This is a genomic window from Anaerovorax sp. IOR16, assembly GCF_017168145.1.
In the GTDB taxonomy this organism is placed as follows: domain Bacteria; phylum Bacillota; class Clostridia; order Peptostreptococcales; family Anaerovoracaceae; genus IOR16.
This window is the reverse complement of record NZ_JADQTL010000011.1, coordinates 56,745-114,415: the sequence shown is the minus strand read 5'-3', so window position 1 is coordinate 114,415 and position 57,671 is coordinate 56,745. Positions and strand designations below refer to the sequence as shown.

The following is a 57,671-nucleotide window of genomic DNA, read 5'->3' as shown; positions in this document are numbered from 1 at the left end:
AATTATACTTTTTTATTCAGACACTCCTATCTGAAAATATAAGGAAAGGATTCTCTATAAGGTTTGAGAATCTCTTCCAGCATTAAAGGCTCCCCTTCCTTGTTAAAAGAAAAATTGTCTATACCCCCATGCTTAAAAATAAGATAGTCCGGATCAATGACTCCGAGAGATTTCATGCCATCTTTTAAGCTGTATTTTTCTATGAGCTTTTTCTGTTTTTCTTTGTTCTTTGCCTTTTCTCTCTCAATATCCCGTCCGTTTTCAGCCATAATCTGATCAATAGCTTCTTTCGTCATACCTTCAATTTTAAGCGCCTCTAAAAATTTTCTCTTCATAGCCCCTCCATCTTCAATTACGCATTTTACGAGGTTGCTTCTCGCACTTATCTGTGATTTATACGTCCACAGTAAAACATTTAAAAAGACTTTTTAACAGCCTCTTTTTAAATAGATTAGTGAACGATGTAATTTACAAATAAAAAAGAACCATCTTGATATAATGGTTCTCTAATATGAATAATCTTTTGCATCTTTCACCAATATCACTATAACACTGAAAAAGTGTTATTTCATCTCAACTTTGTCTCATTATGCAAATAATAGTTTTTTAAATCTTCCTAAAGCTGCATCTTTTTTTCGATATGCGGTGGCACGTTCGCAATGCAATTGTTCACAAATCACATCAATTGCATCTTGTTTTTTTAAATCTTGGCTGCAAAAAACTTCAAGTACTTGCCGCTCCTCCATCGTAAGATGTTTCCAAGCTTTCTCAAATAATTTACACTCTGTATTTAACTCATCCAATTTCTTTTTGATTGCTTCTTTTTGGATGGCATTATTAACCATAGCATCATTTTTTAAGCTTACTTGAACACGTTCTTTTTCATAACTAATTGCCCCTACGCCATCTTTCGCTATCAATTCAGCATACTGCTCTGTTAGTGATTCCAAAGCCGTAAGATTATCTTCGCGATTGCGGATCATATCCTCTGTAATTCGATTATAATTTATATATTTATCAAACATTCCTCTTCTCCTTATTCATTCGTATTTCTATTAATCCCTATTAAATAGTTTATACTTTATGTAATATCCCCCAAGAACCTCCTTTCTTTTTAAAATACTTGCATAAACTTACTTAATATGATAGTCTATTTTTATAGATTAAAATAACAATATCACCATATTATTAGACTTATATTTTGTTCAATTCTTCGGAATAATCTAATTATATATAATATTATTAGATTGTGTCAAGGTTATTTAATCTAAAAAACTATATTTAATTAGACTATTTATGGAGGTACCCACTTATGACATTCTCTGGAATATTAAAGCAACTAATGAAAAACGGGAATCTAACACCTTACAGACTGTCTAAAGATTTAAAAGTTCACCAAACTACAATTAAAAATTGGTTGGATGGTCAAACACCGGGACCAGAAAACATACAAAAAGTTGCAGATCGCTTTAATGTATCCATTGACTTTATGCTTGGTTTTGAAAAATTAATTACATGCAAAGACTGTGGATTGGTATATGATCCGATTGATGTGGATGATTCAGCAGAGCACAAAGAATACCATTATAAAAAACTACATGCAATTAGTAAATTTGGTGACTTATTAGATTATAATGAAAGAGAATTTTTAAAAAGAAAATCTAAGAGAATTATGGATAATCCATCAATCCCAATAAATTCTAAAGTTGATGCTTGTATTGAATACTTCAGAACTTTTTTTTCAATAAGTTTAGAGAAAAATGAGTTTTCACTAGATCATGTTGACTTTGAAACGTATGTGTCCATGCTTTTAAATCAGATTTACTGGAAAGATATTCTTGGAGATCAACTTTATAATTTAATGGTTTTAAAATACGGAAGAAAGCCAGGTATTATAGAAGGAAAAATATTTTATAATATTGAAAATGAAGAAGATGAACGAATAACACTTCAGTCTATTTCCATCTTAGAACATTGCGATATTACAATTGAACAAGATAATCAAATAGCAGATTATATTAATTATATTTTATCAAAATAACAGTAAATTTTTTTTTCATAAGAGGGATGTTTTTAAAACATCCCTTTTGCATTCTTCATTCTTCTAATTTCTTTAATCTTCAACATAAATTTGATTTACTAATCTCTTAATTACTTCTCACGTTTTTTTTCTTCATTCCTTTATCCTAATATTTAAAAATGAAAAATATAATTTATACTTTTCATTTCAAGAATTTAACCCAATTACGTCAACCCGAATACAATGAAATAGTAAAAAAAATGGAGGTTTATTTTTATCATGGAAATTACTCAATTAAACATTGGCATGCAAGCATCGGATTTTGCGGCAATGTCAACAATGGGTCCAATTAAAATGTCCGATTTTAAAGGCAAATGGGTTGTCTTTTTCTCTCATCCGGGAGACTTTACCCCTGTTTGTACTACGGAATTCGTAGCCTTTGCACAAGCCAATCAGGATTTTGTAGATCGAAATGCACAATTGTTAGGAATTAGCATTGACAGCAATCCATCACATCTTGCGTGGATCTATGACATTTACTTAACAACCGGAATTACAATTCCATTTCCGGTTATCTCAGATCGAACCGGCGACATAGCTCGTTCATACGGTATGTTTGCTCCGGATGTTACAACGCAATCAACAATCCGTGATGTATTTATCATTGATCCAATGCAGGTAATACGGGCTATTTTAATTTATCCTGCAACAAATGGAAGAAACATTCAAGAAATACTAAGGCTGTTGATCGCAATCCAAACAACCGATGAATACAAGGTTTTAACACCGGCAAACTGGGAACCGGGCCAGCCTGTTCTCGTTCCGCCTCCAATGACATACGATGGATTACTCAGACGCCAAACTGATCCACAAGAAATCGGTCTTGAATGTGAGGATTGGTTCTGGTGTTATAAAATGGCAACATTGCCGGAATCAAAATAAAAACAGGCATATTACAAAAGGTCTTGATGTTTTTATAAAATTACGTCATAATAAAATAGACCATTGATAAAAACAACCCTTGAAATTTCAAAAATAAATTGATTTTTCAAGGGTTTTTAAAAATTCTTTTTGAAATTATACGAAAGATATTTAAATGAAACAGAAAGGGCATTTTATGCACGATAATAAAGATATACAAAATAAACAAGAAGCATTGGCTTCAATTTTGAGAAAAAGCAATAACCTTGCAATTGCTTTTTCTGGAGGAGTTGACAGTACCTTTCTTTTACTGTTTGCAAAAGATATCTTAAAAGAAAATGTTGTTGCAATCACGGTGGATTCCCCTATGTATTCAAAAGAAGAGTTAATGGATGCCAATCTCTTCTGCAAAGAACATAATATAAAACATTATCACGTTACATTGAGCGAGCAATCTTTTCATACTTTCTCACATAATCCTCCTAACCGATGTTATTTATGTAAGAAAATTATTTTTTCTGAGATTTTAAAGAAAGCAAAAGAACATGAATTTTTTTTCGTTGCAGACGGAACCAATTATGATGACATCAATGACTATCGACCCGGTCTTTTAGCTCTAGAAGAACTAAATATAATAAGTCCTTTAAAAGACGCAGGTTTTACAAAAGAAGAAATACGTCAATTATTAAAATCAAGAAATAATACTTCCTGGGACAAGCCACCATTTGCTTGTCTTGCTTCTCGTATTCCATATGGAGAAGAAATTACAATTGAAAAATTGAAAGCGATTAATTTGCTAGAAAAAGAGCTTCATCAATTCGGATTTAAACAATGTCGTGTACGTCATCATGGCAGCATTGCACGTATCGAGGTTTCTCCGGAAGAACGCAGCAAATTTTTCAATCTTTCACTTATGGACCAAATAGACACTGCTGCAAAAAAAATAGGATTTCTCTATGCCGCATTGGATCTTGGCGGCTATCAAATGGGAAGTCTAAATCAAACTTTAGAAAGGTAAAACACCATGGATCATTCTTACTTAATGAAAGTGCTGAATCAAGTTGCAAGTGGAGAAAAAAAACCAGAAGACGCAATTGAACAATTAAAGACACTCCCTTTTGAGGAGTTGGAATTTTCAACGATTGACCAGCATCGTAATCTTCGGACAGGTTACCCAGAGGCCATTTTTTGTGAAGGAAAAACACCGGAACAAGCTGCAGAAATCGTACGTCATATGATGATTCATAATACAAATATCCTTGCGACTCGTGCCTCTCAAAACCATTATGATGCAATTAAACAGGTTGCAGCGGATGCAGTTTATCATGAACTGGCGCGTATTATTGTTATAAAACAACGAGAAATACATTGTTCTGAAAAAACAATTGCAGTAATCACTGCTGGAACTGCAGACATTCCGGTTGCAGAAGAAGCAGCAATTACTGCTGAAATTCTTGGCAACAAAGTGGATCGTATTTATGATGTTGGCGTTGCCGGGATTCATCGTTTATTATCAAAAACAAAACAAATCCGTACTGCAAATGTCATTATTGTTGTAGCAGGTATGGAAGGTGCCTTAGCAAGTGTTGTAGGTGGTCTTGTGGACAAGCCGGTGATTGCTGTTCCTACAAGTGTAGGATATGGAGCCAGTTTTGGAGGTATATCTGCTCTCCTGACAATGTTAAACAGCTGTGCAGCCGGCGTAGGCGTAGTAAATATTGACAACGGTTTTGGTGCTGCATATCTAGCATCTAATATTAACAAACTGTAATTTATACTTTATGGGAATATACTTTTAAAAATAAGAAAGGAATTATTATGGAACGTATTTTATACTTTGATTGTTTTTCCGGTATCAGTGGCGATATGACGCTGGGAGCATTAATCGATTTAGGAGTTGATCCTTCTTATTTAAAATTAGAATTAGAAAAGCTCTACATTTCCGGTTATACTTTAGAAATAAAATCGACTGAACAAAATGCGATACAAGGTACGGATGTTATTGTCCATCTTACTCAAGACACACAAGAAACTCATGATCATGAGCATCCGCATAATCATCATTGCCATGAGCATCACGAGCACCATCATGAACATCATGAAAATAATCACCACGAGTACTATCATGAACATCTTGATAATGACCATCACAATACTGATTTAAAGCACCATCATGAACATGAAAATGCCCGTAATTTATATGATATCATTGAAATTATTAATCAGAGCTCCATAAAAGTAAGAGCGAAAGAACAAGCAATTTCGATTTTTACTGAGATTGCAAAGGCTGAAGCAAAGGTTCATGGTAAAACATTGCATGAAGTTCATTTTCATGAAGTCGGTGCTACCGACTCTATTGTAGACATTGTCGGAACCGCAATCTGTTTGGACTATTTAAATATCGACCGTATATGTTGTTCTGTCATTCAAGACGGTCACGGATTCATTGAATGCCAACACGGTCGGCTTCCCGTTCCGGTCCCTGCCGTTTCCCAAATGCTTGCAGAAAGCAAACTAACACTGGTTTCCAGTGATGTTCAAGGTGAATTGGTTACTCCCACCGGCTTTGGTATTTTAAAAGCAACCGTCTCAGATTGTGGTACCATGCCAAAAATGAAAGTAGAAAAAATTGGTTATGGCTTCGGAAAGAAAAAAACGGGTAAATTTAATGCATTAAGAGTTTATCTAGGGACTGCCTCTTTAAATTTAAACATTCCAACTGATTCAAACGAATTAAATATGTATACAAACACGGTTTGTGTTATCGAAACTTCTTTGGATGATGAGACCGGCGAAGTGCTATCCTATACAATGGATTGCTTGTTCAATGCAGGTGCCTTAGATGTATACTATACGCCAATTTACATGAAAAAAAATCGTCCGGGTATTTTGCTCACTGTACTTTGCAATGAAGAAGACTTACAAAGAATGGCTGACATTTTATTCCGTGAAACTTCCACAATCGGACTTCGCTATCGAAAAACAGAAAGATTAACCTTATCACGTAATATAGAAAAGATAGAAACTCCATTAGGGGCTATTCAAATTAAAAAAACGGCATATGAAGAATTAAATAAATGCAAACCAGAATTTGATGACTGTGTCACCCTTGCAAAAAAACATCATCTATCTCTCAAAGAAATTCAGCGTCAACTGGAATCATTTCTATCAAAACAAATATAAAAAACATGGTTTTTATTCAAAGAAAATGGTAAGATAAAGCTAAGAAAGAATGGGAGGAAAGTGCAATGAGAGGTATCGCAAGAACTGGTCTTATCTTAGGAATTGTAGCATCTGCAGTATCTGCAACTGCTATAATATTCAGCGCTATTAGTTTACTTAGAACAAGATAAACATGATAAAACAAATCTTACAAAAAACGACTCAAGAGTTCTAAAAAGAACGATTATGAGTCGTTTTTTCTTATATTTGATAATCTTTTAATAATACAATCATATTGGGACAGATTATTAGTATGGAGGTAAAAAAATATGAATATGATAAAATTCATACTACTGCTAAATCTTTATTAAACAAAAATAATTATGATGAAAAAGGGATAAGTGCACTTGATAAAATAAAAACCTATCTAATGATTAACATCCAAACATTAACAGACAAAACACCGTCTCATATTGCGGAGATGTTAATGATCGGCAGTAATATGGGTGTAATTGATGTTATGCGTGTTTTTAGAGCATATTTAAAAGGGGCTGGATTGAAAATCCAGCCCCTTTCATATTCAGTTTAGCTGACCCCAATGTCATTCCCTAATCTCAAACCTCAATCTAGCTTATTTCATTTCTATCCCTGCTGTTGTTGTTTATGACATTGCGAAACCAAAGACTACATATGCGATGAATGATATTGCTGTAACAATTCCTATATATGGCAGCTGTGCAATTGCATAATCTACGTTATTAATTCTGCAAGCTGAAGCTGACAGAAGAGTTACGTCTGAATAGAAGCAGGCCTGTGCACCGAAGCATGCAGCTGAGATAATTGCTCCCAGTGTGAGTGGAATACTTGCACCACTTGAAGCAGCCAGTGGAAGAATAATTGGAGTACATACTGCAGGGATACTCCAGATATTTCCTGTTGCGAAGCATACAATACCTACGAGTATAAATGAGATCGCTGGAAGCCATGCTGCACTCATATATGGACCTGCAACGTCGATCAGGTAGTCAGGTAAACCAATAAGGGTGATTGATTCTCTATAGAATAATGATGTAACGAGTACAACTGCTATAAACAGCATATCTTCAAGACCCTTGTAACAAGCGTCACAGAATTTACCAAGACTCATTATCTTGGTTGGAACGAACAGAATGAAACAAGCGAAGATACCACAGCTTACACCGTAAAGAATATCGTTCAGCCATAAAGTTACTATAATAACTACTACCATTGGTACGATGAATGCCCAAAGATGTGGTGTTATTTCTTTTTCTTCCTTAGCATTATCATCAGTGATAGCGCCCATTACGTCACCGAGTTCATCACCCTGGTTCTGCATGTTACTTGATGCTGGCCAAAGCTGTCTGGTTTCTGCAACTCTCTGATATGCCTTCTTAATACCACCCATCTTAGGAACGATTCCCAGAATTACTAGGAGTACGAAGATTACACAGAGAAATGGATAGAAGAAGTATGGCATGATATGGTAGTAAATGCTCATTGCACTGTCACCAACTACTGCAGCTTCTTCCTGCTGTTCAAAGATTCCTGAGAAGAATACTACCCATGCAGAAATCGGTATAATCAGACAAACTGGAGCTGATGTTGTATTGATGATGTAGCAGATCATTTCTCTTGGTGTCTTATGTTCATCTGAAAGGGTAAGTACACAGTTTGCAGTAACCAGGATGCTGAGGTAGTCGTCGATGAAGATTACAATTCCGCACAACCAGGTCATGAATAATACTTGTTTTTCTGACTTGATATACTTTCTAGCTAAATCACCTACTGCTACAGCTCCCTTTGACTGTCTGAGCAGCTGTACGAAGCATCCGAACAACAGACAAATAATTACGATATAGTTGTTGTCTGCATCGCATGATGCTGAAAGTAATGCATCCATCATTGGCATGAAGAACGCTGCCTTATAGTAAAATATATATCCGAGTATACCAGATAACAGGATACTCAGGATACACTTCTTAGTTACAAGCGCGAATACTAAGAAACCCAGCGCTGGAATTAAGGTGATGATTCCTAAATTAGTACCGTCCATAGTGATTCCTTCCTCTTAAATTATCTATAAGTAATTTTTTATACTCTTCCCAAAATTTCCACCTTTAAATTTATTTCATTTTTAAAATAAAATTCTATTTCTGTCAGGCGCTCCTCTGTCGGCTGTTCGAATTCCTCCTGCGTACCGCCCACGTTTCTTTTCTTGCTGATTCCAAGACTGTGGTATGGGAGCAGATTCACTCGTTTCACTCCGATTTCCCTGTAAAGTTCGCCCGTACGCTTAATTATGTCGTCGCTGTCATTCACTCCCTTGATGAGAGGCATTCTCATAATCAACTTATCCACAGTTCTTGCATTTGCTGCGAGCCTTCTTAGGTTGCCAATGATCAACTGATTGCTGACTCCCGTGTATTCTCTGTGAACTTCGTCGTCAATTGATTTCATATCGTAAAGAATGTCCGTGACGTTTTCCATGAGAGCCATTTTCATGAGAGCCTGTGAATCTCCAAAGCCAGATGTATCCATGCACACGTTGATGCCTCGTTTGCCCGCTTCATCGATAAGCTTGCTTACAAATTCTGCATGCATGAGGATTTCTCCTCCGCTGACTGTAATACCGCCCTCTGTGTTATCATAGAAACCTTTATCCTGCTCCGCTATGCAGAGTATTTCATCTATGGTCATTGGCTTGGCTACAGGTCTTAGGGCCTGTGCATAGCACTCGTCTTCACACTTGAGACACACGTCGCATTTGCTTCTGTCAATTACAACTCCCTCTTCCAAGTTCATTGTCACTGCACCTTGAGGACATATCTTGACGCAGTATCCACATCCGATGCAGTTGTTTGGTGACTTGATAAGTTGCTGCTGCGGGTCGATTAGCTCAGGATTGTGGCACCACTTACAGCTGAGAGGGCAACCTTTCATGAATACTGTTGTTCTGATGCCAGGTCCGTCTTCTACGGAAAATTTCTGAAGGCTTCCTACAAGAACACTTTCAGGTGTATTACTCATTGAAACATCCTCCCCGTTATATTAATTCTGTGATAAGTGTGCAGTTCTGTATATAATAATATCTTGTGCTTTCTTATCAAGTTCTGTGAAGTATGCCATGTAGCCTGCTACACGAACCATGAGTCCCTTGTAGTTCTCGGGATTTTCCTGTGCCTTCCTGAGGGTTTCATTATCTACTACATTTATCTGTATATGTTCACCGCCATCTTCGAAAAATGTCTTGATAACGCCTTCGATAATATTCAGACCGCCTTCTCCCTGAACTCCCTTAGGGTCGAAACGCAGATTGAACAGTGCACCTTCGTGTAATACTTCCTGTCCCATGGCGGCAACTGACTTAACTGTAGCTGTCGGACCGTTAATATCTCTGCCCATCATTGGTGAAGCACTGTCGCAAAATGGTTCGCCTGCAAGTCTTCCATCTGGAAGTGCTCCTGTAACGAGACCGTGTGAAAGGTTTAAAGTCTGTGTATCAATGCCGAACGCGTAACCTCCACCTCTAGCATCTTTCCAGCCCTGAACAGTATTAGCAACATGATGTATCATTTCCTTGTAGATGCTGTCCACGTGCTCCAGATTGTTACCGTATTTTTCAGGCTTGTTTAGCAGAAGCTGACGAAGTCTTTCCTGCCCTTCAAAGTTCGTGTCGCATGCCTTGATCAGTTCATCCATTGTTATGTTCTTATCTTCGAATACGCACTTTTCCACTGCTGCGATAGAATCTGCCATGTTAGCTGCTCCTGAAATGTACATGCCGGCTGTTGAGTACTGCGCTCCACCGTGCTGTACGGATTTACCGCTTTCAACACATCCCTTAGTTACCATTGATGCGAAGATTACAGGGTATCGATTCATGTGAATGCTCTGCATCATGTTGTAGCCGATTCTGATTATATCGTAATGATGGATAATCTGCTTCTTAAGAGCATCCTTAAATTCTTCGATATTCTTGAATTTTCTTGGGTCTCCAGTTTCAAGTCCCATAAGCTTGCCTGTAGCAGGGTCAACGCCGTTGTGCAGAACGAATTCAACCATCTTACCCATGTTAACGTATCCGGCATCAGGTGAGCCATCTGTTCCGCCGCCGCCAGGACCTGGCTGAATACAACCTACGATAGTCCAATCTCTTGCTTCTTCTATCGTGCATCTAGCCTTGCCAAGACACATCTTGATTGCTGCGTTGTCATTAAAGAATCCTGGGTTTGCCTGTCCTTCCTGAATCATCCTGCATCCGAACTTAATCAGTTCTTCAGGAGTTTCTTCCCAGACTCTTACTGCCATTGTAGGCTGTGTTACCCGAAGTTCATCTGCTGCTTCCAGACAAAGAAATGACAAGTCGTTTGTTGCATCTTGGCCGTCTCGAGTCTGTCCGCCTACAACCAGGATCTGCCACATTGGATAACCTGCGAATGATGTAGCGTACCAATTGTCTCTTACTTCATATACTTCACATGCCTTAAGATAGAAGCATTCCAGCATTTCCAGAGCTTCTTCTCTTGTGATGTTCTTTTCATCGATTACGTCCCTCTTGTAGAATGACCACATGTACTGGTCAAATCTGCCGAATCCACATGCGGTAGTACAGACTTCAATGTGAAAATAAACGTGTGCGAACCATATTGACTGAAGTGCCTGTTGAAAGCTCTGCGGCGGGTTCTCAGGAACGATTCTGCAGTTTTCTGCAATCCTAAGAAGTTCCTGCTTTCTCTTCTCATCAGTGGATTCTGAAGCCATTCTTTCGGCTTCATCTGCCATTCTGTGTGCGTAAGTGATAAGTCCTTCGCACTGAATGATACATGCCTTCCAGAAATCCACCTTAGCCTGTTCCTCCATGGTCTGTGGAAGTAAATTGTCGATGTTTTTCTGGCACTCTTCCATATATCCTCTGATTCCTACAGTCAGAATCTTTTCATGGTCACATAAAGTTTCACCCGAAACACCATTCTCAAGGCCTACGCAAATAATGTCATCTTTCTCAAGTTCGCGAGTGTGTGCTGGAAGTACTGTCTGTGACAGGTCTTCCATCGACTTGCCTTCCCAGTATTTAAGCGTTTCAAGAATCGTTGCCTTATCTTCTGGTGAAATATAATATGGATCATTGCTTCTTGTTGAGATTTCGTCAATATCACTGATATACCATGAACTTGACTGAAATTCTGGATGCAGGTTGGCACCTCTATATGCATTTGTTGCTGTTCCTACGATAAGTTCATCATTCAGGATGAGTGTTGTCATATTCTCCATAATGTAGTTGACAACCTTGGCTCTAAAAATAGGAACTGCATCACCAGCAAACTTCTGGTATGCTTCAGTTGCCAGTACCAGCCTCTCTGCTGTGATTGTCGGAATCGTATTGAAAAGCTTTTCCCTCATCCTCTTAACTCTTGGTGTTAACATATTGTCCTCCTTCCGTTTTTTTAACTTCCACCATGATATATTAGGTTAGAGGTTTAAAACAACAACTAACTTGCTCATTTTCCTAATTGTGTTGTGCTTAAAAATAGCCACAGAATGACTCCACTAACTCTTGAAAAAATGGTTTCTTTCTATTATTTTCTATATCACTATGGCTTATGGCTCTAATTAGTTTGCTATAAACCTTAATTAACTTGCTAAAAAAATCAATAAAAAGCTTTTTCCCGTTTTCTAATCTGGTATATAATGTATACATAGAATTGTATATTAAGACTTCGTTTTAGATAGGCAGTTTCGTTTTCTAGAGAGGTGTTCAGCGTGTTATTTGAAAAAACAGCATATCTTGATGACTTTCCAATAAACATAAGAATTGTAAAAGTTACGGAATATCCTTTTCATTATCATCAGGATGTTGATTTTGTCTATGTTCTCAAGGGGGAAATCCGTCTGAAAAACGTATGTCATCATTACTTTCTGAAAGAAGGGGATATTTTTACCAACAGCGGTCATGAAGTTCACAGTTTGACCGCGACAGATAAGGAAAATGTTGTGGCAATTATACAGGTCAGTAATCGCTTTTTCACGCAATATTTTCCGACTTTGCCCAAAGCATGTTTCATGACATACATGTTTCATGACATATGTAAATAATGATAAATATCTTAAGTTTGATACACTCCATAAAATGCTTCTTCATATTCTGCTGGATTATTCAAGAAGAAGTTTTAATTATAAAAGCACCTGTATAGATCAGATGATTGAAGTAATAAAATACCTGAACCAGCACTACAACTTGTTTGCTTTCGAAGATAAGGTTGTAGTGAATTTTAGAAATGATAATCCTGTAGTAGTCGAGCGGATTAGCCGGATAATAAACTATATATACGCGAATCACGCAAGCAGAATCACCCTGGAAGACCTGGCAGAAAGAGAACACTTAAGTACCTTTTACCTCTCCCATCTTATCCGTGATTACATGGGCATAAACTTTCAGGAGCTGCTCTGTTTCGCCAGAGCCGAAATGTCAGAAATACTCCTGCTGGAAACTGACCGCAAAATCAGTGCGATCGCAAAGGATGTTGGCTTTTCAACCACATCATATTACAATAAATTCTTCAGCAAATGGTTTGGTCATACGCAACTGGAGCACCGTCAGCTTTATATGTCGCACATTCTGAGCGACGCGAGACCTGCACGGTTTGAACTGCTTTCTGACAATCAGGCTGTCAGTCTGATCAGACGATGTCTTTCAGCTGTAAGTGATCAGGAAAAAAGCTCTTCGGTCATAAATCGCCTTTATCTCACCGTTGATGTGAATCCTCAGATGGTCCCTGTTATGAATATACATCACTCTCTTGAAGTCGTTATAACTCAGGAGGATTATCACATAATGGGTGAACGGATTTTCAATCTGCTCTATGATCTTAACGCTTCTAGAGTTATTCTTGCTTCCCGCCAGGGAGACAGCGAAACAACAACAGCACTGATTGCAAATCGGCTCAGTTTCATCGGATACGAAGTGTCTACGGTATGTGACAACGGTTTGTGCTGTGGTTCTTCGGCAGGGTATGACTCAATAGCCGCAGCGATACACATATTCCGGACATATTTTATTTCAAAGGAAAACATAATGCACTGCAGATTGCGAGATCAGGGTGAACCGTCCATGATACTAAAAGGAGCCCCTTCCTGTATCACTTCCTGTCTTGTCCCCAAGCCTTCTTTTTACGCGTACCAGCTGCTTAAGAATATAAAAGGAAAACTTCTTTACTGGGGAAAATATTACTATGTAATAAAAAATGACTTGTCCGAAAAAGATTCGTATACGCTTGCTATTATAAATTATAATGACGACATACAGCACCTTTATATGCGTAATGCTGGTGTCTACGAAGCAAATGACATAATCAATTCCTTTAAGGATGAGCTCCACGTTGACTTCAGTATTCCTGTTGAATCTGGTCAATATGTTATCGCAAAATATGCATTGTCAAATTCCAATTCAATTTTCGCGCATATGTCGCATCTGGGGTTCCCGGAAGCTTTCCCTCTGCCGGAAGCCTGGGTTCACATGCTGAATACAGAACCTCAGGCACAAGTGAGCGTAGAAAATGTTGATGATAAGCTTAATATAAGTTCTGCTATAAAAGGCGCTGGAATTCATATTATTGTAGTTGAGAAAGTCGGCCCCGCCGACTAGATTATGATCGGCAGGCTTTCACAGTATTCAAAAATAAACAGAGCTGGAATTCTGAACTGCATTCCGTTAACACTATCAATCAAATCACAAAAACCTCTTGGCAATTAAATTCATTACCAAGAGGTTTCTAATATCTTTAACATTATCTTTTAAAAATAGGATGTTTATTTTTGTAATAGAATCAACTTTTCTGTACGTCTCAACTTTTTAATCTGCGCTTCTCTTTTTAAAGCATCGGAACGGCTTTTAAAAGTCTCATAATAAACCAATTCCACCGGCCGATGACTACGAGTATACTTCGCGCCGACACCTTGATTATGTGCCTTTATACGAGCTTGCAAATCTGTTGTCCATCCTGTATATAAGCTGCCATTGCTGCATTTTAAAATGTATACATAGTGTTTCTTTTCTTCCACTACAACTCCCTGCGTCCTTCCATGGCTTTTGATAAAGTGACTTCATCGGCATACTCCAAATCGCCACCAACCGGAATGCCATGTGCAATTCGGCTCACTTTAATGCCGGAGGGTTTAATAAGTCTTGAAATATACATAGCTGTAGCCTCTCCCTCTATATTGGGATTTGTGGCTAAAATGACTTCTTCCACATCATTGTTTTGTAAGCGTACAATTAAAGATTTTAAATTAATATCCTCCGGTCCAATTCCGTCCAAAGGCGAAATCGCCCCATGTAGTACATGATAAAGACCATGAAATTCACGTATACGTTCCATTGCCATTACATCTTTTGGACTTTCCACTACACAAATAATCTTTGGATCTCGTGCAGTGTCAGCACAATAGCTGCAAGGGTCAACATCGGTTAAGTTTCCGCAAATTGAACAATATCTCATATTTTTCTTAGCGTCAATAATAGCTTCTGCAAATGTATTGGCTTCTTTGTCTTCCATTGAAAGAATATGGAATGCCAAGCGTTGTGCGCTTTTTCCTCCAATACCAGGCAGCTTTGAAAGCTCACTGATTAATTTTGCCAGAGGTTTTGCATAATGCTTCATGAAATCACCTAGCTTCCTTTTTATGCTTCTTTTTCTAAATTAGAACAATCCAGGAATGGATAGACCTCCTGTTAATTTGCCCATTTCGTTTTGTGAAAGTTCTTCAATTTGACGAAGCGCTTCGTTTACCGCTACCATAATCAAATCCTGTAACATTTCAACATCATCAGGGTCTACAACTTCCGGCTTAATCTGAATGGATGTAATTTGTTTTTTTCCATTTACCTTCACACTTACTGCACCACCGCCAGCGGTTGCTTCCATTTCTTTTTCATCTAATTCCTGCTGCATTTCTTCCATTTGTCGTTGCATCTGCTGCACTTGCTGTAGTTGCTTTTGCATATTTGCTTTACCGCCTCCAGCACTTGGTTTTTTCCCAGCTCTCATACCTTTTCCCATTTTCTTTTTTCTCCTTTATTATCAAACTATTTAATATCTATACTTAAACCAAAACGTTTTCCAATGGCATTTGCTAATTTATCGACTTGATCTTCTGCCTTTGATTCAATTTGCGTGGATAAAACACATTCCATACGTAAGCGTTTTCCTATATGTCGTTCCATTAGTGCTTCCAATTGCTCTGCATTTTCCATTGCACATTTCTTTAATAATTCATTGCTGACTTCTACAACAAACCCATTTTCTGATACTTCACGTAAAGAAGTTCCTCTCTTCAGTAAGTGGAAACTTCCCTTTACTACATTTGGATCTGTAAACATGGATTGCCAAAGCTTACTTAAATCACAATTTATATTTGAATGTATCACTGGTTTATCTTGTGATGGTCTTTCTTGTTCTTGCAATGGTTTTTCTTGTGTTAATTTTTCCGGTATCGTCCTTTCTTGTACCGATTTAGTCGGTATAGAATTTTGTGCTGGTTCAACCGCCTTTGCTTTTGTTTCGTTAAACACGTTATGTCCATTTTCATTTTGATGAAAAAACTCACCACTCGCTAGTTTAACAATAGACAATTCCAATAATATCCTAGGTTGAGTTGACCACCTCGCATCATTCAATGCCTTTGATAATGTTATGATCGATTGGTCAATTGTGAATAAATCCAAAGCTTGACTTTGACTTCGAATTCGCTCTACATTTTCCATCGACATATTTAACATGTCCTCAGGGTTTTTGATGTATTTCGTTAATAAAAGGCACCGATAGTGACTAATCCAATCCTTCATAAATTGCCGTACTTCTTTACCGTCTTCCAAAATTCGGTTTAATAGCAACAACGCTTCCGAAACATTATGATGAATGACACAGTCGGTTATCTCTAAAAACGTCTCTTCACCGCTACTTCCCAAAACAGTTAATACATCCTGCCGCTTCACTGATTCCTCTCCCCCAGCAATACACTGTTCTAAGAGACTCAATCCATCACGAACTGATCCGTCTGCATTAGAAGCAATCAATCCCAAAGCTCCATCCGTTATCTCAATTCCCAAAGAATTGCAAATTTCACGCATACCCTCTGACAATTGCTTTTCCGGAACTCGGTGAAAATCCAATCGTAAACAACGCGATAAAATGGTAGCAGGAAGCTTTTGAACTTCTGTCGTAGCTAAAATAAACATTACATTTTCGGGTGGTTCCTCTAAGGTTTTCAATAATGCATTAAAAGCCCCAGTGGACAGCATATGCACTTCATCTATAATATAGACTTTGCAGCGTCCGCTCACCGGAGGATATTTTACACTTTCACGCAATTCTCGAATATTTTCTACCCCGTTATTGGAAGCCGCATCAATTTCAATTACATCCATAAAGGTGCCGTTTGTAATGTTCCTACAATTTTCACAACTGCCACATGGTCTTTCCCCTTGTGTTGCTAAACAGTTTACACCCTTTGCCAAAATTCGAGCTGTAGAAGTTTTACCGGTACCTCTTGTCCCACAAAAAAGATAGGCATGACTGGTTGAATTCCCATTGATTTGATTTGTGAGAATACGAACAATATGTTCTTGTCCAAGAATATCGTGAAATGTTTCCGGACGAAAACTACGATACAATGCCTGATACATGAGCAACCTCCTTTGTTTACAAGATAACGACGTAAAAAATTGCCCTTTAGGAGCTCCGCCGACGCGTGGAAAAGGCTAATCTGCGGCACATAAGAGTTTCCGCTTATCGCTGCTTCCTTCCGGACCTGACGAGGTTCACAGATTCTTATTGCGCAGGACCCAAACCACGGCCAACGAAGCTTCTAAAAGGCAATTCATGCACATGAACATTATATATATTTTTCTGCATATTGTCAACAAAAACCGGCTGCTCTAACGGGGATCCAAGGAAAGGGCGGCAGAGAGTTCACCCCAAAGTCCCCAGAGCTCCGTTAGAACAGCCGGTTATCCGGCTGTTACTTTATGCTGCTTCAACCTCTTCAAATTCTGTAATCGTTAATTTGTTTTTAATTGGCTTACTTGGATCAAGAGGTGCCAATGTTAAACCTGTAAATCCATAAATTGCAGAGATAATTGGGTTAATCATCGCTAAAAAGCAGAAAGGTGCATATTGAAATGCGCTTACACCAAGCGTTGCAAAATATATTGCACCGCAAGTAGACCATGGTACAATACCAGAAGTTAATGTACCTGCATCCTCTAATACTCGAGATAAATTCTTTGGTGCTAAATTTAACTTTCTATAAACACCTTTATACATTTGTCCAGGGATTACAATAGCCATATACTGATCCGCTGCCATAAAGTTCATAGAAATACAAGTTATAATGTTTGCAAGCATAATTGCACCTCTGGATTGGAATGCTTTTAAAATAGACTCAATGATAGTATCCAAGCAACCAATGCACTTTACTGCACCACCAAATGCCAATGCGCAAATTACTAAAGAAATGGTGTACATCATGGACTGCATACCACCTCTGTTTAATAAAGAATCTACCATATCATTGCCAGAACTGATTTCAAAACCATATATCATTTGACCGATAATAGATCCAAGGTCACCTCCTTGTGTAACTGCAAAGATTACACCAATTACTGTTCCACAAATCATTCCCGGGATCGCTGGTACCTTTAAAACAATCATTGCAATTACAGACAATGGCGCAATTAAAATCCAAGGTGTAATATTAAAATGTTCTTGTAATGTTGTTAAAATCATATCAATTTGAGTTGTATCAACACTATCTGCACCATATCTCATACCAATAACGGAAAAGATACCTACCGCAATACAAAAACTTGGAACCGTTGTATATAACATATGTCTAACGTGATCAAATAAATTTGCACCAGCAACACCAGCCGCTAAGTTTGTACTATCGGATAACGGAGAAAGCTTGTCTCCAAAGGATGCACCAGTTACAACTGCTCCAGCTGCAATTGCAGGTGGAATACCCAAACCTGCTGCAATACCCATAGCTGCAGCTCCCATCGTTCCTGCAGTTGTCCAAGCACTTCCCGTAGATACAGCAATGACTGCGCAGATAATTGGAAGAAGCGCTAAAAATACACTTGGACTAAACATCTTTAATCCATAAAAAATCATGCCCGGTACTACGCCTCCGGAAATCCATACACCAACCAAACAACCTACAATCATAATAATGAAGTTTGCCTGCATTGCCATTGAATTTGTTTCAATCATTGCAGCTTCAATCTCTTCCCACTTATAACCTAATAATTTAATACCAATAAGTGCAGTAATAGCAGTACAAATAATAAGTGGAATTTGCGGATCTGCCTTTAAGATAATTACACATGGTAGCATAATTCCAATCAAGCAAAGAAACGGTATGATTGAAAGTCCTAAAGATGGTTTCCGCTTTTCTTTTTGTCGTGACATTTCTTGTCCTCCTTCAAGTTATAAAAATTAATTACCATGCATATTATAAGCAAGTGTTATGCCAAAAGTTTTTTAAGTGGTAAGACCTTGTTTCTAGCCACTCTTTGAAGGACTTCAAATTTATTTGCACCGGTTTTGGTGCAAAACAAAAAAATAATGCGCCGAAACCGGCGCAAAACGCATTATCTTTTACAATATTCTCATTTTTCGTTTAATTTATATTAAGTACTTATGCTTTTTACGAAGCAAAGAAGTCTGACTCAGTCCTAAATATCGTGCAGCATCTCGTGTATTTTTTTCCTTTTCTAATGCATAACCAATCAGTCTTTTTTCTTGATTTTGTATAATTGTATTGAAATCTAAGTGTTCCTCGTTGATAAGTCCTTCTGTTAATTCAACAAATGTATTATCATATAAATTTTTATATAAAGCTTGGTTAACATCAACATCACGAATCAAATTCCCTCTAGTATTTATAACTAAGCGATGAATAAAATTTTCCAGCTCCCTTACATTCCCCGGCCAATTATATTTATATAACTCTGTATAAGCTGAAGTATCAATAACTTTTGTAATTCCATATCTTTGATTATACTTTTTTAAAAAAGCATCCGTAAGACAGAAAATATCATCTCGTCGTTCACGTAAAGGTGGAATGTTAATCTCACAAATATTCAATCGGTAATATAAATCTTCTCGAAATTTCCCATTTTCCACAAGCTGTCTTAAATTCTTATTGCTGGCGCAAATCACTCTGACATTTACACTGATCTGCTTTACTCCTCCAATAGGATAGAACTGATTTTCCTGCAGTACCCGAAGAAGCTTTGACTGCATCCCTAGAGGCAGATCAGCAACCTCATCAAGAAACAAAATTCCATTGTTTGCAAGTTCAAAATATCCTTTTTTTCCTGTTGCGGAAGCTCCGGTAAATGCCCCTGCTTCATATCCAAAAAATTCTGATTCTGCAAGATTTTCTTGGATGGTTGCACAATTGATTTTAATACAAGGATTCAATTTGCGGCTGCTGTTTTTTTGCAACAGCCCTAGTACCTTCTCTTTACCGACTCCAGTTTCTCCATGAATCACAACGTTACAATCATAAGATGCTATGTTTAAAACTTCATCTACCATTGCCTTCGTTTTTTCACTCATATAAAGAAACCCATCTCGTTTTCCTACTTCTCGAAATTTTAATATCTGAATTGCTTTTTCTGAAGGCTCGTTTCCAAGTGGGTATTTTTTATATAGTTTCTCAATTTCAATCAATTGATCTTTATTTTCACGTACCATTTCTAATATAAATTCATCATACCCTGCCATATACTCATCCAAGCTATATGTACGCAAGGTTTTGCCGATGGATTCCGCAAAGAGAACACCAAGATTATAATTATTGCTCATGCTCCCAAAAAACAAACAGCCATGCTCCTTTGTTAAAAGCACGCTGATAGCCTCTGCACCTAAAAGATCCGCACAATTGATGCTTACATCAAATAGTTCATGCTCTTCTTCCGCAATCTTGCTAAAACTGTCCAGCGGAGATAAAACATCCAATAAATAAACCTTATCAAAAAAAGGACTCAACGCTTTTTCAATTTCTTTTTTTGAAAGGAAATCCACACTTTTCTCATCAAGTACAGCTACCAATCGACAGCCTGAATCCATTTCTTTACGTAAAGAACTGGCATAAAGAGACAAAAGCATAACATCGCTTCCCAAAAGTAAAACACGTTTAAATCCTCTTACAATTCGATTGACACCACAAAGTGAACCGGACTCATCCAAAGCCGTCATTGTAAAATCATACTTGAGATCCACGGGACATCGAAGTAAGGGAGAATAATCAAACAAAATAGCATATCCTTCTACTTCGAGAATGCCGGAATGCAAATCAATATTAATAATATTTTCTATGTACAACGGAAGTGCTGTTAAGGAAGTCATTGCATAGACCTCTTCTCCAACACATAAATCCAATGGATTTTTATAATTTTCATTGATTTCTTCTACCACTCCATAGAACATTCCTCCTGAATCCGTCGCAGGATTATGAAGCTTTCCTCTTCTTCTTATAATATCGTATATTTTTGCATGTATTTTTGCTTCTTCATACTCGCATTCATTACAAATCTGTCGAAAGCTTCCAGGTTCCATTTTAACCCTTCGTAGAGCAATACAAATTTCATCAGAATGTAACTTCCTAGAATTATCCAATTTCCATGCTACAATTGGCACTGTGTTTTTCGGTTCTATCACCCGATTCATACCAAAGTAATCTAACATATTTAATTCCTCATTTATTACTAATTATTTTACAATTTTATATAGTTCATCACTTGCCGGAGGTATAATCTCAATTCGCTGTCCATCTTCTTGCAGTAAGACACGCCCCGCTTCTCGTTCCGTCACGACACCGATACACGCAATTGAGACTCCACATTTTTCTACTGTTTCTATAATAGCCTGTTTCTGGTCTGGATGTGCAACGATCATCATACATCCACTAGAAATCAAGCGTAAATAATCGATATGAAAATAACTACAAATTTTTTTTGTTACCTCTTTTACCGGAATGGATGAAAGATTCAATTCTACTCCTGTATTTGAAATTTCACAAAGTTCCCATACTGCACCTAGAACTCCACCCTCTGTAATATCATGCATCCCTGCAGTCCCTACTTTTCCTGCTGCAATTCCTTCTTTTACAACACTTACCTGCTTTAAAAAGGTTTTTGCTTCTGTAATTTCTTCATCAGTAAGTACATTTTTCAACCTGCGTTCAAAGTCACTGGCAATAATACCCGTACCTTCAAGTCCAGCATACTTTGTCATTAGAATGCAGTCGCCCGGGCGCATTGCTTGTGCCCTTTGCGATTCACCTGAAACCGATCTTCCTACCGCTGTAGATACAATTACCGGACGATTAACAGCAGGCGTAATTTCGGTATGTCCGCCAATGATTTCCACGCCTATGGATTCTGCTACCTCAGCAGCCTGCTTCATAATATCCTCTATTTCTTCATCCGTTGTTCCCACAGGCAGCATAACCGCAAGCATAATTCCAAGTGGCTCAACGCCATTTGAGGCAATGTCATTGCACGTAATATGAATCGCCAAGCTTCCAATCTCAGAAATAGCAGCTGTAATCGGATCGGTTGACATTACGCACTCATATGGACCAAAATCCAAGGTTGCACAGTCTTCGCCAACACCAGGCCGTACCAAAACCTCTTTTCGTCTATGCTTGATATGTTTAAAAACAATACGTTCCAATAGTTCGGTATCCAATTTCCCTGCTTTTAATTTCCTCATTTCACTGCTCCTTTGTCATTTCTAAAAAGGTTTCTTCCGAAAGCACGGTTACTCCTAAACTTTCTGCTTTTACTAATTTGCTTCCCGCTTCAGCACCTGCTAAAACATAGCTTGTCTTTTTCGAAACACTGGAAGAAACTTTTCCCCCATACGATTCAATGATTTCGCTTGCTTGCTCTCTTGTCATACTCGGAAGGGTTCCCGTAAGCACAAAGGTTTTCCCAGCAAAACGATCATCCTTCTTCTTTTTATTTGTTAAGGAGGTAACGTTCACACCTACGTCCTTCAGTTCTTGCACCAAGCTTTGATTTTTTTCTTTTGAAAAATATTCTATGAGGCTGTTTGCAACGGTCTCACCAAAATCAGGAAGCTGCATAAACTCTTCCTTTGTTGCTGCCATGATATGATCGATATCAGAAAAATGCATCGCTAACGTTTTTGCAGATTGCTTCCCAATGTTTTTAATACCAAAACCTGTTATCAAACGATCTAAATCATTTTCTTTTGATTTTTCTATAGCTCTTAATAAATTATCGACTGATTTTTCTTTACCGATAATACCTTCTTCAATCAAACGTTCTCTGTGATTCTTTAAACGAAATATATCAGAAACATTTTTAATGTAACCTTCACTGATGAGTGCATCCACTGCACTTGGACCAAAACCATCTATATTCATGGCATCTTTTGATACGAAATAAGTTGTGGAGCGAATATCCTTTGCCGCACATTCTTCTCCTGTACATCGTAAATGTGCACCATCCGCTTCCCGTTCTGTTTTTGCACCGCAAACGGGGCAAATTTCCGGCAGCACATACCGCTTCGTTTCCTCTGGTCTTTTTTCCATTACTACACGAAGAACCTCAGGAATGATATCTCCCGCTTTCTGAACGATTACCGTATCTCCGATACGAATGCCTTTTTCATCCATATAGTCTTGGTTGTGTAACGTAGCACGACTAACCGTAGTTTCTGCCAAACGAACCGGCTCTAAAATCGCCAAAGGCGTCAACCTTCCCGTTCTTCCAACTTGAACAACAATGTCCTGAATCACGGTTTCTTTTTGTTCTGGCGGATATTTAAATGCTACCGCCCAACGAGGCACCTTAGATGTCATTCCTAAAATCGCGCGATCCGTTAAATCATCAACTTTTACAACAGCTCCATCAATGGCATAAGGTAAATTCCAACGAGTATCGCCAATCTCACAAATTGTATTCCAAACTTCCTCTGCCGTCTTACAAATCTGAAACTCCGGACTGACTGCAAACCCTTCCTCCTGTAACCAAAGTAGACTTTCCGAATGAGATGCAAATGTTTTTCCTTCTGAAATCTCTAAATTAAAAATAAAAATATCTAAATCACGATCTCTAACAATGCTGCTGTCCAACTGTCTCATCGTACCTGCCGCACTGTTCCTTCGATTCTGATAAATCTTACCTCCCGTTTCTAATTGCTTTTTATTCGCTTTTTCAAAACTTTCTGAGGACATATAAACTTCACCACGAACTTCTAGATAGGCAAGCTTTGTTGCTATTTTCTTAGGGACAGTTTTGATTTCCAAAGCATTCTCATAGACGCTTTCACCAATTTCGCCATCCCCACGTGTAATTGCTTCTCTTAAAATACCATCGTAATAACGCAAAACAATAGAGAGTCCATCGATCTTTTTTTCCACAACAAAAGCAACGTCTTTTAATTCTTCTCTCATTTTTTGAACAAATCGAAAAACATCTTCCTTTGTAAATACGTCCTGTAAGCTAATCACAGGCACATCATGCTTCATTTTTTTTAATTCTCGCTTTGCGGTTCCACCTACTTTTTGTGTGGGCGAATCACTTCTTGCAAATAATGGATATTCTTTTTCCAGCTGCCTTAGCTCCAATGACAACTGATCGTATTCATAGTCACTGATTTCAGAATCATCTTGATTATAATAACGATCATTATAATACGAAATCAGGCGATAAAGCTCCTGCATCCTTGCCTGTATGTCCATAATTTCCTCCAACTGCTTCCTTATATTTTTTTTAACGGTGCAATGTCTTTCGCCAGTTTCTTTGTTCCAACGGTGTCGAATATTACGGTAATTGTTTTTTCTGAAACCTCTGTCACGAGCCCTTCCCCAAATTTGCTATGACTTACTTTATCTCCTGAAACTAAATCAACGCCGGCTAAAGATGGACGTGCCGTTTTATTTTGTTTAATTGTATTCAACTGCGCAAATGGGCGGAAGATTTCTCCTTCACGATAAGAATTTACGGTGTTATATCCGGTTGCTTGCGGTTTTTTCTTGTATATCGCATCACCTTCCAGAAAAGCACGATCCAATTCTCTTAAGAAAGTCGACTCTTTTGTATAATCTGTTTTTCCATAAAGTGTACGAGTTTCTGCACTGGTTAAATAAAGTCGTTCCATTGCTCGTGTCATGCCAACATAGCAAAGTCTTCTTTCTTCTTCCACACCATCGGGTTTTTCAAAGGAACGCCAACTAGGAAACAATCCATCTTCCATGCCAGGCATAAAGACAATAGGAAATTCTAATCCTTTTGCACTATGCATCGTCATAAGAACGACTGCATTTTCGTCTGCATCATGATTGTCCACTTCTGCGACGAGAGCAATCTTTTCCATAAATTCCGACAAACTAATATTTAAATTTTCTTTTTCCGCATCATAAATAACGGATTTAAATTCCAAAAGATTTTCAATTCTACTTTCTGCTTCTACTGTGGATTGCATTTCCAGGCTTTTCAAATACCCACTTCGAACCAATAGTCCATCATAAATATCCGAGACCTTCAAGTTATCCTTCTCAGTACCTAACTGACAAATGACCTCTACCATTTCTTTTACGCTTTCTTTGGATTTGGAAGGTAATCCTTCAATAATTTGCGGATCCCTCAGTAAATCAAATAAGCTTTCATTTCTTACTGCTGCAAATGCTTTTAATTTTTCTACCGTTTTATCACCAATGCCCCGTTTTGGTTCATTAATAATACGTTCAAAGCTTAAATCATCGGCTTGGTTTAAAACCAAACGCATATAGCACATCATGTCTTTAATTTCTTTCCGATCATAATAACGGAACCCACCTAAAACACGGTAAGGAATTTCCCTTGCACCAAAGGAATCCTCAAATCTTCTTGATTGGGTATTTGTACGATATAAAACAGCAAAATCAGAATACTTACGATCATTGGTTTTTAATCGTTCAATTTCATGTGCTATGTAACGCGCTTCTTCTCGATCATCGTCTGCACGATAATAACGAATTTTTTCTCCTTTTTCCTTATCCGTCCATAATTTTTTATGTTTTCTGCCATGATTATGTTCAATCACAGAATGAGCGGCATTTAAAATGTTTTCATGTGAGCGATAATTCTGTTCTAGTTTAATGACCTTAGCACCTGGAAAATCCTTTTCAAATTCGAGAATGTTTTTTATGTCTGCACCACGCCACTGATAAATGCACTGATCATCGTCACCAACCACACATATATTTTGGTTTGCCTCAGCCAAAAGTTTAATAAATCGATATTGCATAAAATTGGTATCTTGATATTCATCCACCATTATGTAACGGAAACGATTCTGATAAGCAAGCAGAGTTTCTTCATCTTTTTCAAAAAGCTGAACCGTACGTAAAATTAAATCATCAAAATCCATCGCATTATTCTTTTTTAAAGTAACTTCATAAGCTTTATACAGGGGTGCAATTACTTTTCCCTTAAAATCATTTCCATATTTCTGCATATATTGTGCTGCACTGATGTTCTTTTCCTTGCAATCACTGATTACAGAAAGAACATAGGCAGGAGTAAACTTTTTATCGTCTACATTTTGTTGTTTTAAACAGTTTTTTATGACTACCTTCTGATCGGTGGGGTCATACACTACAAAATCCTTTTCATACCCCAACTTTTCTGCATGCGATCTCAAAATGCGCAAACATGCAGAATGGAAAGTAAGAATCCACATGTTAATTCCGGTACCGACTAAACTTTCAACCCGATCCCGCATTTCTTTTGCTGCCTTGTTCGTAAATGTCACAGCTAATAGTTCATAAGGAGAAACACCTTTTTCTCGAATTAAGTACGCGATTCGATGTGTCATTGTACTGGTTTTTCCGCTCCCTGCTCCGGCCAGTATCAATAAAGGTCCTTCCGTGTGCATCGCAGCTTCACGTTGCTGTATATTTAATTTATTCATGTAGTCCATGTTTTGATTTCTCCTATATTCTTAAAAATGAATTTTTATTCTATTGGCAATATTCCTTCACATTAATGGATTAATAAAAAAGTCTAACCCTAAAACAAAGTCAACCAAGTCGACTTTGTTTTAATTTTTCCGAATATAATATTAGAATGTTTTCTTATTTTATCACATTTCAAAAAAAAAACCAACATAGAGAATGAAGTACATCTTTCTAGTTGGTCTTTTTCTTTTATATCTTTTTTATAGCATATAACTAATTAAATTTTTATTTATAGCTCTCGTTTTTTACTAACATATAAGCTTTTGGATGCAGGCAAACCGGGCATATTTCTAATGCTTTCTTACTTAAATAAGTATGTCCGCAATTGGAACACTGCCATAATACTTCTTTGTCCTTTTCAAAGACTTTGCCTTCTTTTACGTTTTTTGCCAAAATAAGATATCTTTCTTCGTGTTCTTTTTCAATCTTAGCAACGCCTTCCATTTGACGAGCTATTTCTTCAAATCCTTCTTCTTTTGCGGTTTGAGCCATTTTTGCATACATATCTGTCCACTCATAATGCTCACCGGCTGCAGCATCCAATAAATTTTCTTCGGTTGTGCCAATGCCGACTGCATGTTTAAACCAAAGCTCTGCATGTTCTTTTTCATTTGCAGCTGTTTCTAAGAAAATATCTGAAATCTGATTATAACCATCTTTTTTTGCTTTGGATGCATAAAAAGTATACTTATTTCTAGCTTGAGACTCTCCTGCAAAAGCAATCATTAAATTTTCTAAAGTCTTTGTACCTTTCAAATCTTTCATTTTTTTACCTCCATTTACCTCTTTTGTGCAATTAAAATACTTTACATATTTTTCATATGCAAAAATTAGAAATTTAATTTCTTACTATATATAATAGTTAAATTTGTTTCTTCCGTCAAGCTTATTCAAAAGCTTGTAACATTAATACCAAATAGAATTATTGTGATTATTTATTCATTTTTTATGCATAATTATTCATACGTGTCAAGCATTTTTTTTTGTAGAATTTACAATAAATTATTCTTTTCAAAGCATTACTTTACACTTTATAATAGCCAGTATATTTAATTTTCATTCTATTCTTAATTTTTTTTAAAGGAGGTCTCATTATGGACAAAAAATCAAAAAGACAGCCACGCCCTGCAAGGCTCCATGAAGCATTATTCTCGTTTGTAATGCTCATTATCGTTATGGCTGTAGGAATTATGGTTTTTGAAGTAGCACCACACATTCCTATGTTTATCGGTGTAATCGTAGCAGCAATTGTTGCACTTTATATTGGCTATGATTGGAAAGACATCGAACAAAGTATGATTGAAGGTATTTCACGCGCTATGCAAGCAATTATTATTCTCGCAATTATAGGTATGTTAATTGGTGTTTGGCTTCTAGCAGGTGTCGTTCCTTCTATGATCTATTACGGTCTTAAAATATTATCACCGCAAATTTTCCTTGTTGCCGCGGTATTAATTTGCTCCATCACCTCTTTAGCAACAGGAACCTCTTGGGGAACCATGGGAACCATGGGTATTGCCTTAATGGGAATTGCAAATGGCCTTGGTATTCCTCCAGGCATTGCAGCCGGTGCAATTATTTCAGGCGCTTACTTTGGCGATAAAATGTCACCACTTTCCGATACAACAAATCTTGCACCAGCTATGGCTGGTACGGATGTATTTACTCACATCAAATTCATGATGAAACCAACTATTATAACCTATACGATTACTTTGATTTTCTTCGGTGTTATGGGAATGAAGTTTTCCAGTTCTGGCAGTGCCGCTGATATCAGTGCAATTGACACTTTAATAAATGGTTTAGATTCTACATTCCATATTAGCCCATTATTGCTGCTGCCGCCAGTAATTGTTATCGGAGCAATCGCAATGAAGGTTCCTGCCATTCCTGGTATTACTCTAGGTATCATTGCCGGTGCAATTATGGCTCCGTTATTTCAAGGGAGCAGTGCGGATTTTGGTGCCATTCTTACCGTTGCAAGAGATGGTTATGTCAGTGAAACAGGCATTGAAGCCCTTGACTCTTTACTCTCCGCAGGCGGTCTGATGAATATGATGAGTTCCATAGCATTAACGCTCTTAGCAATGATGTTTGGTGGTATCATGGAAATGACAAAGCAGCTTGAAGTTATTGTTGAAAAACTATTAAAACTAGTACATTCTGCCTTTGGACTTGTTGCTTTGGTACTTGGCACCTGTGTATTAAGCAATGCAACCATGCCGGAACAATACATTGCAATTGTACTTCCAGGCAGAATGTATGCACAAGCATTTAAGGAAAAAGGACTCCATCCTAAAACACTTTCCAATGCATTAGAATCGTCAGGTACCGTTACTTCTGCATTAATTCCATGGAACACCTGTGGTGTCTACATTGCTACCGTATTGGGTGTTACCACCTCTCAATATTTTGGCTTCGCAATATTTAATTATTTAATGCCAGTTGTTACGCTACTTCTTGCTATTCCTAAAATTACAATTGCATATATGACGGAAGAAGAAAAAGCAGCTGCTTAAAAAGACACCAGCTTTATAACTTTCCATAAAAATATTTTAAAAAAGGAGCTACCTGAAAAGGTTAGCTCCTTTATTAATCTTACTAATCTACAAAAATGCTGCCTCCAATAAATTCTCGAATAATTGAGTGATTTGCAATCATAGAATCATCTTTAACGGTTCTGAAAAATTGTAATAGCTGTAGCAAGCGGCAAGCTTCACTGTATTCAGGTTCCTCCGGTTTGATTGCTTTTAACAAAGGTTCTGCATATTTTTTTAGTACCGATAATTCATAAATATGTGCTGAATTGAATAGTACATCAGCTTCTCCATTAAACGGAAAAATATTTTTATCCTCGCCAGTTCTTACCTTAGGCCAAAGTTTTATAGTATGCTGTGCTGAATAACCACGGAATTGACTGTCTCTCACAATACGGCGAATCAATCTTGCATCCGTTGTAGGAATTCGATTGTGTGTATCGATATTAAGCTGTGTTAAAGGACTAATATATATTTTATACTTTGCTTCATCCGGTATTTCCGAAGTAAGCTCCTTGTTCAACCCATGTATACCCTCAATGACAATTGGCTGCCCTTTTTTTGCTTTAATAACTCGGTTTCCAAATATTTTTTGCCCTTTCTGAAAATCAAAAACTGGTAAATCTACTTGCTCTCCAGCAAGAAGTGCATTCATATCATGATTAAATAAGACTCGGTCTATGGCATCAATATCTTCAAAATTATATTCTCCGTTTTCGTCTACAGGCGTTTGATCTCTTTCTAAAAAATAATCATCCGTACCCATATAAAGCGGCTTTAATCCATTTACCCTAAGTTGAATACAAAGACGCTGTGCAAACGTCGTCTTCCCTGAAGAAGAAGGCCCTGCAATTAAAATAATACGTTTTCCTTCTTGTGTAATTTCATCAGCAATCTCTGCAATTTTTTTCTCGTGTAATGCTTCAGAAATTTGAGTGACCTCTTTATAACTTCCATCTTCAACCTTTTCATTAAGATCTTGTACATAACTGATTTCCATCAATCTTGCCCATTCCCTTGCCTCACCAAAGGCTCTATATAATTTAATATCATCACGATAAGGTGGAATCTGATTAGGAAATTTTGGTTCCGGAAAACGAAGCAATACACCTCTACGACATTTTCTCAATTCAAAATATTCGATATAACCAGCAGAAGGCACCATTGGTCCATAAAAGAAATTTTCAAATTCATCCAAACTGTAAAATGGTACGTTCTCAAGCCAAAGGGTATTTTCTAACAATCGTAATTTTTGAACATAACCAATATTTCTTAATTTTTCAATGGCTTCTTGACGAGGATAGCTTCTCTTTATAAAGGGTAAATCCTCCTTCACAAGCTGACGCATGCGATCTTCAACCGCTTCCAGTTCTTCTATTGTTACATTCTGTTTCATCTGAGTAAATAGACCTTTATTTAAAGAATTTTCAATCAAGACTCGATTACTTCCCAATACATCATATACCGCTTTTAAATATAAAAAGCTGACACTTCTTTGGTAAATTGCATTTGCAGATGGATCTCGCAAATCTAGAAAAGATAAAGTGCATGATTCTTTGATCGTTTCATTTAAACAAGTATCTGTATTGTTCACGCGAGCTGCTAAAATCCGATACGGTGTTTCGCATTGAAATTTTTTAGCCAGTGTTTCAATCTGTGTACCTACAGCCGTATTAAATGTAAAAATTTTACTTCCTTGATTTAATTTTATTTTTAAATCGACATTCATGCTACGTTCTCCCTTAAAATATTTATTCTAATATTATATTTTTACAATTGTATTATTTATTATATCATAATTTTAATTTCTATGGGAAAAATACAATTGAAAGGAGTGATTTCAAATGAGAAATTTAATTTTAGTTTTGGTCATTATTGGTGCCGTAAACTGGGGTCTCATTGGATTCTTCGGCTATGATTTAGTTGGAAGTATTTTCGGTGGTCAACTCGCACTTATTAGTAGAATTATTTTTGCTATTGTAGGGCTTGCCGGTATTTATGCTATTTCCTTCTTTTTCCGACCTAACAATAGAACGGTTGAATCCTAAAAAGCAATAAACTCCTAGACCAAAAAGTGATTTTCAATCATTGAAAATCACTTTTTTATTATATGTATATTTCATTTACATATTTAATTAATATCTAAAAAAACTACATTAATTTTTAGATATTAATATCTTATTTGCATTTTTTAGTCAATACTCTTAATGAAATGATAATTTTTTCCGAAATAAAAATACAACTATTTTATTTAAAATTAATTTATTATTGAAAAATCAACCAATTATGTATATAATTAATTCTATTTGAATGCATTGATAAGGAGTATTCATATTATGGATTTTAAATTAAAAATATCAACACCTCGTTATCAGCAAATTGCAGCTGATATCGCCGCTAAAATTGTAGAAGGAAAATATGTAGTAGGTGATAAAATCTATGCCAGATCTGCTCTTGCAGCACAATACAGTGTTTCACCCGAAACAGCACGACGTGCAATCTGTGTTCTTTCCGATCTTGGAATTGCTGATTCCACAAAAGGGAGTGGAGTATTGATCAAATCCTACGAAAATGCAATTGCTTATGTGAAACAATTCAAAGATGTTCAAGGCATTAATTCACTGAAGCAAGAACTCATAAAAAGTGTCGAACGTCAAAAAAAAGAAACGGAAATCTTTACACATTGTTTGGAATCCTTGCTTGATAAAACAGATCGTTTTCGTTCCGTAAATCCTTTTATTCCATTCCAGTTAGAAATAACAAAGGAGACTCCTCACTTAAATGAGTCTATTAGTGAAATGAACTTTTGGCATCATACATCTGCCACAATAATTGCAATTAAACATAAAGAAGAATTACTTCTATCTCCCGGTCCTTATGCTATCTTAGCGGAAAAAGATAAGTTATATTTCGTCGGTGATGACGACTGTTTGGAACGAGTTAAAAAATTTTTATATCCCGATAAATAAAAAGTTTTTTATAATGATTGAATTGAATTCAAAGTAATAAAATACTATGTTAGAATATTCTTGTTGTAAAATATATACGTCGAAATGAAAAAGTAAGGTAGAACGATTATGCAAAAAAAGAATGTCTGCATTATATATACAGGTGGTACCATCGGTATGACAAAAACGAAAAACGGCTATGCACCTCAAGATGGTTATCTGCCTTTGCTATTATCCCAAATGTCGGAGCTCCAATCACTTCGAATACCAAATTATACTTTGATTGAATTAAATCCACTTTTGGATTCTTCCAATATTGCTGTAAATGAGTGGAACCAAATTGCAAGTACAATTAATCAAAATTATGAAAACTTTGATGGCTTTGTTGTTTTACATGGAACAGACACTATGGCCTATACCGCATCAGCTCTATCCTTTATGTTGGAAAACTTAAAAAAGCCAGTCATTCTGACTGGTTCTCAGATTCCCTTTTGCGAAGTCCGTAATGACGCAAAAGACAATTTGATTACAGCATTATTAATCGCTGCTGAGGAAACCATTCCCGAAGTTTGTCTATATTTCAGTGGAAAACTTCTTCGAGGAAATCGTTCAACAAAAATGAGTGCGGATGAATTGATTGCTTTTGATAGTCCAAATTATCCGCCGCTTGCACAAGCCGGTGTTCGTATACGTATCAATAAAAATAATGTTTTGAAAAAAACATCAGAACCCTTTTCCATGCAGCTTTTAACCCCATCTCCCATTGCTGTTTTTAAAATTTTCCCCGGTATCCAATTCGGTATTTTTGAGAATCTTGTAACAAAAGAGCTCAAAGGTATTGTATTAGAAGCTTTTGGATCGGGAAACATTCCAAATTATGATCACGCTTTTTTAAGAACCTTAGAAAAAGCAGCAGAGAATAACACAGTCATCGTAGTATGCACACAATGTCTAAGGGGTTCTGCACAAATTGGTGATTATGAAACAAGTGCAGCCCTTCAAAAAAACGGCGTTGTCAGTGCGTATGATATGACCGTAGAAGCAGCCGTCACCAAGCTGTATTACTTAATTAGCAAAGGATATTCAAAAATAGAAATTGAACGTATGATGGAAGAAAACCTCCGTGGTGAGCTTACGATTTAACGTTCCTATTCTTAGCATTTACTTTCATAAAGGAAGAGCGTTTCATCATAGCAAGCATATCTCGCTTTTCCTTGATTTTTTGCAAAGTATAACGCCTTATCTGCTTTTTCATATAACTCCATAAAGTCAGAACCCTGCTCAAAAGCCATAGCAACCCCTATTGTACTAAAAATTTCTAAAATACCACCTTGACTCTCTCCTAAATCGATTTGCAAGTTACATAGGCTCCGAACCTTATCTTCAATCTCTTTAAAGTCACCAATATCTCTTAGCAGCGCAACAAATTCATCCCCTCCAAGCCGTCCTAAAACATCTGTTTTTCGAAAAATTGTTTGCATTTTTGTTGCAATCTCATTTAAAGCTGCATCCCCTGCAATATGACCATACTGATCGTTTGTCCCCTTAAAATCATCTAAATCAATAATAAGAAAAGCATGGACAACATCCTTTCTCTTTGTCGAAGCCAATATTTCTCCAACCAGTCTTTCCGTTTCTGCACGGTTATATAATCCGGTTAAAGAATCTCTTCTTGCTTTATCCTTTAAGTGCAATGCCTCTTTCTTTTCCTCATCAATATCCTTTACATAAGCAAATCCTTTGATTTCATTATTTTTCAAATCTCTAAATAGATGCATGGCACAATTCACCCAAACAACTGTACCATCTTCTTTTATCCTTCGATACTCCAATTCAACATTACTTTGTCCTTGACTATAGATTTTCAAGAGATTACTTAAACAAAAAGTCTCATAAACATTACTTCGATCTTCTGAGTAAACATTGTGATTCAATACGTATTCCAATGCGCAAGAATAACGATTTGTCTTTGCCTTTTTTAAGCATTGATTCCAACAATCATTTCCATTAATGATTTGATCCTTTGTCAAATAGAATTCGTAGTTAAGTATAGATTTTGCACGGATTGCTTTACGATATTGCTCTTCCTGTACAAAACGAATTTCTGCTTCCTTTTGCTCAGTAACATTTGAAATAATTCCAATGGTACGAATTGGTTTACCCAGTTCGTCAAATACATTGGTTAATGTAATCTTATCCCATCGATGCGTATTATCACATAAATTGGACTTTACAACACAAGATGCTTTCGGCGCACCCGCTGCAATGTCATAAAATATTTGACAAAACTCTTTTGCGTAAGCAGCAGAAATAATACCGTTTTTTACCAAACTTTCCGGTACATTTTCAATCACAATGTTTACTCCATAACGTAAAACATTTGGATCACAATGATACATCTTTTTCTTCTTTAAATCATAATCAAATACGATATTATCGGTATGACTTGCTGCAATACGAAAACGTTCCTCACTAATTTTTAATGCCTTGCAAATATTCATCAACTGTTTTTTTGATTTATACATATGAGATAATAAAATTATAATTGTACCGACACAAGCAAATATACATTTTCTTTTCGTTATTTTTGGATGGTAACTATATTTCATCTTCTACCCCCATCATGTTTAAACCGCACTTTTTACATGGAAAAGCTAAATTATCTATACAATCACTTCAAGTTCACTCCCACTCTGCTTTCCAAATATAGATTTTCCTCTCACTATAATTTTCTTGTCAATGCAGCGCTTTAATTCATCAACATGTGAGATAATTCCAATCAAACGGTTTCCTTCCGTCAATTGAGCAAGTACTTGCATCGCCTGTTGAATGGAGTCTGAATCTAAAGAACCAAAGCCTTCATCAATAAAAAGCGTATCCATCTGTATTCCACCAAGTGAACTTTGTATCACATCGGATAATCCCAAGGCTAGCGATAATGCCGCTTTAAAAGATTCTCCCCCTGAAAGAGATTTAACCGTACGAGCTTTTCCTGTATATGCATCTGCAACATCCAAATCTAATCCGCTTTGAGATTTTAAATCCATTGCATTTTCCCGTTTTTTTAACTGATATCTTCCATTTGTCATCAAGCCAAATCGTTGATTTGCATGGTATAAAATCCAATCAAAATATGCTCCTTGCACAAAAGATTCAAATGCAATCTTTTGCTTTCCGGCTAAATTACCATTTGCAGTATCGGAAAGTTCCTTAACCATAGCAAAGCGTTGTTGTTTTTCCTCGGCATCATTTTTTGCATGAATCATATTTTCTTTGGTCTTCAAATTTTGTGCAAGCCGAATGGTTACTTGTTCCTTTTTTCTTTTTGTCTGCCGGTCTTCTTCTTCAAGAATTTGAATTTGATTAAAATACTCTTCTAAGGAAATTTTTTCTTTTCCCTTAGTTTGCTTCATTAGCTGTCCTATTAGTAATGCACATTCCTTAACCTGTTGATCGTATATCTCAACCTCTCTTTCTTCCTCTTGTAAATGAATCTTATTTTGCTCTATGTTCGAACATTCTTCTTCGTTAATTCCACACTTATTAAGTGCATCTAGGTATTCGTCAAAGGCCAACTGATATTCACTTTTCATTTGTGGTAGAATTCGGTCTTTTTCAAGTAAAACCGCTTTCAATTCATAGCATTCTTTCTCAATTTTTTGATATTCGTTTTCTACGGTTTTAATTATTTCTTCCATTTCGCTTTTTTTCTTTTCCAACAAATATAATTCTTGTTTTGCAGTCTTAATATCTTTAATTTCACCATGTTTCTGGATTGTAAGTAATCTCCCATCTAAGGCTGCCAATTCCTCCTTATACTCCTGCAATTGCTGTTGTAACCCTGCTTGATTCATTTCTTGCTGTAATAGCATTTTTTCCACTTTTTGGAGATGCTTTTCTTCTTTCAAAATTTCATCTAGCTGATTGATTAAGGAAATTATTTCTTTTGCATTGTCAGTCAGTTGATTTCCTGTTTCCTGTTCTTCTTGTATTACACAAGTTTTTATATCTTCAAGCGATATTATTTTAATTTTATTCTTAAAAATTTTATTGTAATCAAAGATTATTTGTTTTTTTCCTTGATTTGTTCTTTCTTTTTTTTCTGCCAAATGATTACCGGCTTCTTGCAATCGCTTAAGTTGTTCCGATACATTTTGCTTCATTTTATTAAGCATTTCCTTTGTAATGGCATCTTTGGAAACCATCGCCTTGTTTGGATGTTCCTTCGATCCACATACCGGACACGGCTCCCCATCTTGTAATGTTTGTGCCAGAACTCCAGCTTGCTCTCTCAAATAACGATGCTCTTCCTCAATACATTTCGTTTGCAGTTCCGCTACCGACAGGTCAAGCATTTCGTATTTTCGGCACTCAAGTATGTAATTTTCTTCTTCCATATGAAAATGATCTATTTGAGAAATAAGATTCGATAAAGCATCCGCTTTCTCTTTCAGTTTTTGTTCTTCTGCCCTCTTTTTTTCTAAGGATAGTGTACAAGAAAGGTGATTTTGCCCAATATCTTTTCTTAATTCTTTTTCTTTTTTTAGCGTTTCATTGATTTCTTGACTTTTCTTAATCTCCTCAATGAAGCGTTTCTCTTCTATACTTAATCGATCACGCTCTTGTTTCAGTTTTTCGGACAACTCATACTGAGGTATGCGTTCTTTAAGTGTCGCAATTTCGCCTATAAATTTATTTAACTCTTCTTTCATTTGTGCTGCTTGAAGAAATGATTTTTCTTTCTGCAACTTTATCGCATTTAAAGAGCTTAGCTTTTGATGCAATTCTTCCTGCTGCAATCCTTCCCTTTCTAAAATATCTTTGCTTTTTTTATAGATTTGCTTTAATGGTAAAATCTTTTCCGACACTATTTTTGAAAGGGAAACACGCTGTTTCTTGTTTTGTATTTTATCGTACTGTTCATCAAGCAGCGTTTTCTCTTTTAACGCTTCGTCTAATTGTATAAATAATCGATTGCTTTCTTCTGCAATTGCTTTTTTTCTGGTTAGTTCTCTGAGTTCCATCCCATACTGTTGAATTTTATTCTCCCAATGTTTCTCAACGATGCGATCTTCTTCTAACTGTTCTTCTAAAAGCGTAAGTATTTCATCAATAAGATATTGATTTTTTTCTTTTTGCCATTCAGTAAAAACACACTTCTTCTCGCTATCTTCTTCCAATAGTATTCCATCGGTGTATTGCAACAATCTTTGTTCTGCTGCTTCCTTTTCTTTTCTACAAATGGATAATTCTTGTGTCAAACGTTGCTGTATGTTTAAAAAGAAATCTGTATGAAAAACCTTACGGAAAATATCACTTCTTGTTTTACTATCTGCATTCAGAAGTTTTAGAAATTCACCTTGTGCAATCATTCCAATCTGAATCCACTGCTTATAATCTAATCCTAAGATTTTCTCAATTGCTTCATCCACTTCTTTTACTTTTGTAATCACTTTTCCACTTGGAAGTAAAAGTTCTGCCTCAACAGCCTGAGTCACAAATCCATTTCCTCGTTTTTTAGGTCGTTCATACTGTGGTGTTCGAATTACTTTATATCTTTCATTCTTGTGAAAGAAAACAAATTCTACAAAGGTTTTCTCTTCATTAAGGGCAAAATCACTACGTAATGTATTTACCGTACGTGTACTTCCGCTAACCATTCCAAAAAGTGCATAAGTTATAGCATCAAAAATAGTAGTTTTTCCCGATCCGGTATCCCCAGTAATTAAGAATAAACCTCGCTCACCTAATTGTTCAAACGGAATTTCTACCTTTCCACCGTAAGGCCCATATGCATTCATAACTAAGGTGATTGGTTTCATTATTGATCACCTCCTAACGTTTTTCTAAAAAGATCTTTCATTAACATCCTCTGTTGCTCTGTCATCTTACTCCCATTTTGTAGAAAGAAAAAATCTTCAAAAAGCGTCATTGGTTCTTTTTTTGTAAGGTTCTCCGGTGATTCGCTCCACTCTGGTTTCCATCCACTGTTTTTCCGATTCTCGAAAGTAAGCCGCATCACGTTTGGATATCGGCTCCGCAGTTTTCCTAAAGGATCTGCAATCGGCTCTTCGTCTGTTAGAATTACAGATAAATAATCCTCTGCATTTCCACAGCTGACAATCTCAGGCTTAATTAATTCTTCCAAAGGACCTTTTATTTCTCGAAAATCTCGTTGGAATGGTAAAGCAATCAGTTGAATTTCTACTTCTCCCTTCTTTCCAAGTTCAATCATTGTAACTGATTTTTTATGATTTATTTCTGAAAAAGAATACTTTAGCACCGATCCGGCATAACGTACTGTCTCTCTTCCAATTTTCTGTGCTCCATGTAAGTGACCAAGTGCAACATAATCAAATTTTGAAAATAAGCCTGCATCAATTTGGTCAACTCCTCCTACGGAAAGAATTTCCGATTCACATCGTTCAGGTACTTTTCCAGATGCAGTTACAAATTGGTGCGCTAAAATGACATTTCGTTCCGATTCTATTATCTCTTCAGCTTCTAATATAGAACGCACAGCATCCTCATAATTTTTAATCTCTTTGTCCAAAAAATACGGCCGCACCGCAGAAGGCTTAATATAAGGCAGAAGATAAAAATTAACCGTACCAAGTTCATCTTCTAAGGTCGCCTTCTGTAATTGTCCTTCAAAAGTACCTGCAATAAATATTCCCTGTTCTCTAAAAATACGGCTTCCAAAATGTAATCGTTCAGGAGAATCATGATTACCGCTGATTAATAACACGTTACTGGAAGTTTTTGAAAGCTCCGTCAAAAACTCATCAAAAAGCTCAACTGCTTCTGCAGAAGGTACCCCCTTATCATAAACATCCCCTGCTAACAGCACAACAAATGGCTTTTCTTTTTTTATAATCGCTATTATTTGGCGCAGTACTTCTTTTTGTTCCTCCAGCATCGAACACTCGAAAACTCGTTTACCGATATGTAAATCCCCTATATGCAGTAGTTTCATAGCAGTCCCCCGAACCTTTCTATTACAATTTCTATTTCTTAAATACAATTCTAAAATAACATTTACACCCTTCATTCTAAGACAACGATAAATATATCACAACTGCTTTTAATCAACCACGAAAAAAACAGGCTGCTTTTTTTCATTAATATAAAAATGGTTTTGCAAACTGGAAAACGCTACGTGTTCAAGATTATAATTTTGTCCCACCCCTTCTAAAAATGCTTGTTCCACCTCATCAGGTGTAAGACCTAGTTTCTCTAAATATTCCTTGGAACTTAAAATTTTTTTCTGCAGTTCATCATAATAATAGCTTCGAACAGAAGATTCTCTACCCTGATCCTGCTCTGAATGAATTTCAGTAATGATACTAATTGCACATATTTGTTTGATTCGAACTACTTTATAAGAAATATCAATTTGAGGGTATCGCCATCCTCCTAAAATTTCATTGGCATTACCCGCATTTAACTCATAATATTCCATAAATTCATCACGAATGGTTTCATTCAATGTTTTAATTGTATCCCCAGATGATTCAATTTTGGGAATCACAACATCTATTTTATAAATATCCGGTAAATCTTCGTGCCGTTCATATTCCACAACAACGTTCAAGGAATCTCGATCATTTGATATGGCAAAGGGCCTTTGTAATTGACAAGATGAAAGTAATATTCCTGCGAAAATAATGCCAATACAAAGAATGGCTGCTCCAAATTGCTTTATGTAACTCTGAACTACTTTTTTTATAAAACCTATCATCTTACACAATCCCCCCTTTTCATTTTACGATATCTTGTCCTATTTTAGAACCTAACTTTCTTCGACCAATTCTCGTATATGTTGCTTTTTCTTGACAATGAAGAAGGAAAAAGGTATTGTAAAAACAGAATTATTTTTCAATAAAGATTGATTTGAAAGGGGAAAATTATGATTGTAACTACAACACCAAGCGTTGAAGGAAAAAAAATCACACAGTATAAGGGAATTGTTTTTGGGGAAGTCGTTTCCGGTGTAAATCTATTAAAAGATTTTGCTGCAGGTCTATCCAATATTTTTGGAGGACGCTCCGGAAGCTATGAAGATGAATTAATTAATGCAAGATTGAATGCGCTTAAGGAGATGGAATATCGAGCTTTAGAATTAGGTGCCAATGCAATCGTAGGCGTAGACATTGATTATGAGGTTTTAGGATCCGATAACGGAATGCTTATGGTGACAGCTTCTGGAACAGCTGTATTCTGTGAATGATTAAATTCATTTACCTTTAATTGAAAAAAACAATCACTAATTATAAAAATAATATAAATTAATATGAAAACCGTAAAAGAAACTTTTGCGGTTTTTTATTTCTCCCTCATTCTATTTTTGATTGTACTACTTCCTGTTTTTTTGCATCATAAAAATAATGTCTTACGATTGTAAGTGGTTTATATGCATAAATAGAAGAAACCTTCGTAGTAATTGCAATGTCATAAACTTTATTTTTTCTTTTCACTTGATAAGATACTTCTATTGTCGGATTTATCCATCCACTAAATGCCTCCGCTACATTCTCCTTATTTCGATCATATAAATAATAAAAATCTGTTGCAATTTCTGCACTTATGTCAGTTGCATTTCTTAAATCGGAAACAATCTGAGGCAGCAATGCGTTGATTTTATATGCCCCTGAAATTTCTTCGTGAATTTCGAGTCCATCGGTTACTTCAAATTTTCCTTTTCCCTTAAATAATTCCGGCTCTACCTTTGGCTCAAATATATAAAGCATCGCACCGGCAAGAAACCCTAATAAGATAAGACATGCCAATCCTCTTACTTGATCTTGAGCTACTTGCCTCTTTGAGCGATATTTTCGCACTCCATTTCTTTTTATCCTAACATTCATAAATTTGCCCTCCCATACAATGTATGCAAAGGCTGTCCGATAAATTTTGATTATTATTAAAATAGTTGTTGCATTTTTTGACGAAATACGTTATATTATTAAAGGTACGCTACCGAGTACAAAAATGAATAGAAAAAAACAAGCGAAAAGTACTATGGAGGATTGACCGAGTGGCTAAGGAGCTCGCCTGGAAAGCGAGTAAGGTGTAACAGCCCCGTGGGTTCGAGTCCCATGTCCTCCGCCAAAATGAGAACCGTTATAAATAGCGGTTCTTCTTTATTTTTCAACATTCATAAGGGTTTTAAATTGAATTGTTTTTACAAAAAAACGATAGCATGTTGCATAGAAAAGATGCTTTTTTCGTACAAATGCAACACGAAATGCAACACACAATTAAAAAGCCGCCTCCGAAGAGACGGCTTTTGACTAATTTATATGTTTTTCTCCATTTGCTTTACTTTATACTGTCGGTACAGAGTCAATTAATTCCGTCTTGGTTTGGTTTAATTCATATACTGCAGATTCAATTAACCCGTTGAGTTCTGCTTCGCTTAATTCGATTCCAAGGAGTGCTAGGTACTTCTTAACGTATTCTTTTTTCTGTCTTCCAACCTTACTTTCTTTGTATATCTGTTCCGCTGCTGCCACTGCAATTTTTACAAGTGCAAGGACTTTCTCTAAATCATTTTTCTTTACCTTGCTTTCCATGTAAGGAACTATGACCGACTTGAATATGTACGTTGCGATTGCAAGCACAAGTGTTAATAACGACAATAAAATCTGTTCCATGATTACTCACCATCCTTTTTATTCTTCTCACGAGTTACTTTGGACAATGCCCAAAGCTCGCCTGTCGTAAAGGCAAACCACGCACCGACGAGCACGCCTGGTTCATTTCCGGTATGCCAAAAGCAGGCTAATACCGCTATTGCAAAGGTGATGTTTAAAATTACTATAGCGGTTACAATCTTTTTACTGAATCTCATTTTGAAGCCTCCTCTAAGTCAGCGATCCGATGATTCGCAGTTTTTATTTGTTCTTCCAGTCTGTATGTTCTTTCCACAACGCTGTTATGTTTGTCTACCTTTGTTTCAAGTTTATCCATTCGGTATTCGATAAGGCTGTTTGATTTTTTTATACCGTACAAACTTCCTGCTGCGGTTCCGATGCAAGCGAACGCCGCTGTTATAATTGATGTCCAGTCCATTGTTTGCCCTCCTGTTTACTTTTGATTTCTACGGTTTTTGTAGCTTGGTTCCAACTTACTTCGAGCGCATCATCTGACTGAGCCTCTGCAAGATCTCTCAATCTTACATAATTCTCATTTTTATAAAGAATGCTAGTTAACTTTGTATTTTTTCCATTCATTTTCGCTGTGATTGTAGTTGTATCCACTTCTTCCTCCTCTTCTACTTCTGCCGGAGCAAAAGCCTTTCTGTTTGATTTCCCTTTTGTTTCTAAAGGTTGTATATGCCAGCCTTCGCTTTTAATCGGCTTGCATAGACCGTATCGAGCTAACTGAGTGTTATTCATTCCTCTAACCGGATACGTTGATGTGTCTACTGCTAATCTAAACTCATGCCAGCTTGTACCCGGTCGAGCTGCGCTTTTTATGCTACCTTTTCCGGTGCGTTTATACTGCAAATACATGTTGTAAAGTTCTTGTTGTCTCTTGCTCGATCGAAAGCCCTCTGTAAGTTTTATCTTTACGCCTTTACATTTTGCAAGATAAGCAAGCCGTCCGGCGAAAACAGGATCAAGCAGCTCCGGAGATCCTATTAAATATTTCTTTGGATCTGCCATTGGATAATTTTTGCTTAGTTTTGACTTTAATATCATATCAATCACCCTTTCTGTAATAAAAAAGCACGCTTAATGCGTACTAACCTGCTAATTTCTTAGCATTATTCTGCTGGACAAATTCTTTTATTCGATCATATCCCCAACCATAATTAATTAAGCTACTCACTAACATTTCTAAGGTTTCAACTTCTTTTAATTCGTCAGCGGTTAAATATTCTCTTATGCTTTCTTTCCCTTTAACTCCATACTGTTCTTTTAATTCTTCCATAGTCTTATTGAGCAGTGTTTTGTAAATTAATTTAGTATAGTTAGGATACATAAATCTTTTATGCGGGCTATCCGGAACTTTCATTTTAATCGTATCGGTTAAAATGTGACGGATTACAACTCCTTTCGCTCTTTCAATTTCCCATTTCTGTTTTTCTGCCGCAACTCTTTTCAGTGCATCTTCACAAGCTATAAAATAGCATCGTGCCTCTTCACCTCTTGAAGTTTTCGATTGCATGGCTAATTTCTTAGCAAAAGAAACTTTTAGCTTGTAATCATCTGCAAAGTTACCCTTGCCTTTACTCTTCCTTTGCGAAGAGTAAAAATCTACTCCCTTTTCAGCAAATGAATTCTCTAAAATATTAGTTTTACACCACCTAGCATAATTGACAGGATTAAGTTCTAAAAACTCATACAAGTTTAAAGCTGTTACATATCCGTCATTATCCATTTTTAACACAATTTCAATCGGGGTTAAGTTTGTTGTTTCAATAATATTGTTCATAAAATCATTCCTTCCTAATGCTTTATTTGTAATAAAAAACACGCCTTATTGCGTGTTACTTAAATTGTTTCCTATAATGTCCTACTGTTTTTGATACGCCAGCGGCTTCGTATAGGATTTGAAGCTGTTCTCTTGTAGCTGTTGGGTTCATTTTGTCTATGTATGCCTTTCTCTTTTTGGATACATTTTTCAGGCTTTCCCCGTTTTCGTCTTTGTCACTTTCGATTCGATTTGCACCGCTTACAGTCTTTGCGTAAATATCCGGCTTAAGTCCTGCAGGTTCTGCGTACTTTTTATAGTTTGCTTTTTGTCGATCGCTCATATAGGAGATTTCCGGAATGTATGTCTTCTTATATTCCTCATAAGCTTTTTCCGCTGCGGTTGTCGTGCTTTCTGCAATGTTTAAAATCTGTTTGCGGATTTCTCTTAATTGAAGTTCTTTTTTTACTCCATCCGGCATATTGGCCATGATTTGCTTTTCTTGCTTTCTTAATTCTGACATTTCCAAAGATGCTTTTGTGTACACGGAGAGTCGTTTTTCCTCCGGCGTGATCCATTCTTTTGGAATGTCATTAATAAGGTTGTTGTCAGACTTGATTCTTTTTGCATCTTCGAACTTATCATAAAAGTCTGTTTGGATATTGTTGTTATAAAGAACGTCTGCTGTAAATGGTCTTGTCAAGACCTTGTTTACTGGACTATCTCCTTTTGTTGTTGCCGGAAGGAGAAGATCTCCAATAATGCCCGTGTAAGAATCAATAATGTAATCAATTTGTTTTGGAGATAGACCTTCCCCGTTATTGACTCCGATTTTTCTCATTTCATCTCCTAGCCATTTTCCTATTTCCGACGTTGCATCGTCATATTGAAGATACTTGGATCTTGCATCCCCGTAACCTTCGTTCGTCATGGACGTAGGTACGATTGCGCGATTCGCAAAGTCTTTATTTCTTGGCATGTAATAAACAAAAGGTGATAGGATATTGTTTTCAATCGGATTCGAAGGAGAGAAGTTGGTTGCAACTGTATTTCCGAATCCCTTGAATGGTTCTTTTTGTCCTTGTGCTGCTCCATACAGTCTTTCTGCTAAGGTCGAGAAGATTACACCACTTTCTCTTGATTTTGGTATCTTGATATATTTTCCTTCTCCAGTAGGGAATAGGAAGTAATTGTCTTTGGTTCGATTATCCAGTTGTTCATAATTTGATTTGTCTTCAGGAGTCCTATTGTTTATGGCGTACATTGCCGCCGTTGGTACGGTTATCACTCCAAGTCCTTTTGCCCACGTTGATGGTTTTCTTAATGATCTAATGGACTTATCTATACCTTGTACCGATGGATTCAGATACGGAGTAACACGGTCAATGGATTTTGTTATATCTCCGTGTCTTCCGAAGTTTACCGTTACCTCGCCTTGGTTGTAGATACCTTTTTGTTTTGCTGCATAATCTCCACCTTCTCTTTTTACAGTTCCTAGATACTCCCCAAATCTCGGTAAAGTCTCAGTGGCTTCGTTGAATGTGCTTATGGTTTCCCCTGTCTTTCTCAGTATTCTTGTCGGTAGTCTATCCGGGACTAAACCCCTTTCGGAATTAAAGAACCCGTTCATCTTACCACCAAGCGCTAAAAACTCTTGGTAGGTTTCGTCATTCTTTGCCATATGTTTTCCTGCTTCGATGAGGTTACCGGCCCATTTAATCGGATTGTTTTCCGTGCCTTGAATGTAGGCCGTCGGAACGTCTCTTGCAATGTTTCTTAATGCGAAGAAAGGATTGTATCCGGTGATTAATGCTTTAAATGGATTAGAAGCATATTTTCCCACTGCGTTTGCCAAACTATCAAGCACGCCCTCATTTCCGGTACGATTCAGAGAGTTTAGAGCGTCAAACAAGTCTTTATGTACTTGCATCCTGATAGGTTTTCCGTTTTTCATTGCAGTCACATAATATTTTCCCATACGTTCATCAATTTGCAACTGCTTGTTTGCTAAAGTCTCAATCCCGTCTATCCCGTTTTCATTAATGGCAGTTTTTGCGTTTTCCAGTAAAGAGGCATCTAGCATTTTTCCGCTGTTATCGTCTGCAAGTTTTGCCCATTTTGACATTTTAACCGGTTCTTTTGTTACTGCATCAAGTAATCCGTTATAGATTTCATTTTGTCTTGCTGCTTTCATGGCTTTTTGGATCATGATTGGATAGCTTCTATTTATAGCCATGATTGGATCATTTCCTCCGGTAGCTCCTTTGATTCCTGAATTTGCTTTCAATCCTTTCGGAGAATACCTTTTCCCGGCAACGCCCCCCGTTTCTCTGAGTGTCGGAACGTAGTCAGGGTACATCGTTTTAAGAAGATTGGCAAAATCCTCATTAATCAACCCACTTTTTACAAGCCAGTTATCAATGAATTTTCCATTAAACTCATTAAGCTGTTTACTCTTATCTGCAAAATGAGGATAAAGCTTTTCGTACTCCTTAACAATCTGTCGTGACATTTCGTCTGTAATGGTCGGACTCATACCGTCACCTATAAAGATAGGTTTTTCTTGTCTGTAACGAGCGATATTGTGTTTATGCAATAAATAGTCCTTTAAAGCGTCTTCTTCGCCCTTAGTCGTTCCTAGGATGCTTTCTAGGCTGTTTTCTCCTATCTTTTTGCCTTGCATATCCACCAAATTCTTTCGGAAGGCATACTCTGCGCTTCCTCTTACGTTTCTCGCATTCGATCCTAGAATTTTAATGTCTTTGTCTGCTGTTTGCTCGATACCTCTCGTCGAATCCGTTAAAGCAAATTGATTGTCCACAATATTAGTGTAGAACTTTTTTAATGGATTGGATTTTTCTGTAATGTTAGTAGCAAATTGTTGATTTTTAGGCATTTTTTTATCGAAAAATTTCGGAAGCTTTGCATTGACATTCAAGAAATGCTGTGGTACTTTTAAGTTAATAGAATCGTTTTCCACTATACCACGTTGAAGACTACTGTCGGCTCGTGGTTGTGGATTAGCGGTTCTATTTTTATCTAATCCAGTAAAATACAGCTTGTTTGTTCCATCTTTTAAAGCATTCGATCTTGTCGTTGCTGTTGCAACATTATCACCTAACGAAATATTCGTTCTGAATAGATCAGATCTCAAAACATCTTCCCTTAATCTTTTATCTGGTTCACTAGCAAAATAATGTGCATTTTGAACTACTTCATCTAACTTTTCTATTACCGATATGAGTTCTGGTGTAATTTCTTGTTTTGAAGCAATTTCACCTATTCCTTTTGAAGATATATCCATTTTGTAAGGAATTCCCTTCACCTTAACGCCATTTACCACATATGATTTCCCACCAAATAATTCCTTTAATTTTGATTTAACTTTTTTTCTTGTGTCAGCATTTGTGATGCTCTCAATCGACTTTGCTAAGTCATTTATTCTGTCTTGTTCTATGTAGATTGTTTTGTGTTTTAAGTTTGAGTCATTGGTAGGGTATCCTCTATCTCGTAGTAAATTGGATTGTTCTGGTAATAATAACTTTTCACTTTTTTCTTCTTTTGTAGTGCTTATGGGTTTTCGTATATCAGATTCAAAGGAATTTTTACGAATAGTTTTATACTTTACTTTTCCATCCGGCTGAACTACCGGTATTTTCTCTACTCCTTCTTTAACTGTTCGAAGATCCCCTGAGAGCGTTCCTCTTTTTAACGCTTTCATGTAAGTTTCCGAACCTTCTCCAAGTCCCCTTGCCAGCTTTATATCTCCAGCAAGACCAAGCGGTGTAAAGTCGATCGGATCGGTTGACATTTCATTTAACAGATTATACGTAGAGCCAAGAAACTCATTTTTTTTCATCAACTTATCTGTAATGGTTTCTATTTTTCCCCGTCTTTTTACTACCGCCTTGTCATAATCCGATTTATCCATATTGTATTGAAACTTCGGTTTTTTTCCATGTGCTAAAGCGTCTACTGCGTTTATTCCGTTCAAATACAATGATTGCCCAGCTTGTACGCCAGTTCCGACAAAGTTTAATCCGGCTCCTAGGTAGTTTCCTTTTTTCGCTTTATCTACATAGGTTTCTTTTTTATCAAATACATCATTTAATGGGTTTGATTTCGGTACGGTAATTTGTTTTTTCTTAGGTGGCGGAGTTTTCTTTTTTGATTTTGTTATTGTTTTTTTCTTCTCCGGTTGTTTAAAAGCCAATGGTAAAGGTTCGAGAGCCTTTCCGGTCGGAGCTTGTACATAATGGCTGCCTGCTTTTACCGACTTTGTAGAGAACCCTCTTGCCCGGTCTGCTTCCGCATGAGCTCTCGCCATCCCCGCTTTATCACCTTTCTTATTGGCGATTATCCAGGCGTTTTGTGCTCTTAGTTCAGCTGCTCTTTTCTTCTTCATTTCATCTAATAGATTTTTAGCCATAAGGCACTCCTTTACATTCCCAACCTACGTTTTGCTTCCGCTTCGTCAATCAGTCCGGCTTCTAATAGCTTAATTACATTCGATTGATTAGCAGAGTAACTAATTGGTTTCGATGTCGAAGGTTTATAATAAGGTTTACTGGTTTCATAATCGCTCTTTGCTTTTTTTAGAGCGTTTTCAAAGTCTTGCTGCCTTGCCGCCTCTGCTGCCGCTTGCTGTTCTGCAAGTTTATTTTTTCTTGCAGCTGTTAAGGCTCTGATCTCATAACTATCATCGGAGTAACCTTGCGATTTCAAACGATTGATTTCGGCTGCGTAATCGTCAGAATATGCCCCGATCGTATTTGTGAACTCTTCTTTTCGAATTGCGTCTTGCTGCGCTTTATAGGCTCGCTCTGCGTTCATCTGTTCAATATAGTTTTGCATTCTTTGCGCTTCCGCTTCTGCGCTCGCACCTGCTACGTCAGATTGGTAATTCGTTTCAATGTTTGAGCGGTCTCTTCCGATTCCTGCCATATCTGCCGCTTGCTGCCTGTCTAACGCGCCAAGATCATTTTGCAGGCTTGCGTTACGATAGATTTCCGGCATTGCAGCGGCGTTCCCACTCACACCTCTCGCTCCCATATACTGAGCGAAGTTCATCGCCCCTACATCGCTTCTAGCCGCCGCTTGGTTTCGTTTCCGATAATAGTAAGGCTCAATGGATGCTTGCCGTTCTTTTAGTCCTGCTAAAGCGTTGTTTCTTGCTGTCGTCAGCGCTGAAATTGCGCTTTTTTCTCTTGCCTCTGCAAGCTTATCTAACTGTTCTTGATAATCCGGTTCTATCGGTTCATCATACCTTGGTTGTGGTGCTTGATAGATTTGCCCTCCTATTACTTGCGAGGTATAATCATCGCCTTTCCCGGCTTTTATTGCAAGCTTTTCATTTCGGACATCTGTTAGCCATTTCTTTTCTGCCTCACTTTTGGATGCATTTATTTTTGCTGCCCAATCCGTTGCTAAGATTTTATCGCGGCGATCGGAAAGCATCTTTTGGTAGGCAGCATCAGACGTGCTCCCCCCACTGTTTAAATAGTTATTCATGTTTTGAGCAATATTTCCGCTGTAAATCCCAGCGGAAGGAGCATTGCTTGATGGTCTGCTGTTTGAGCTTGGTTTGCCGGATGAAGAACTTTTGCTTGAAGACCCACCCGAAGACACTTTGCTTAAACCACTGGCTATTTTTTTTGCCGTATCTTTTATTTTTGAAAATAAGGACATGTTATACCTCCTTGCACTAAAAAAGGAACACGTTTTCGTGTTCCTTTCTGATTTATTCTATTATAGTTCTTTTCTGATATCGTTAATTGGAATCATTGCACATAAATCACTACCGTCTAATCCATTAGCAAGAATTCCTACTAATTCACCTTGCATATTAAAACAAGCACCCCCACTGGAACCGTTATCAATTTTTCCCCAAAGCAATATTTCTTTTTCTCCATTCGGATAACGTTCTAATACATTTGCATACGTTATTTTGTTTTTCTCTCCTTTTGGCGAAGTTATGAGGATTACTTTATCACCGACTTTTACTTCGTCGGAATCTCCTATTTTCACCGGCTTAATATCTTTATTTGGAGAGTCTAATATGCTAGCATCTAATGTCGAATTGCTTTTATCTAATGTTAAGTCTAGCTTATCCGATGTAAAATGTTTTGTGTTTCCATTGGTTACGTGGTCACAGCTAAGAATCTTTCCGTAATCAATATATACACCGCTTCCTTGATGCCCTTCTGTTCCTTTTTCAGAAAAGAGCATTACGCAACTTTCGGCCAGTTTCTGAGTATTAACGGTATTTATGTCAATTTGCTTTGTTGTATTGTTATATCCTACTTCTGCGCCTAGTGTTTCTGCTACAGTTCTAAGTGGTAGGTAGGTTGTGTTGTTGTATGTTACAGGATTGCAATTTACTTTTGATCCGTTAACATACAGGGTGGAGTTTGCATCATTGAAAATATACGATGCTCCGTATACAGTTGTGGTTAATGTAATGGTTAAGATTACCCCTAATAGTAATTTTTTCATCTTTATCACCTCGTTATCATGGTAACCTATATTTTATGCAGGTGCAAGGTGTTTTATTCTTCGTCCCATCTATATGGTTCCATATAACAGTCTTTAAAGACACAATCACCATCGTAAAAACAAGGGCATTCGTTACATTTGTCCGATTCATACATTTCCTTACACTTTGCTTTTAAGGCTTCTATTATTTCTTTCATACTTACTCCTTTATAGGTTTGCATCTAAATTAATAAATCCATCAACAGGAATACGTAATATACCAACATCACCTATATTAGCACTTGCAACACTAACTTTAATATTTACTATATTACCAACCATGGTATAAAAAGTTACATCCGTAGGTGTTAAAATTGCACTTGAAGTTCTAACTGTAACGTTAGACCACGTTACAGTAGGGTTTATTCTTAATTCCGTCGGTAATCCAAAAGCAAAAAGATATGCATTTTGCTCAGTCGAAAATCCAATACACGGAAATGCTGTACCTTTAGATGTTAAGCGATATTGAAACCTCTGACACTTTCGCAATGTATCACCGAAGTCTTGTGGCGGGTCATTTAGTATTGTTGAGACTGTGCCTTTTTCGAGTTTTACCCTTTGTATAATGTGCTTAACAGTATCGTAAAAAAGAATTCTAACCGTTTTCTTATCATAATAAGTAAGCACTGCAAGTTCTATATTTGTTCCTATTTGGGCATTCCATGTATTTGCGTCGAACGTTAACGAGTGCACAATTCCATCAATTATGGCCGAAAAAGTGTACATTCCTTCATTTGGAGCGAATTCTAATAATTGCGCAATCCCTCCATATCCATCCGATACTTGTATGCCCAATCCATTCGTTTCGAATGTGTATGTGGTATTGAGGGTTATGTTTATGTAACTTTTCCATCTATCTATAAAATACATAGATGTCGAAGCTTTCCATCCGCTTGGTGTACCTTTTTGATTTACAATGGCATCTTTCAGTTCGAAATATGCATTATTCAACAAGTTCGGATTGCACGGTATATTTTCAACGTCTTTTAAATGGACTTGGTTAAACCACTCTACAAATGTTTTTCCGAACTCGTCAAATTTATCTTTGAATTCTTGTTCTGTTAATCCTCTTTGGTCGGCTTCTGTGGCTAGTTCCCCTATAATTGTTGTTTTTACCGGGCATTGTGTGAGTGCCATATTTACCTCCTATTCTTCACTTCTCCGCCGATTCTTGACGGGATTGTGATTGATAGCACGGTTGCAGAATCCGTACCGTTATTTGTTATCTTTAATTTGAAGTAGTCTATTTTTTTCGCCCTTATCTTGAATTTAAAGGGCTGCGGGGAGTAATTCGTTGCAAAGGAAAACGTCGCAAAATTCCACGTCGCAAAGTTGCTTAATGAATATTTCGCCGTATAGACTTCGGACTGGTTTGACTTGTCCGTCTCATAGGATAAGTCGATGTGTGTTTGCGCTAAAGGTTTTATCGCGACAAACATTCGTCCTATGAATTTTCTTAACCACTCAGCTCCGAAGTTATAGAATCCCATTTCCCACTGTGCTTCAATCGGTTTTCCGTTATAAGTTCCTAGGCTTTCATTAAACTTCATTATTTCTCCATTCGTTGTGCCGAAATATAAATCTTTTTCAACGATTGTGAAACAAGTCGGTGTATCCGGCAAATCCAAAGCGTACCATGCATCTACACGATAGTTATACATCCATACCCGCTTATCTACTGCAAGTATATATACGCCTCTATCATCCCAGTCGAAAGTAATCGCTTTTGTTAAATCAACTTCATCTAAGTCCGGTTGGATTTTCTTTGATACCCATTCTACATTCTTTTCGTTTAAAACATAAGTAGATACCCACTGATACACGCCTTTATACACGGTAAATGGGTTATTCATTATAATTCGCGTTTGTCCTTTTGCAGCGTTTCCAATTCGAGAATTCATTGGGAATATCGGAAACAAAGTTGTGACAATACCGGTATAAGGATCTGTCGTTGTTTCCTGCTCTGAATACCAGCCACTGGCTCCGTTTGCATCTCCATGAGTAAAAATAAGCTGTTTGTTGTACTGGATGCACATGTCTGTTATTTCATGTTCTCCTACATTGGAGTCCGAGAACTTCGGAAAGTAGGTCGGGTCACTGCTACCTGACATTGTTATCCCTGAAGGATAGCGCGTATTTTTATGATCCGGATTTCCGAAGAGCCAAATACGCGAATAATAGATGCCGCCGTAGTAATTATTCTTTGTGATTGATTGGCGGTCTTGCTGGTTGGTTTTTGTCCATGTCGGAACCACGTTATTTACCCCTAAAATCGGCTTTGTGACAAACGTTATAGTCCCCAAGATTAAATCCACCGTATAATGCGTGTCTTTGGTCTGTTCTATGCCATTTACCACTACAGAGTCCACGCTTTCAATGTTATATTCCGGAAGCTGATAAACAGTCGATACCCCGTCAGAACTAAATTTCATGCTTTTTTGTCCTGTCAGATAGTTTATGCTTTCAAGGATTGTTCCTCCTCCAGTCGGCGGTGCTGCTGTAAAGACGGTCGGAACATATCCTTTTACTGTTGTAATGTTTCCGGTTCCGGTCCATTGACGGTACTCGTTACCATCTAGGATATAAAGAGTATTGTTTGATACGAAGAAATTAGTCGGGAATGCATCTGCTATCGTTCCGATGTTTATATTTTCATGTGTAGTAAGATTGTGCTCGTACACAAGTCCACCACAAGTAAATACTAGATGCGGAATCCCTTGAATGAGTCCGTACCACATGCCATTTATCTTTTTGGCTAATCCGTTAAATAATTGTTCATATCCAAACATTTTCTTAAGCTTCAAGTCGTCTGTTATCATCCAGTTCGACATGTAGCTTGCTTCACCCGGTTTTAGCAAGGTCTCTGTATCTGACTTATTAACACCGAGGAAGGTGTCTATTGTAAGTAGATTTAAATTGCTCATACCAGTCCACCATATACATCTGTTATTTTTACATTGAGCGAAGGTTTCGAAGCGGTTCGTTTTAATTCTCTGTATTTTGAAACACAGACACTTGCAAGGCTATCATTTTGGTCGGCTAATGCGAAATGATGTGCTAGATAATACGCTCCTGAAGGGCAGTTCACATCACTGATTGGCAATCCCTGATCTAACGATGTAATTTTAATTAAATCAGTTTTGTTTTCTAATCGCCCGATTTCTCTTTGCCACATATCCAGTAAAAAAGGAGCTCGGTTTTGATATTCCGCAACTTGTGACGGGTTAACCGTACCGCTGTCGCTTAATTCATCAATGATGGATACCGCAATGTCAAAAACTTCTTTTCCTGTATACATAGTTACTCCTTTCTAAGCAAAATAAAGGCAGCAAGCTACACTCGTAACCGCTGCCTTATGGTGAAAAGCATTATTCGGCGTTTTCCGCCTTTTCTTCTTTTTCTTCCGCTTCCGCTTCTTCTATTTTTTTCAGTAACGTTTCCATTTTCATGGAGTTCGTTGCTTTGATTCCCAAAGCTTTTGCTCTTTCAAGCAATTCTGCCTTTTCTTCTTTTTCTTCTCCTGCAAGTTCATAGCCTTCTCGTTCGAGCATGGACACTAAATTTTTGTTATCCGTCTCAAACTTGGCTTTTGTTTCTTTATGTACGAATATCATAGTTCCTCCTTAAGCGTTCATGTGCTTACAAATTGCATCTTTTTTGCTATCGAAAACGAAGCAATCGTAGATATAACGCATTTCAATTAATTTCCCGTTAATTCCTGGTGGGTTCGTATGTACCTTTAACTCTTCGAGCTTTAAAGGTGAACATGAGCAGGACGGATGGATTAACAAGAACCCTACGTTTGCCGGGAAGTATGTTGTCGGAAGTTTCATCATTGCAGTGCCGTCCACTTCTCCAAGTTGCCCCTTCTTTAACATGTCTTGCGCCATATCACTGGCTTTTACAAAGTTCGGATCAAGCTTGAAAAAGTTGTATGATGCAGGTGTTAAATAGCAAAGTCTACCGTCAATAGGAATTTTGTTCTCGTCAAGATATTCCTGTGCCGTAAGGAACTTAGTGTAAATGTTGTCCTTTGATAAGGCCACCGGTGTTCCGGTTGTATTAAGCGTTGCGCACCATGTAGCAATACGGTATGCATCCAATTCCGGGCGGAATACTTCGTCTGTTTGTCTCGCTACTACCTTGCCCACTTCTTTGATGCCCATTTGCTCGCTGTCGTTTCCTTTATCAATCGTAATTGACACGGAACGATCTTTTGTCAGTGTTAAATCCTGTTTGGTGTCTTGTAGCTCCGTCGGGGTTCCATAACGTGACGTTCCTGTTCTTTCGTAATCGCCAAGCGCCACGGTCGGAACAGAGTAAACGGTTACTGTTTTAACTCCTGCCCAGTCGTAGTCTTTATTAAGGCCAACGTCTGTACGTGATTTTAGACTGTATCTTTCAACAACCTTTTTTGAGTATTTTTGAGCTAAATTAATTGCCATATGTTTTTACCTCCTAAATGGAATTGAACCCATCTAAAAAAGGGTCGTAGTTTGGATCGTCGCTACCGAAAGTAGTTACCGAACCAACTGGCGCCCTTTTTGAGTTCTCTTTATTTTGTTTTAACGTTTTGTTTTGTTCTTTTAGAATCCGAAGCTCGTTATACCGCATGCAATCAAGAAGAGGCTTTCCGGTTTGTGCTTGGTATTCAAATACTTCTTTCGGAATGTCTTCCGGCCTTACGTCCGGATACTCAGAAATAAACTCTTTGTACTCTTTGGTGGAGAGTTCTTCTTGCTCTGCTGCTTCCGCAATTTCCATTGCCCTTCTTACGTCAGGATGTTCTCCAACTAATCTCTGAATCTCAGTAGGATCTACGCCTTTCGACGCTAGTTCCTGCTCATATAAGGCCTGCTGATACTGGGATTCCGTTGTGATAGGATTGCCGTTCCATTCATAACCTTGCGCGGCTATGTATTCGTCAATCGCCTGTTGCTTTGCTTCTTGCGCTGCTCTTTCAATGGCCTTATCGTAATTCATGCCTTTTTGGATTAATGGAATCGCTTCTTCTTCTCCCAGCTCCATATCTTCATGGTTGTATTTAACTTTGAGTTTATATGGTTCCGGATCCGTCACGTCTCCCTTTGGTTTGGTATCCTCTTCGGTTTCTATGACTTCTGCTCCTTCTGGCTCTTCTACGGATTCCTCTGAAAAATCTAATTCAAAGTCGTCTCCGCCTCCGCTGTCCAATTCACTAAAGTATGGTGTCTTTAATTTGTGAAATATCATGTTTTTGTCCTTTCCGCCCTGTGGTTTGGGCATTAAAAAAACACTCTATCGAGTGCTTGATTAACGAAAACGGTAACTTACAATTTTGATTTGATCGAAAGACTTCAACTCTAAGTCGTCATTGTACGCCTTATCGTAGTATTCTTTCTTGCCTTTGAAATTCTCTTTTGGGTTTATGATTAACTCTGTTCTTGGACAGTTTGGAACTGTAACTTCTACCACAACATCGTTATGGTCTTTATCAAATTCTTGTAGGAAGATTTCTTTTTTAGTCATTCTTTCTCCTTTCCCCACCCAATAGGTTCATTTATGGTGGATTCACACATTGGCTTACCAAATAATGTATGTGGTGGTCTTTTTGATATCCCTTGCATTGCCACTTCTCTATGCTTGCATTTAACTTGTAAAATTATCGAATCTTCAATTTCACTATGCTGTATGTCTCTTTCTAAAATGTTGCATTGTTCTTTTAGCCTGCATACATCTTTTTTGGTACAGTCGTCGCAAATCATAACTATTACACCTCACTAGTTCCTTCCACATTTCTGTTTTCTCTGCCGATAGTTCTTTTTCTTAACCAAAGCAGAGCCTCTTCAAGTTTTGTAATGGCGATTGCATTATCCCGACAAGCATATTCCGACTTCTGAAAATGCTCCAAGCGGCAGATAACCATTGCAATCAAATCTTCGTTGCAGACGCCGTTTACTCCATTCTCTTTGATAGGTCCTTCTTGGAAATGAATATCAGCTAATACCGGCGCTTCTTCTCCTTCCGCTAGACTCTTTCGACTCAATACCTTGAATCTGTGTGGTGCATTGAATTTAAAATCTTCTTCATGGCGCACCTCCGTGTACTTACTTGTTAAAAGATCATGTTTTAATTGTTTCATATCGTTTCCTCCTTAATTAACTTTATTTCTAATGGTTTTCACAACCGTCTTCGGATTGTTTCTGTCTGGTCCTGCGTAATTTTCACAGTTTGGATTCGGGCAGACCATTGTTAGCTCACAATATACATCCTCTGAGTCACGTTCACTTTTTAACTGATTGTTTGCAATTTGCAATTCCGCGTTACATTTCGGGCATAGGTGTTCCATTTTCCATTCCTCCCATCATTTCCATGATTTGTGTTTCATAAGCTTGTGGATCACTGTTTCTGAGCTCTTCAAGCTGTATTTGTACTTCTTTCGGCAGAGACTCAACAAACTGTGCCATTTGCTCATAATCAGGTTTTTTCAGCTTTTGCATATCATCTAGTTCTTTTTGTTTCTCTTTTAACGTCTTGATTAACTCTTTGTTTTGGTAGGACTCAGGAAGTGCTTCTAAATAAGTGATTAAATCAAACAAAGGATCACGCATAGAAAGAAGGTTGTCTAACATTTCAACCTGTGCAATCTCACTCCAATAAGTTGATGGTCCTACATCGCACTTGGTATTGAGCCACATATTCTTAAGCTGCGAAAAGTCGTATTCCACAAGCGCACCGTCCACAACAATTTTACGTGTTCCGTAGTAGGTTGCGATCATATCCATAATAATCTTTCCATTATCCTCCATCCACTCGTAAAGGTTAGACTTTGGATTATCTAACGGAATGTTGGATTGTTGTACCGTTATAGCGATAGATCTTCCGCTTGCTGTTTCAGGATTGATATTCCCGGACATTGCGTCATTAATTCCTAGTACTTCTTTCGTGTATTGTATTGTCATTTCAAATACACGTACAATAGCTGCGGAAATATCTCCAGCTTGCAGATAAGCTGCAAAGTCTCTTACTTTTTCGCCAGATTCCAAACCTTGTACTGCGATAGCAGAACCCACGTCATTTGTCCACTCTGTAATTTTTTCAGCGTTATAAATCGGCTTTTGAAAAGCATTGTTCATTTGATGCAAAACGATAAGGAATAGCATTCGATTAATGAGGATTTGGTTCGGGATTATCCCCGAACAAAGCGAGTTGCCATGATAGCAATTCTTTTGCTTTTCCCAATTCCCCCACGATATAGGGTAATAGGTGAGTCCAGTTTCTTCGTTTTCATAAATAATCGCTGTTTCTGTGGATTTACTAGCTTTTATCGTCTGTGTTTTATGGTCGTATGTATACGTGATTACATAACTCGCTTTTCCGAAGTCGTCTCCTTTAATTTCTATTTTTCCGTTATCTCCGGCTACATAATAAGTGTCGCTATCTGACGTTACTTCCTCTGCATTTTGCTTGTGGAACTCAGCTTCTCTTTTTAGATGTTCAACCATCGCTCTTCCAGTTACTTGGATATATGGCTGTACTCTAGTGTCTGTGCTTGGGTTGTTTGGGTTTCCAAAATAAACATTTGAGCCGTCTACCAGCTCAAAACATATTTCTCCTTCCGCATCTCCCAAAGTTCCACCATACGGCTTTCTCGTTGTATCAAAGTACCAATGCCCAGCATAATCTCCTGTGATTGCTCCGTCTTTGATTGCATCCCGGATACGGTTATCCATTTTGACTTTTTCAAAGATATTTGCAACCTCTGCAGTTACCAGGTCCTTTGCTTCTTTATTTGCTATCTCAGATTCGTCTTCTGTGCCCTCTCGATATGTTAAAGGAGTATACTGTAAGCTGATTTTACTCGATGTGATTGAAGCAACAAACATTTGAATGGCTCTTTTAATGAAATTCAGAACCGGTGTAGGAAGTCCGTTCGTTTCAATTCCGCGCCATTGGTCGCCCTGTTCAAAGGCAATGTTTAGGTCTATTGTTTCGTAGTAGCTTGGATTTAAGCTGTTATTGAATTTTTTACCGTTTTCTAACTTTATCCAGTCTTTGGTCTTATTCACGTCTCGCCCTCCTTGCTAC

The 57,671-nt window shown here is 37.3% G+C and carries 55 protein-coding genes, 1 tRNA gene and 1 other RNA gene (1 of these 57 only partly in view); 14 read left to right on the top strand and 43 right to left on the bottom strand.

Annotated features, from left to right (window positions below):
• Nucleotides 1–26: 26 nt before the first annotated feature.
• Both I2490_RS14395 and I2490_RS14390 read right to left on the bottom strand, forming a co-directional pair.
• A complete protein-coding gene (locus I2490_RS14395; protein ID WP_206460469.1) occupies nt 27–335 on the bottom strand; it encodes a hypothetical protein in 309 nt (102 codons plus the stop codon).
• A gap of 252 nt (nt 336–587) precedes the next feature.
• Nucleotides 588–1,025: a hypothetical protein gene (locus tag I2490_RS14390; RefSeq protein ID WP_206460468.1), complete on the bottom strand. Its 438-nt coding sequence runs from the start codon at nt 1,023–1,025 to the stop codon at nt 588–590.
• 287 nt (nt 1,026–1,312) lie between these two features.
• Between I2490_RS14390 and I2490_RS14385 the strand changes: the two genes are divergently transcribed.
• The 6 genes from I2490_RS14385 (at nt 1,313) to I2490_RS14360 (ending at nt 6,692) form a co-directional block, all read left to right on the top strand.
• Nucleotides 1,313–2,041 carry a helix-turn-helix domain-containing protein gene (locus I2490_RS14385; protein ID WP_206460467.1) on the top strand — a complete coding sequence of 243 codons (729 nt, stop codon included), beginning with the start codon at nt 1,313–1,315 and terminating at the stop codon, nt 2,039–2,041.
• Nucleotides 2,042–2,299: 258 nt separating this feature from the next.
• A complete protein-coding gene (locus I2490_RS14380) occupies nt 2,300–2,962 on the top strand; it encodes a peroxiredoxin (protein WP_206460466.1) in 663 nt (220 codons plus the stop codon).
• Between the two features lie 175 nt (nt 2,963–3,137).
• The gene (gene larE, locus I2490_RS14375; RefSeq protein ID WP_206460465.1) at nt 3,138–3,959 is read left to right on the top strand and encodes an ATP-dependent sacrificial sulfur transferase LarE; all 822 of its coding nucleotides are present in this window, start codon (nt 3,138–3,140) and stop codon (nt 3,957–3,959) included.
• A gap of 6 nt (nt 3,960–3,965) precedes the next feature.
• Entirely contained in the window at nt 3,966–4,712 is a 747-nt protein-coding gene (gene larB, locus I2490_RS14370; protein ID WP_206460464.1) for a nickel pincer cofactor biosynthesis protein LarB, read from the top strand.
• 47 nt (nt 4,713–4,759) lie between these two features.
• A complete protein-coding gene (larC, locus tag I2490_RS14365; protein WP_206460463.1) occupies nt 4,760–6,124 on the top strand; it encodes a nickel pincer cofactor biosynthesis protein LarC in 1,365 nt (454 codons plus the stop codon).
• 292 nt (nt 6,125–6,416) lie between these two features.
• The gene (locus I2490_RS14360; protein WP_206460462.1) at nt 6,417–6,692 is read left to right on the top strand and encodes a hypothetical protein; all 276 of its coding nucleotides are present in this window, start codon (nt 6,417–6,419) and stop codon (nt 6,690–6,692) included.
• Nucleotides 6,693–6,764: 72 nt separating this feature from the next.
• On the opposite strand, the gene I2490_RS14355 is transcribed toward I2490_RS14360, so the two are convergent.
• The 3 genes from I2490_RS14355 to I2490_RS14345 are packed head-to-tail and all read right to left on the bottom strand — an operon-like array spanning nt 6,765 to nt 11,548.
• Nucleotides 6,765–8,177, bottom strand: a complete 1,413-nt coding sequence (locus I2490_RS14355; protein ID WP_206460461.1) for a Na+/H+ antiporter NhaC family protein — start codon at nt 8,175–8,177, stop codon at nt 6,765–6,767.
• 38 nt (nt 8,178–8,215) lie between these two features.
• Nucleotides 8,216–9,151 (bottom strand): glycyl-radical enzyme activating protein, encoded by a 936-nt coding sequence (locus I2490_RS14350; RefSeq protein WP_206460460.1) that lies wholly within the window; start codon nt 9,149–9,151, stop codon nt 8,216–8,218.
• A gap of 21 nt (nt 9,152–9,172) precedes the next feature.
• Entirely contained in the window at nt 9,173–11,548 is a 2,376-nt protein-coding gene (locus I2490_RS14345; RefSeq protein ID WP_206460459.1) for a glycyl radical protein, read from the bottom strand.
• A gap of 336 nt (nt 11,549–11,884) precedes the next feature.
• Between I2490_RS14345 and I2490_RS14340 the strand changes: the two genes are divergently transcribed.
• Complete coding sequence (locus I2490_RS14340; RefSeq protein WP_206460458.1) at nt 11,885–12,217, top strand: cupin domain-containing protein; 333 nt, start codon at nt 11,885–11,887, stop codon at nt 12,215–12,217.
• A complete protein-coding gene (locus tag I2490_RS14335) occupies nt 12,201–13,766 on the top strand; it encodes a helix-turn-helix transcriptional regulator (protein WP_206460457.1) in 1,566 nt (521 codons plus the stop codon). Before I2490_RS14340 ends, I2490_RS14335 begins: the two co-directional genes overlap by 17 nt.
• A gap of 164 nt (nt 13,767–13,930) precedes the next feature.
• Here I2490_RS14335 and I2490_RS14330 read toward each other — a convergent pair whose 3' ends face one another.
• From I2490_RS14330 to rbr, 11 genes are all read right to left on the bottom strand, one after another.
• Entirely contained in the window at nt 13,931–14,182 is a 252-nt protein-coding gene (locus tag I2490_RS14330; RefSeq protein WP_206460456.1) for a GIY-YIG nuclease family protein, read from the bottom strand.
• A complete protein-coding gene (gene recR / locus I2490_RS14325) occupies nt 14,182–14,781 on the bottom strand; it encodes a recombination mediator RecR (protein ID WP_206460455.1) in 600 nt (199 codons plus the stop codon). The genes I2490_RS14330 and recR overlap by 1 nt, the downstream gene beginning before the upstream one ends.
• A 39-nt stretch (nt 14,782–14,820) precedes the next feature.
• Nucleotides 14,821–15,180 (bottom strand): YbaB/EbfC family nucleoid-associated protein, encoded by a 360-nt coding sequence (locus tag I2490_RS14320; protein WP_206460454.1) that lies wholly within the window; start codon nt 15,178–15,180, stop codon nt 14,821–14,823.
• Nucleotides 15,181–15,206: 26 nt separating this feature from the next.
• Nucleotides 15,207–16,805 (bottom strand): DNA polymerase III subunit gamma/tau, encoded by a 1,599-nt coding sequence (gene dnaX, locus I2490_RS14315; RefSeq protein ID WP_206460453.1) that lies wholly within the window; start codon nt 16,803–16,805, stop codon nt 15,207–15,209.
• A 66-nt stretch (nt 16,806–16,871) separates the two neighbouring features.
• Nucleotides 16,872–16,970, bottom strand: an RNA gene (gene ffs / locus I2490_RS14310) — signal recognition particle sRNA small type.
• Between the two features lie 175 nt (nt 16,971–17,145).
• Nucleotides 17,146–18,591, bottom strand: coding sequence for a Na+/H+ antiporter NhaC (gene nhaC / locus I2490_RS14305; RefSeq protein WP_206460452.1), 1,446 nt, complete (start codon nt 18,589–18,591; stop codon nt 17,146–17,148).
• A gap of 216 nt (nt 18,592–18,807) precedes the next feature.
• On the bottom strand, nt 18,808–20,877 hold the full coding sequence (locus I2490_RS14300) for a sigma-54 interaction domain-containing protein (RefSeq protein ID WP_206460451.1): 2,070 nt from the start codon (nt 20,875–20,877) through the stop codon (nt 18,808–18,810).
• Nucleotides 20,878–20,901: 24 nt separating this feature from the next.
• A complete protein-coding gene (locus I2490_RS14295) occupies nt 20,902–21,906 on the bottom strand; it encodes an AIR synthase family protein (RefSeq protein ID WP_206460450.1) in 1,005 nt (334 codons plus the stop codon).
• A 1-nt stretch (nt 21,907) separates the two neighbouring features.
• On the bottom strand, nt 21,908–23,905 hold the full coding sequence (gene ligA / locus I2490_RS14290) for an NAD-dependent DNA ligase LigA (protein ID WP_206460449.1): 1,998 nt from the start codon (nt 23,903–23,905) through the stop codon (nt 21,908–21,910).
• A gap of 20 nt (nt 23,906–23,925) precedes the next feature.
• Nucleotides 23,926–26,127, bottom strand: a complete 2,202-nt coding sequence (locus I2490_RS14285) for an ATP-dependent helicase (RefSeq protein WP_206460448.1) — start codon at nt 26,125–26,127, stop codon at nt 23,926–23,928.
• A gap of 262 nt (nt 26,128–26,389) precedes the next feature.
• Nucleotides 26,390–26,929: a rubrerythrin gene (gene rbr, locus I2490_RS14280; RefSeq protein ID WP_206460447.1), complete on the bottom strand. Its 540-nt coding sequence runs from the start codon at nt 26,927–26,929 to the stop codon at nt 26,390–26,392.
• A 329-nt stretch (nt 26,930–27,258) separates the two neighbouring features.
• Here rbr and nhaC (I2490_RS14275) point away from each other — a divergent pair, with 329 nt between their 5' ends.
• Nucleotides 27,259–28,683 (top strand): Na+/H+ antiporter NhaC, encoded by a 1,425-nt coding sequence (nhaC, locus tag I2490_RS14275; protein ID WP_206460446.1) that lies wholly within the window; start codon nt 27,259–27,261, stop codon nt 28,681–28,683.
• 82 nt (nt 28,684–28,765) lie between these two features.
• Here the strand turns inward: nhaC (I2490_RS14275) and I2490_RS14270 are convergent, their stop codons facing one another.
• Nucleotides 28,766–30,430: a nucleoside kinase gene (locus tag I2490_RS14270; protein WP_206460445.1), complete on the bottom strand. Its 1,665-nt coding sequence runs from the start codon at nt 30,428–30,430 to the stop codon at nt 28,766–28,768.
• Between the two features lie 115 nt (nt 30,431–30,545).
• Between I2490_RS14270 and I2490_RS14265 the strand changes: the two genes are divergently transcribed.
• The 3 genes from I2490_RS14265 to ansA all read left to right on the top strand — a co-directional run bounded on the left by I2490_RS14265 (nt 30,546) and on the right by ansA (nt 32,792).
• Nucleotides 30,546–30,749, top strand: a complete 204-nt coding sequence (locus I2490_RS14265; RefSeq protein ID WP_206460444.1) for a DUF378 domain-containing protein — start codon at nt 30,546–30,548, stop codon at nt 30,747–30,749.
• Between the two features lie 288 nt (nt 30,750–31,037).
• Nucleotides 31,038–31,670: a GntR family transcriptional regulator gene (locus tag I2490_RS14260; protein WP_206460443.1), complete on the top strand. Its 633-nt coding sequence runs from the start codon at nt 31,038–31,040 to the stop codon at nt 31,668–31,670.
• A gap of 108 nt (nt 31,671–31,778) precedes the next feature.
• Nucleotides 31,779–32,792, top strand: a complete 1,014-nt coding sequence (ansA, locus tag I2490_RS14255; protein ID WP_206460442.1) for an asparaginase — start codon at nt 31,779–31,781, stop codon at nt 32,790–32,792.
• Between the two features lie 11 nt (nt 32,793–32,803).
• On the opposite strand, the gene I2490_RS14250 is transcribed toward ansA, so the two are convergent.
• From I2490_RS14250 to I2490_RS14235, 4 genes are all read right to left on the bottom strand, one after another.
• Nucleotides 32,804–34,258, bottom strand: coding sequence for a sensor domain-containing diguanylate cyclase (locus I2490_RS14250; RefSeq protein ID WP_206460441.1), 1,455 nt, complete (start codon nt 34,256–34,258; stop codon nt 32,804–32,806).
• Nucleotides 34,259–34,312: 54 nt separating this feature from the next.
• Nucleotides 34,313–37,471: an AAA family ATPase gene (locus I2490_RS14245; RefSeq protein WP_206460440.1), complete on the bottom strand. Its 3,159-nt coding sequence runs from the start codon at nt 37,469–37,471 to the stop codon at nt 34,313–34,315.
• The gene (locus I2490_RS14240; protein WP_206460439.1) at nt 37,471–38,625 is read right to left on the bottom strand and encodes an exonuclease SbcCD subunit D; all 1,155 of its coding nucleotides are present in this window, start codon (nt 38,623–38,625) and stop codon (nt 37,471–37,473) included. The genes I2490_RS14245 and I2490_RS14240 overlap by 1 nt, the downstream gene beginning before the upstream one ends.
• Before the next feature lie 108 nt (nt 38,626–38,733).
• Nucleotides 38,734–39,390, bottom strand: a complete 657-nt coding sequence (locus I2490_RS14235) for a hypothetical protein (protein ID WP_206460438.1) — start codon at nt 39,388–39,390, stop codon at nt 38,734–38,736.
• A gap of 168 nt (nt 39,391–39,558) precedes the next feature.
• On the opposite strand from I2490_RS14235, the gene I2490_RS14230 reads away from it, so the two are divergent.
• The gene (locus I2490_RS14230; RefSeq protein WP_206460437.1) at nt 39,559–39,879 is read left to right on the top strand and encodes a putative heavy metal-binding protein; all 321 of its coding nucleotides are present in this window, start codon (nt 39,559–39,561) and stop codon (nt 39,877–39,879) included.
• Nucleotides 39,880–39,985: 106 nt separating this feature from the next.
• Here the strand turns inward: I2490_RS14230 and I2490_RS14225 are convergent, their stop codons facing one another.
• A complete protein-coding gene (locus I2490_RS14225) occupies nt 39,986–40,516 on the bottom strand; it encodes a hypothetical protein (protein WP_206460436.1) in 531 nt (176 codons plus the stop codon).
• A 156-nt stretch (nt 40,517–40,672) separates the two neighbouring features.
• Here I2490_RS14225 and I2490_RS14220 point away from each other — a divergent pair.
• Nucleotides 40,673–40,760, top strand: a tRNA-Ser gene (locus I2490_RS14220).
• 215 nt (nt 40,761–40,975) lie between these two features.
• Here the strand turns inward: I2490_RS14220 and I2490_RS14215 are convergent.
• The 21 genes from I2490_RS14215 to I2490_RS14115 form a co-directional block, all read right to left on the bottom strand.
• Complete coding sequence (locus I2490_RS14215; RefSeq protein ID WP_206460435.1) at nt 40,976–41,305, bottom strand: phage holin; 330 nt, start codon at nt 41,303–41,305, stop codon at nt 40,976–40,978.
• A 2-nt stretch (nt 41,306–41,307) separates the two neighbouring features.
• Nucleotides 41,308–41,502, bottom strand: coding sequence for a hypothetical protein (locus tag I2490_RS14210; protein WP_206460434.1), 195 nt, complete (start codon nt 41,500–41,502; stop codon nt 41,308–41,310).
• Nucleotides 41,499–41,723: a hypothetical protein gene (locus tag I2490_RS14205; protein ID WP_206460433.1), complete on the bottom strand. Its 225-nt coding sequence runs from the start codon at nt 41,721–41,723 to the stop codon at nt 41,499–41,501. The genes I2490_RS14210 and I2490_RS14205 overlap by 4 nt, the downstream gene beginning before the upstream one ends.
• Complete coding sequence (locus I2490_RS14200) at nt 41,702–42,355, bottom strand: D-alanyl-D-alanine carboxypeptidase family protein (protein WP_206460432.1); 654 nt, start codon at nt 42,353–42,355, stop codon at nt 41,702–41,704. Before I2490_RS14200 ends, I2490_RS14205 begins: the two co-directional genes overlap by 22 nt.
• Nucleotides 42,356–42,398: 43 nt before the next feature.
• A complete protein-coding gene (locus I2490_RS14195) occupies nt 42,399–43,091 on the bottom strand; it encodes an antA/AntB antirepressor family protein (RefSeq protein WP_206460431.1) in 693 nt (230 codons plus the stop codon).
• A gap of 55 nt (nt 43,092–43,146) precedes the next feature.
• Nucleotides 43,147–47,499 (bottom strand): LPD38 domain-containing protein, encoded by a 4,353-nt coding sequence (locus I2490_RS14190; RefSeq protein ID WP_206460430.1) that lies wholly within the window; start codon nt 47,497–47,499, stop codon nt 43,147–43,149.
• Nucleotides 47,500–47,510: 11 nt separating this feature from the next.
• A complete protein-coding gene (locus I2490_RS14185) occupies nt 47,511–48,758 on the bottom strand; it encodes a hypothetical protein (RefSeq protein ID WP_206460429.1) in 1,248 nt (415 codons plus the stop codon).
• Between the two features lie 60 nt (nt 48,759–48,818).
• Nucleotides 48,819–49,565, bottom strand: a complete 747-nt coding sequence (locus I2490_RS14180; protein ID WP_206460428.1) for a trypsin-like peptidase domain-containing protein — start codon at nt 49,563–49,565, stop codon at nt 48,819–48,821.
• A 53-nt stretch (nt 49,566–49,618) separates the two neighbouring features.
• Nucleotides 49,619–49,762: a hypothetical protein gene (locus tag I2490_RS14175; protein WP_206460427.1), complete on the bottom strand. Its 144-nt coding sequence runs from the start codon at nt 49,760–49,762 to the stop codon at nt 49,619–49,621.
• A gap of 10 nt (nt 49,763–49,772) precedes the next feature.
• Nucleotides 49,773–50,741 (bottom strand): hypothetical protein, encoded by a 969-nt coding sequence (locus I2490_RS14170; protein ID WP_206460426.1) that lies wholly within the window; start codon nt 50,739–50,741, stop codon nt 49,773–49,775.
• Between the two features lie 2 nt (nt 50,742–50,743).
• A complete protein-coding gene (locus I2490_RS14165; protein WP_206460425.1) occupies nt 50,744–52,528 on the bottom strand; it encodes a hypothetical protein in 1,785 nt (594 codons plus the stop codon).
• Nucleotides 52,525–52,902 carry a hypothetical protein gene (locus tag I2490_RS14160; RefSeq protein ID WP_206460424.1) on the bottom strand — a complete coding sequence of 126 codons (378 nt, stop codon included), beginning with the start codon at nt 52,900–52,902 and terminating at the stop codon, nt 52,525–52,527. Before I2490_RS14160 ends, I2490_RS14165 begins: the two co-directional genes overlap by 4 nt.
• A gap of 70 nt (nt 52,903–52,972) precedes the next feature.
• Entirely contained in the window at nt 52,973–53,218 is a 246-nt protein-coding gene (locus I2490_RS14155; protein WP_206460423.1) for a hypothetical protein, read from the bottom strand.
• Between the two features lie 9 nt (nt 53,219–53,227).
• On the bottom strand, nt 53,228–54,049 hold the full coding sequence (locus I2490_RS14150) for a N4-gp56 family major capsid protein (protein ID WP_206460422.1): 822 nt from the start codon (nt 54,047–54,049) through the stop codon (nt 53,228–53,230).
• A gap of 13 nt (nt 54,050–54,062) precedes the next feature.
• A complete protein-coding gene (locus tag I2490_RS14145) occupies nt 54,063–54,869 on the bottom strand; it encodes a hypothetical protein (protein ID WP_206460421.1) in 807 nt (268 codons plus the stop codon).
• 27 nt (nt 54,870–54,896) lie between these two features.
• Complete coding sequence (locus I2490_RS14140; protein WP_206460420.1) at nt 54,897–55,112, bottom strand: hypothetical protein; 216 nt, start codon at nt 55,110–55,112, stop codon at nt 54,897–54,899.
• Nucleotides 55,109–55,348, bottom strand: a complete 240-nt coding sequence (locus I2490_RS14135; protein ID WP_206460419.1) for a hypothetical protein — start codon at nt 55,346–55,348, stop codon at nt 55,109–55,111. Before I2490_RS14135 ends, I2490_RS14140 begins: the two co-directional genes overlap by 4 nt.
• 5 nt (nt 55,349–55,353) lie before the next feature.
• Nucleotides 55,354–55,725: an ABC transporter ATPase gene (locus tag I2490_RS14130; protein ID WP_206460418.1), complete on the bottom strand. Its 372-nt coding sequence runs from the start codon at nt 55,723–55,725 to the stop codon at nt 55,354–55,356.
• 12 nt (nt 55,726–55,737) lie between these two features.
• The gene (locus I2490_RS14125) at nt 55,738–55,932 is read right to left on the bottom strand and encodes a hypothetical protein (RefSeq protein ID WP_206460417.1); all 195 of its coding nucleotides are present in this window, start codon (nt 55,930–55,932) and stop codon (nt 55,738–55,740) included.
• Nucleotides 55,907–57,652: a portal protein gene (locus I2490_RS14120; protein WP_206460416.1), complete on the bottom strand. Its 1,746-nt coding sequence runs from the start codon at nt 57,650–57,652 to the stop codon at nt 55,907–55,909. Before I2490_RS14120 ends, I2490_RS14125 begins: the two co-directional genes overlap by 26 nt.
• Nucleotides 57,645–57,671, bottom strand: partial view of a hypothetical protein gene (locus I2490_RS14115; RefSeq protein ID WP_206460415.1) — the 3' end only. 171 nt of this gene lie beyond the right edge of the window; the window shows 27 of its 198 coding nt (coding positions 172–198); its start codon lies off the right edge, out of view; it ends in the stop codon at nt 57,645–57,647. The genes I2490_RS14120 and I2490_RS14115 overlap by 8 nt, the downstream gene beginning before the upstream one ends.

Bases quoted from the DNA above. Each gene is read 5' to 3' on its own strand.
- I2490_RS14355 (WP_206460461.1), bottom strand. From the start codon at position 8,177: ATGGACGGTACTAATTTAGGAATCATCACCTTAATTCCAGCGCTGGGT.
- nhaC (WP_206460452.1), bottom strand. From the start codon at position 18,591: ATGTCACGACAAAAAGAAAAGCGGAAACCATCTTTAGGACTTTCAATC.
- I2490_RS14155 (WP_206460423.1), bottom strand. From the start codon at position 53,218: ATGATATTCGTACATAAAGAAACAAAAGCCAAGTTTGAGACGGATAAC.
- I2490_RS14320 (WP_206460454.1), bottom strand. From the start codon at position 15,180: ATGGGAAAAGGTATGAGAGCTGGGAAAAAACCAAGTGCTGGAGGCGGT.
- I2490_RS14360 (WP_206460462.1), top strand. From the start codon at position 6,417: ATGGAGGTAAAAAAATATGAATATGATAAAATTCATACTACTGCTAAA.
- I2490_RS14240 (WP_206460439.1), bottom strand. From the start codon at position 38,625: ATGAAACTACTGCATATAGGGGATTTACATATCGGTAAACGAGTTTTC.
- larE (WP_206460465.1), top strand. From the start codon at position 3,138: ATGCACGATAATAAAGATATACAAAATAAACAAGAAGCATTGGCTTCA.
- I2490_RS14295 (WP_206460450.1), bottom strand. From the start codon at position 21,906: ATGAGGAAATTAAAAGCAGGGAAATTGGATACCGAACTATTGGAACGT.
- I2490_RS14185 (WP_206460429.1), bottom strand. From the start codon at position 48,758: ATGTCCTTATTTTCAAAAATAAAAGATACGGCAAAAAAAATAGCCAGT.
- ansA (WP_206460442.1), top strand. From the start codon at position 31,779: ATGCAAAAAAAGAATGTCTGCATTATATATACAGGTGGTACCATCGGT.
- larB (WP_206460464.1), top strand. From the start codon at position 3,966: ATGGATCATTCTTACTTAATGAAAGTGCTGAATCAAGTTGCAAGTGGA.
- I2490_RS14385 (WP_206460467.1), top strand. From the start codon at position 1,313: ATGACATTCTCTGGAATATTAAAGCAACTAATGAAAAACGGGAATCTA.
- I2490_RS14250 (WP_206460441.1), bottom strand. From the start codon at position 34,258: ATGAAATATAGTTACCATCCAAAAATAACGAAAAGAAAATGTATATTT.
- I2490_RS14165 (WP_206460425.1), bottom strand. From the start codon at position 52,528: ATGAGCAATTTAAATCTACTTACAATAGACACCTTCCTCGGTGTTAAT.
- I2490_RS14145 (WP_206460421.1), bottom strand. From the start codon at position 54,869: ATGCCCAAACCACAGGGCGGAAAGGACAAAAACATGATATTTCACAAA.
- I2490_RS14225 (WP_206460436.1), bottom strand. From the start codon at position 40,516: ATGAATGTTAGGATAAAAAGAAATGGAGTGCGAAAATATCGCTCAAAG.
- I2490_RS14125 (WP_206460417.1), bottom strand. From the start codon at position 55,932: ATGGAACACCTATGCCCGAAATGTAACGCGGAATTGCAAATTGCAAAC.
- I2490_RS14270 (WP_206460445.1), bottom strand. From the start codon at position 30,430: ATGAATGTCGATTTAAAAATAAAATTAAATCAAGGAAGTAAAATTTTT.
- I2490_RS14380 (WP_206460466.1), top strand. From the start codon at position 2,300: ATGGAAATTACTCAATTAAACATTGGCATGCAAGCATCGGATTTTGCG.
- I2490_RS14230 (WP_206460437.1), top strand. From the start codon at position 39,559: ATGATTGTAACTACAACACCAAGCGTTGAAGGAAAAAAAATCACACAG.
- I2490_RS14180 (WP_206460428.1), bottom strand. From the start codon at position 49,565: ATGAAAAAATTACTATTAGGGGTAATCTTAACCATTACATTAACCACA.
- I2490_RS14210 (WP_206460434.1), bottom strand. From the start codon at position 41,502: ATGAGATTCAGTAAAAAGATTGTAACCGCTATAGTAATTTTAAACATC.
- I2490_RS14200 (WP_206460432.1), bottom strand. From the start codon at position 42,355: ATGATATTAAAGTCAAAACTAAGCAAAAATTATCCAATGGCAGATCCA.
- I2490_RS14190 (WP_206460430.1), bottom strand. From the start codon at position 47,499: ATGGCTAAAAATCTATTAGATGAAATGAAGAAGAAAAGAGCAGCTGAA.
- recR (WP_206460455.1), bottom strand. From the start codon at position 14,781: ATGAAGCATTATGCAAAACCTCTGGCAAAATTAATCAGTGAGCTTTCA.
- rbr (WP_206460447.1), bottom strand. From the start codon at position 26,929: ATGAAAGATTTGAAAGGTACAAAGACTTTAGAAAATTTAATGATTGCT.
- nhaC (WP_206460446.1), top strand. From the start codon at position 27,259: ATGGACAAAAAATCAAAAAGACAGCCACGCCCTGCAAGGCTCCATGAA.
- I2490_RS14285 (WP_206460448.1), bottom strand. From the start codon at position 26,127: ATGGACTACATGAATAAATTAAATATACAGCAACGTGAAGCTGCGATG.
- I2490_RS14390 (WP_206460468.1), bottom strand. From the start codon at position 1,025: ATGTTTGATAAATATATAAATTATAATCGAATTACAGAGGATATGATC.
- I2490_RS14300 (WP_206460451.1), bottom strand. From the start codon at position 20,877: ATGTTAGATTACTTTGGTATGAATCGGGTGATAGAACCGAAAAACACA.
- I2490_RS14130 (WP_206460418.1), bottom strand. From the start codon at position 55,725: ATGAAACAATTAAAACATGATCTTTTAACAAGTAAGTACACGGAGGTG.
- I2490_RS14335 (WP_206460457.1), top strand. From the start codon at position 12,201: ATGACATATGTAAATAATGATAAATATCTTAAGTTTGATACACTCCAT.
- dnaX (WP_206460453.1), bottom strand. From the start codon at position 16,805: ATGTATCAGGCATTGTATCGTAGTTTTCGTCCGGAAACATTTCACGAT.
- larC (WP_206460463.1), top strand. From the start codon at position 4,760: ATGGAACGTATTTTATACTTTGATTGTTTTTCCGGTATCAGTGGCGAT.
- I2490_RS14215 (WP_206460435.1), bottom strand. From the start codon at position 41,305: ATGGAACAGATTTTATTGTCGTTATTAACACTTGTGCTTGCAATCGCA.
- I2490_RS14245 (WP_206460440.1), bottom strand. From the start codon at position 37,471: ATGAAACCAATCACCTTAGTTATGAATGCATATGGGCCTTACGGTGGA.
- I2490_RS14395 (WP_206460469.1), bottom strand. From the start codon at position 335: ATGAAGAGAAAATTTTTAGAGGCGCTTAAAATTGAAGGTATGACGAAA.
- I2490_RS14260 (WP_206460443.1), top strand. From the start codon at position 31,038: ATGGATTTTAAATTAAAAATATCAACACCTCGTTATCAGCAAATTGCA.
- I2490_RS14205 (WP_206460433.1), bottom strand. From the start codon at position 41,723: ATGGACTGGACATCAATTATAACAGCGGCGTTCGCTTGCATCGGAACC.
- I2490_RS14195 (WP_206460431.1), bottom strand. From the start codon at position 43,091: ATGAACAATATTATTGAAACAACAAACTTAACCCCGATTGAAATTGTG.
- I2490_RS14235 (WP_206460438.1), bottom strand. From the start codon at position 39,390: ATGATAGGTTTTATAAAAAAAGTAGTTCAGAGTTACATAAAGCAATTT.
- I2490_RS14160 (WP_206460424.1), bottom strand. From the start codon at position 52,902: ATGTATACAGGAAAAGAAGTTTTTGACATTGCGGTATCCATCATTGAT.
- I2490_RS14175 (WP_206460427.1), bottom strand. From the start codon at position 49,762: ATGAAAGAAATAATAGAAGCCTTAAAAGCAAAGTGTAAGGAAATGTAT.
- I2490_RS14140 (WP_206460420.1), bottom strand. From the start codon at position 55,112: ATGACTAAAAAAGAAATCTTCCTACAAGAATTTGATAAAGACCATAAC.
- I2490_RS14265 (WP_206460444.1), top strand. From the start codon at position 30,546: ATGAGAAATTTAATTTTAGTTTTGGTCATTATTGGTGCCGTAAACTGG.
- I2490_RS14350 (WP_206460460.1), bottom strand. From the start codon at position 9,151: ATGAGTAATACACCTGAAAGTGTTCTTGTAGGAAGCCTTCAGAAATTT.
- ligA (WP_206460449.1), bottom strand. From the start codon at position 23,905: ATGGACATACAGGCAAGGATGCAGGAGCTTTATCGCCTGATTTCGTAT.
- I2490_RS14135 (WP_206460419.1), bottom strand. From the start codon at position 55,348: ATGATTTGCGACGACTGTACCAAAAAAGATGTATGCAGGCTAAAAGAA.
- I2490_RS14150 (WP_206460422.1), bottom strand. From the start codon at position 54,049: ATGGCAATTAATTTAGCTCAAAAATACTCAAAAAAGGTTGTTGAAAGA.
- I2490_RS14345 (WP_206460459.1), bottom strand. From the start codon at position 11,548: ATGTTAACACCAAGAGTTAAGAGGATGAGGGAAAAGCTTTTCAATACG.
- I2490_RS14170 (WP_206460426.1), bottom strand. From the start codon at position 50,741: ATGGCACTCACACAATGCCCGGTAAAAACAACAATTATAGGGGAACTA.